We start from the raw sequence: 49,983 nt of genomic DNA on the forward strand, positions 1-49,983 counted from the left end.
CATGCGGTGGCTGATATAGATGATGGTGACACCTTCGCCCTTTAGCCGGCGGATCAGCTTGAACAGCTGGTCGGCCTCCTTGCGGGTGAGGTAGGCGGTCGGCTCGTCGAAGATGAGGAACTTTGTGCCGCGTACCGTGGCGCGGGCGGCGGCGATCAGCTGCTGCTGGCCGATGGTGAGGTCGCCCAGCATGACATGCGCGGGCAGATCGAAGCCGAGGCCGTCGATGATCTTCTGCGCTTCCTTCACCATGGCGCGCTGCTGCAAGAGACCGAAGCGGGAATTCTCCTCGCCGAGGAACATGTTGGCGGCGACGGTGAGGTGGCGGCAAAGCACGACCTCCTGGTGGACGGCATTGATGCCGAGCGCCATCGCCTCGTGCGGCGTGGCCAGCGCCTCGGGCTTACCTTCCCAGACGACTTCGCCGGAGGTGCGCGGCATGACGCCGGTTAAAAGCTTTATCAGCGTCGATTTGCCGGCGCCGTTCTCGCCGACGATGGCGTGGATCTCGCCCGACTTGAAGGCAAGGTCCACCGGCTTCAGCGCATGTGTGCCGGGATAGCGCTTTTCCAGGCCTTTCAACTCGAGGATGGTCCTGCCCGGTTTCAGCGTGGGGGGCGGGTGCAGTTCCTGCGCCGTCGACGTCATGACAATCCTCCCAGATTGATCCAACCGTTGGATACGCAGCGATGCGTCTGGCGCGCATCTAGAAGGCAGAGCCTAAAGCAAGCCGGCGGATTTCCAAACTGTCCGCGGCGATGTTTCCGGGGCGGCGAAGCCCCGGAAACGAATGTCGCGAAGATCAGTTGAGCTTCGGGTTGAGCAGCGCGTCGATCTTCGGATCCTTCATGTTGTCCTTGGTCACGAGATTGGCGCCGGTGTCGACATTGGCCTCGACCTTCTCGCCCTTCGAGGCGGCTAAGGCGGTCTTGATGCCGTCGTAGCCCATCCGGTACGGATCCTGGACGACGAGGCCGGAGATGACGCCGTCGTTGAGGAACTTGATCAGCTTCTCGTCGCTGTCGAAACCGATCAGCGCCACCTTGCCGGCGAGGTTGTTCTCGGCGATCGCCTGGCCAACGCCCTGCGCCATGATCAGGTTCGATGCGAAGATGCCCTTGAGGTCCGGATTGGCGGTGATCAGGTCGGTCGCGATGTTGAGGCCGGTGGTGGCCTGACCGTCGGCATATTTGTCGGCGACCAGTTCGAGGCCGGGATATTTCGCCTTGAGCTGTTCCTTGAAGCCTTGCGCACGCTGCTCGAGCGAGCCGGCGCCGGGCAGCGCGGTGATCAGCGCAACCTTGCCCTCGACTTTGCCGCCATTGGCGGCGCCGATCGCGGCAGCGAGACCGTCAGCGGCGACACGGCCGCCCTGGACGTTGTCGGTGGTGAGGAAGGAGGTGAAGGCCTTGGATTCGGCGCTGGAGTCGATGCCGATGACCTTGACCTTGGTCGCCGCCTCGTCGATCGGCTTGCCGAGCGCCTTGGCCTCGGTCGGCGCGATCACGATCGCGGCCGGATTGCCGGCGACGGCGTTCTCGAGGATCGAGATCTGACCGTTGACGTCGGTTTCGGCCTGGGCGCCAAGCTCCGGCACGTTGATGCCGAGATCCTTGCCGGCCTTGCGGGCGCCGGCCAGCACGATCTGCCAGTAGAAAGAAGTGGTGTCCTTGACGATGATCGGGATGGTCACGTCGGCCGCCGAGGCGGGTGCCGAATGCATCGCACCGGCGAGCATCGAGGCGGCGGCCAAAGCCACGAAGGCGCGGCGGTTGAGAAGGCTGGTTACGAATTTCATTAGGTTCCTCCCTAAGGTCGCCCGGTGAAGGTTCGGAAGCTCCATCTGGATAGGCGCGAGCCAAACAGAACTTTATCAATAAAAAACATTTGCCGGATTTTGATAGTGCATTGCCCTGATCGATGCAAGCGGTGTCTCATGCCGTTTGCGTGATGGCGTGGCAGCTGATCGGTCTGCCGGCTCCTCCGCATCTCAGCCAAGCTGCTGGACGATCGTATAAGGATCGTATTTGGCAAATTCCGCCGCCGCCACCTTGACATCCAGCAGTTCGAGATTGCGCGTCAGATTCGCGGGCTTGGCGGTGCCGGTCAGCACCGAGGCAACGACAGGCTCGTGCAGAGGGAATTGGAACGCGGCAGCGGCCAGCGGATAGCCACCTCCGATGGCGATGCGCTCCATTGCGCTGACGCGGTCGAGAATATCCCTGCTCGCCGGCAGATAATCGAAATGCGCGCCATGCACCGGTCCCGTCGCCAATATGCCCGAGTTGAAGACGCCGCCGATGATCAGCGAGGTCCGCCGCTCGCGGCAAAGCGGCAGCAGGTCGGCCTCGGCGCTGCGATCAAGCAGCGAATAGCGGCTGGCGAGCAGGATGCAGTCGAGCGGCGCGCGGCGAAGCACGTCGAGGCAGATCTGGACCTCGTTTACGCCAAGGCCGTAGGCGGAAATCGTGCCGGACGATTTCAGCTCCTCCAGCGCCTTCAGCCCGCCGTCCATCAGCTGACGGAAATGCAGCTTCGTCTTCTCGACGCCATGCGTGTAGGCGCCGATGTCGTGGACGAACAGGATGTCGATCTTGTTGAGGCCGAGCCGCGCGTAGGAAAAATCCACTGAGCGCATGATGCCGTCATAGGAATAGTCGTAGTCGAGCGCGAAGGGCAGCGGATCGACATAGGAGTGATCGGGAACCTGGTCCTCCGGCACCGGCCGGAACAGGCGACCGACCTTGGTCGAGAGCACATAGGAGGAGCGCGGCTTCTCACGCAGGAAATCGCCTGTGCGCCGCTCCGACAGGCCGAAGCCGTAGAAGGGCGCGGTGTCGAAGTAACGCAGCCCGCCGTCCCAGGCCGCCTGCAGCGTTTCCATTGCGGGCTCGCGCGGACAGGCGCGATAAAGGCCGCCGATGGCGGCGCCGCCGAAGCTGACTTCGGTGACTTCGAGCGCGGTCGTGCCGATCCGGCGTTTGTTCATCAAAGCCTCCCTTTGCCGTTCGACCGGCGGTCGTTTCGACTATTTAGAGCGTCGCGCCGAGATGCCAGGGCACGAACTCGTTGTCGCCGTAGCCGAACGCCTCGCTCTTGGTCTTGCGTCCGGACGCCGTCTCGATGATCAGCTCGAAGATCTCGCGGCCCATGCCGGCGATCGTCTTCTCGCCGGAAGCGATGACACCGCAATTGACGTCCATGTCCTCTTCCATCTGGTGGTACATGGTCGAGTTCGTGGCGACCTTGATCGACGGCGTCGGACGGCAGCCGAAGCAGGAGCCGCGGCCGGTGGTGAAGACGATGACATTGGCGCCGCCGGCCACCTGGCCGGTGGCCGAGACCGGATCGTAGCCGGGCGTGTCCATGAACACCAAGCCGCTGCCGCTGACCTTCTCGGCGTAACCGAAGACGCCGTTGAGCGGCGTCTGACCGCCCTTGGCAACAGCACCCAGCGACTTCTCCAGGATCGTGGTCAGGCCGCCGCGCTTGTTGCCCGGCGAGGGATTGTTGTCGATCGAGGCGCCGTGCTTGGCTGTATGGTCCTCCCACCATTTCACAAAGCCATCGAGCTTGGCGGCGATCTCGGGCGAGGCGGCGCGATAGGCAAGCAGATGCTCGGCGCCGTAGATCTCGGTCGTCTCGGACAGGATGCCGATGCCGCCGCAGCCGGCCAGGATATCGACCGCCGCCCCCAGCGCCGGGTTGGCGGTGATGCCGGACATGCCGTCCGAGCCGCCGCATTGCAGGCCGACGACGATCTCGCTGACCGGGATTGGTTCGCGCTGCAACTGGCCGACTTCCTCGGCGATCTCGGCCAGCACGCCCATTGCCCGCTCGACGGATTTGCGCGAGCCGCCGGCCTCCTGGATGTTGAAGTGCCGCTTTCCCGCCGCGACGCCCTTTTGGCCGTAAAGGGTGAGCTGGTTGACCTCGCAACCCAGGCCGACCATCAGCACGCCGCCGAAATTCGGGTGGCGGGCATAGCCGGCCAGCGTGCGGTGCAGCACCATCATGCCGTCGCCGGTGGCGCTCATGCCGCAGCCCTGCCCGTGGACGATCGGTACGAAACCGTCGATGCCGGGATATTTCGGCAAAAGCGTGCGATTGGCCTCGTCGGCGATCGCATGGCAGACGGTGGACGAGCAATTGACGCTGGCGATGATGCCGATGAAGTTGCGCGTTCCGGCGCGACCATCGGCGCGGCGATAGCCCATGAAGGTGCGCTTGCGGTCCGCTTCGGTGGCGTGCTCGGCCTCGCTCGGCGGCACCACAGGCAAGCGGCCGCTCTCGAACACCAGATTATGCGAGTGGACGTGCTCGCCCGGCGCGATGGCTTGAGTGGCGCGGCCGATCGCCTGCGCATATTTCACCACCGCTTCGCCCGCCGCGATCGGCTTGATCGCGACCTTGTGCCCTGGGTCGATCGCCGCCACCGCAACCGCGCCGCCGGGCAGCGCCGCACCGATCTCGATGCGGCCATTGGCGACCGCGACATTATCGGCGGGGGAAAGAAGAATGGTGCTTGCGGCGTTCACGGGCGGCTGTCCTGGGTAAACCTGGGAGTATGGGCGGATTGACATGCGCCCGTTTGAAGATAATGTCTTTTATCGTGAAAAAACATTTTTGCGTCAATTGTTTTTTCATCGCGCGCCGAGCGCCCTTGGGTGCGTGGCCGCCCGTTAGATAAAGCCGGCGAAATTCGTTCCGCATTTCGGAGGCTTGCGCTAGGAACACCGATCATATTGCGCTTCCGGCCGGCCGCCGCAAGCGTTGGGGATACGGGGCATGTCGAAGAGCAACAACGTCTATAAGGACGCCTTCAACCGCGGACTGCGGCTGCTCGACGAAACCAGGAGCCTGCCGTCCGAGCCCGAGCTCGGAACGCTGCTCGGCGTCAGCCGCACCACGGTGCGCAGCATTCTTTCGCGCATGGAAGAAACCGGGCTGATCGCCTGGAACAAGCGCAACAAAACGGTGCTGCGGGCGCCGAAGGCGGAAGATTTCTTCCCCGAGGAAGAGACCGACTCGCTGGCCGAGATCATCGAGCGCTCCTTCATGCGCCGGCTGCTCGCCGGCGGCGCGGAAGCAGGCATGCAGATCAACGAGCTCGAGCTGGCGCGCGAGATCGGCGTCGGCACCACCAGCGTGCGCGAATTCCTGATCCGCTTCTCGCGCTTCGGTTTGATCGAGAAGCGGCGCAACAGCCACTGGGTGCTCAAGGGCTTCACCCGCGCCTTCGCGCTTGAGCTGACTGAGATCCGCGAGATGTTCGAGCTGCGTTCGGCGGCTGCCTTCGTCGCGCTGCCGCAGGAAAGCGCGGTCTGGGCCGATCTTGACCGGCTGGAGATCGAACATCGCCAACTGGCGAGCGAGATCGCGACGCGCTTCAACGAATTCTCCGAGCTCGATGAGCGCTTCCACCGGCTGATCCACCGCGCCTCGCACAACCGCTTCATCGTCGATTTCTACGATGTGATCGCGATGATCTTCCACTACCACTACCAATGGAACAAGGCGCAGGAACGCGAGCGCAACGAGGTCGCGGTCCAAGAGCATCTCGCCTATATCGCGGCGCTGAAATCGCGCGATCCCGCCAAGGTGGACGCCGCCTGCCGCAAGCATCTGAAGTCGGCGCGCCAGACGCTGTTGAGCTCCATTCCGGAAGGGCGGCAGGTGCAGCCCGCCTGATCAGGCGCGTCGCGCCGCGTTGCCGCAGCACGGTTTTGACGATTTTCCGGCCGCCGCCCCCATGCTAGGCTCAGTCGAATTGCTGGAAAGAGGCAGGTCATTTGGATATCCGGCTGAGACGATGGAGCATGCCGGCCGCGTTCGTCGCGGCGCTGCTGCTGTTGCTTCAGTCGGCGCTTGGCGCCTTCGCCTTTGGCGCGCCTTCAAAGCTCGATGCCTTCGGCAACGTCATCTGCACGCATGACGGGGCAGTCAAGCTTCCGGGCGGCGATCCGCACCGGCAGCACATGCCGGCCTGCTGCCTGGCTGGCTGCAGCATGGTTTCGCCGGCGCATCTGCCGCCGCCGGATACCGGCGCGCCCGCCAGGGTGCTGGTGTTCGACGCGGTCGCTTTCCCGCCTTTGGCCTTCCGGCATCTCGATTTTGCCCGCGACCGCTCTCCGGCCAATCCGCGCGCGCCGCCGGCCGCAGTCTGACAAAAACCCGCGAAACCTTTCGCGGGCGCATTCATCCAAGATCAGACTGCTCGCGGCCGGATCACGGCGCGATCTCATACTCATGGAGCAACCCATGTCCAATCTTCTTCCCGCCGCGCGAGCGCAAGCTCGTCCGCGCGGTTTTGAACGGCTCGGCCTTGCCGTGTTCGCTCTTCTCCTGTTCGCATGCGTTCCCGGCGCCCAGGCGCATGAATTCAAGGCCGGTGACCTGGAGGTCGGGCACCCGTGGTCGCGCGCAACGCCGCCGGGCGCCAAGGTGGCCGGCGGCTATTTCACCGTCACCAACAAGGGCGGCTCGCCCGACCGGCTGCTGTCGATTTCCTCCGACATCTCCGACAAGGCCGAATTGCATGAGATGAGTGTCAAGGACGGCGTCATGACCATGCGGCCGGTGAGCGGCGGGCTCGTGATCCCGGCCGGCGGCAAGGTCGCACTGAAGCCGGGTGCCTATCACCTGATGTTCATCGGCCTGAAGCGACAGCCCAAGCAGGGCGAGAAATTCCCGGCCACGCTGACCTTCGAGAAGGCCGGCAGCGTCAAAGTCGAGTTCGCCGTCGAGGGCATGGGCGAGACGGGCGGCATGGACGATCACGCCGAGTGATCATTTCGAAATTAGAGGGACAATTCATGAAGAAGTATCTTTTGGCGGTGGGCGCGGTTCTGGCGCTCGGAACAAACGCCGCGCTTGCGCACATCACGCTCGAAACTCAGGAAGCGGCCGTCGGCTCGACCTATAAGGCCGTGCTGCGCGTGCCGCATGGCTGCGAGGGCAAGGCGACGACCGCGGTGCGCGTGCAGATTCCGGAAGGCGTCATTTCGGTCAAGCCGATGCCAAAGCCCGGCTGGACGCTGCAGACCAAGAAAGGCCGATACGAGAAATCCTACCAGCTCTATGGCGAGACGCTGACCACCGGCGTCAAGGAAGTCGACTGGAGCGGCGGCAACCTGCCGGACGATTTCTATGACGAGTTCATTTTCCGTGCTTCGCTCGCCGCCGATCTTCCGGCCGGCCAGATGCTCTATTTCCCGGTGGTCCAGGAATGCGGCGATGCCGCCGATCGCTGGATCGAGATTCCGGCGGCGGGACAGGATGAGGATGCGCTGGAAAATCCGGCGCCGGGCATCAAATTGCTGCCGAAGAAATGATCTCTTGACTGCGCGTCCCATTCGGGCGCGCCGTCCCTTCTCGAAAGACCGCATGAACGCAGCAACTTTCCCAATCCGCCCGAGGGGCATGCGCATCGGGCCAGTCGCCAGCGGCCTGGTCGCGGCTTTCGTGCTCGTGCTGCTGCTGGTGCTTCCCGGCCGCGCATTCGCGCATGCCGCGTTGGTCGCGACCGATCCGCCCGATGGTGCGGTGCTGTCTCAGAGTCCCGCGCGGTTTTCGCTGACCTTCAGCGAGCCGGTTTCGCCCCTGGTGCTCACTCTGGTGCGGCCGGACGGCACGCAACTTTCGCTGACCTCCTTCCGGCTCAACGATCAGACCGTCGAGATCGATAATCCGGAGACGCTCAAATCCGGCACGCATGTGCTGAGCTGGCGGGTGATTTCGGAGGACGGCCATCCGGTCGGCGGCTCGGAGCTGTTTTCCGTCGGCGCGCCGAGTGCTGCGCCGGCAGCGGGCGAAGCCGTCGATTTGTTGCTGCGCACGGCAATCTGGATCGGCAAGCTCCTTCTCTATGCCGGGCTGTTCCTCGGCGCCGGCGGCGCCTTCGCGCTCGCCTGGCTCGCTGGAGACTGTCGCTGCGGCCAGGGTTTCGTTATCGGCGCTCTTCTGTGTGGACTGGCCGCCGCCCCGTTCTCGCTCGGCTTTCAGGGGTTGGACGCGCTCGGCGCGCCGCTCGCCCGGTTTGCGGCGCCCATCGTGTGGGAGACCGCGCTTGCCACCAGCTTCGGCTGGACGGTGCTTGCCGCCCTGATTGCACTCGGCCTTGCCTTGCTGTCCCTCGTCGGACCGCGCGCTCTTGGCAAGCTGCTTGCGCTCGCCGGGCTCGTCAGTGTGGGCACGGCGCTTGCGGCAAGCGGCCACGCCAGCGCCGCCGAGCCGCAATGGCTGACGCGGCCGCTGGTTTTCCTGCATGGCACAGCCATCGCCTTCTGGACCGGCGCGCTCGCGCCGCTCGGCCTTGCGTTGCGCTATCAGCCGGCGGAGGCCAAAATCTTCTTGCGCCGGTTTTCGCGCGCGATCCTGCCCGTGGTTTTCGTGCTTGCGATAAGCGGCATCGTGCTGGCGATCATCCAAGTGCGCGAACCGGCAGCGCTCATCAACACCGCCTATGGCCGCCTGCTGCTGCTGAAACTGGCCCTGCTTTTGTTCCTGTTCACCCTTGCCTCCGTGAACCGATGGACGCTGACCGCGCCGGCCGAAACGGGCGACACGGAAGTGCAGCGGCGGCTGGTGCGTTCGATCGGCATCGAGACGCTGATCGTGCTTGCCATCTTCGGCGTCGCCGCCGGCTGGCGCTTCACGCCGCCGCCACGCGCGCTGGCGATCGCCGCAGCGCAGCCGGCCTCGATCCACATCCACACCCTGCAGGCGATGGCCGATCTCAGCATCACGCCGGGCCATGCCGGCCAGGTTGCCGCCACGATGGTGATCATGACCGGCGATTTCGGTCCGATGGATGCCAAGCAGGTGACCCTGGTGCTGTCGAAGCCGGATTCCGGCATCGAGCCGATCAAACGGCCGGCGACGAAACGCGGCGACGGCACCTGGCGCGTCGACGATCTCATCATCCCGTTGCCCGGCCGCTGGAACGCCCGGCTCGACATCCTGGTTTCCGATTTCGAGATGGTGAAGATTGAAGCGCCAATTGATATCAGAGCCGACTGACCTAGACCGCGACACAATTCGGCGAGGCGGTTGACGCCGTCGCGAAGGCCCGTCAATCATCCGTCCAAAACGCGGCCTCAACAAAATCCGAAAGCAGGGAAGAAACGATGGAAAAAGCCGAAATCGGCCTGATCGGCCTTGGCACGATGGGCTCCAACCTTGCGCTCAACATCGCCGAGCATGGGCACCGCATCGCCGTCTTCAACCGCACGCCGTCGCGCACCGACGCCTTCGTCGAGAGCGCAGGGGCGCTCAGGGACATGGTCGTGCCCTGCTACAGCCTGAAGGAACTCGCCGCAGCGATCCGGCCGCCTCGTCCGATCATCATCATGGTGCTGGCAGGCAAGCCGGTCGACGAGCAGATCGAGGCGCTGCGCGGCGTCCTCTCCGACAACGACATCGTCATCGATGCCGGCAATGCCAATTTCCGCGACACGATGCGGCGCTTCTCCGAGCTGTCGGGCTCCGGCCTGACCTTTATCGGCATGGGCGTGTCGGGCGGCGAGGAGGGCGCGCGCCACGGGCCGTCGATCATGGTCGGGGGCACGGAAGACTCCTGGAAGCGCGTCGAGAGGGTGCTGACGGCGATTTCCGCCAAGTTCAAGGACGAGCCTTGCGCCGCCTGGCTCGGCACCGACGGCGCCGGCCATTTCGTCAAAACCATCCACAACGGCATCGAATATGCCGACATGCAGATGATCGCCGAGATCTACGGCATCCTGCGCGACGGTCTCGGCATGGAGCCGAAGGAGATCGGCAAGGTCTTCGACGGCTGGAACCAGGGTCGGCTCAACTCCTACCTCATCGAGATCACCGCCAAGGTTCTCGCAGCCGACGATCCCAAGACCGGCAAGCCGGTGGTCGACGTCATCCTCGATCGCGCCGGCCAGAAGGGCACCGGCAAATGGTCGGTCATCGAAGCGCAGCAGCTCGGCATTCCGGCGACGGCCATCGAGGCTGCCGTCGCGGCGCGCGTGCTGTCGTCGATCAAGGACGAACGGCAGGCGGCGGAAAAGGCCTACGGCAATATAGGCGTCGAGAAGATTTCCGGCGACAAGGCGGCGCTGCTGAAGGATCTCGAGCTGGCGCTGTTTGCCGGCAAGATCGCGGCTTACGCGCAGGGTTTTGGTGTGATGAGCGGCGCCTCAAAGGAATTCAACTGGAACCTGCCGATGCCGACCATCGCCAAGATATGGCGTGCCGGCTGCATCATCCGCTCGCAGATGCTGGACACAATGGCGGAGGCCTTTGGGTCAGGCGGCGCTTCGACCAATCTCCTGATGGCGCCGGCCTTCATCGCCATGATGAAGGAAGCCCATCCGTCGCTCAGGCGCATGGTGGCCAGGGCCTCCGAGGCCGGCTCACCGGTGCCGGCGCTGTCCTCGGCGCTCGCCTATTTCGACAGCTACCGCCAGGGCCGCGGCACCTCGAACCTGATCCAGGCGCAGCGCGATTTCTTCGGCGCGCACGGCTTCGAGCGCATCGGCGAGGAGGGGGCGTTCCATGGGCCGTGGGGAAGCGGCGCCGCCTAGAGTCAGGTTAGGCCAGCGTGCAGAGGGCGGCTTCCTGCGCTCCCGGTCCTACTCAAGCACGCTTCCGGTTCTCGGAAGCCGCCGACTCAGCCTGACCTGACTCTCAAGTCGCGCCAGTCAACCCCGATAGGGCAGGACCTCGCTCGGTTTGCTCAGTGATTGCAGCGAGCCAGGTTCCTTGCCGCCGATCCAGCCGAGCACGGCGCGGGCAAGCTCGGAGCCGGCGAGCCGGAAATTCTCGTTCACGACCAGCAGTTCGCGCCGGAACAAATGCAGCAGTTCCGAGGACTGTTTCGACACCACGTCGACATCGCGGCCGAGTTTCAGGCCGGCGTCCTCGATGCCTGCAACAACGGCGAGCGTAGCGGCGGCGGCGCTGCTGACGATGCCGTCCGGACGGCTCTCGCGGCGCATGAGCTGCGCGGTTCGCATCCTGATCTGCTCGATCGTGTGGTCGATGGAGACGGTGTTGAACGGCACCTCGCTGGCGCCGACCTCGCTCAGCGCATCGGCAAAACCGTTCACCGTGTGGTCGTAATAGGTGAGGCCGACCGGCGGCGTCACCAGAGCCAGCCGGCGCCGGCCCATGCCGGCGAGATGGCGGACCGCCTCGCCGGCGAAAGCATAGTTGTCGAAGTCGTGATAGGGATGCACCAGCCCCATGTCGGTGCGGCCATGCGTGGCAAATGGGATGCCGTGTTCCAGCATATAGCGGGCGCGCGGGTCGTTGGGCTGCGTGCGTGAAATGATGACGCCGTCGGCCGAGCCCGTCTCCACCAGATAGCGGACCGGATCCAGCGGGTCCTGGGAGCGCGAATAGGGCGTGACGATCAGGTGATAGGGCGTGTCGGCGATCACCTCGGTGACGCCGTAGATGATGTCCGAGACGAAGCTCATCAGCTCGTGCTCGGTGTTGAGCACCAGGCTGATAACGTTGGTCTTGCCGGTCCTCAGCCTCACGCCGGCGCGGTTCGGGCGATAGCCGATCTGCTTGGCGACGAGCTGCACGCGCCGCCTGGTCTCGGCGCCGATCTCAGGCGCGTCCTTCAGCGCGCGCGAGACGGTGGTGACGCCGAGCCCGGTCATGAAGGCAAGCGTCTTCAGCGTCGGCCGTCCCTTAGCCGACGTGTCGTCGTCCTTCTCGGTTGCTCGTCTGTCCATTCGTCCCGCCCATCAGGCGCATAGCAGCCGCGAAGCCGGCCGGCAATCGCGCCCATCCATTTGCGCGGCCTTCAGCCCGTGACACGGTGCAATATACTGAAACGTTACAGATGCCAACGCCCGTGATCATCGGGCAGGTCGCACTCGTTGTGGTCAGCGCCACAGGGGTGGGCTGAAAGCTGCTGAAATCATAACACAAATCTCGATTTAGCTCTGCTTTTTTGTATCGATTGGCCGCACCAGCGACTCCCCGACAGGCCCTTTGGAGAGGATTTTGTTCGTGCCCCGAAGAAATCTCATGCCGTCCCATTCGAGGGGTTGCCTATATTGGGCATTTGCCGTATCGAAAATCTGTAACGTTTCAGATTCTGGGAGGAACCGAAATGCGATACAAATTCCTGACCGCCGCGTTCGCCGCGACGGCCGCGCTGAACTTCGCCGGACCGGCGGCCGCGACCGATCTCGAAGTCACCCATTGGTGGACTTCGGGCGGCGAGGCGGCGGCAGTGGCCGAACTGGCCAAGGCGTTCGACGCGACCGGCAATCACTGGGTCGACGGCGCCATCGCCGGTTCCGGCGGCACGGCGCGGCCGATCATGATCAGCCGCATCACCGGCGGCGATCCGATGGGCGCCACCCAGTTCAACCACGGCCGGCAGGCGGAGGAGCTCGTCCAGGCCGGGCTGATGCGCGACCTCACCGATCTCGCCACCAAGGAAAAGTGGACGGAAATCGTGCGGCCGAAGAGCCTGCTCGACTCGTGCACCATCGGCGGCAAGATCTATTGCGTGCCGGTCAACATCCATTCCTGGCAGTGGCTGTGGCTGTCGAACGAAGCCTTCCAGAAGGCCGGCGTGCCAATGCCGAAGGACTGGAATGAATTCGTGGCGGCTGCGCCGGCGCTGGAAAAAGCCGGCATCATCCCGCTCGCCGTCGGCGGGCAGCCCTGGCAGGCGTCCGGCGCCTTCGACGTGCTGCTTGCCGCCGTCGGCGGCACCGACGCCTTCCTCAAGGTCTACAGGGACAAGGACGCCAAATTCGCAGGCGGTCCCGAGATCGCCAAGGTGTTCAAGGCCGCCGACGACGCCCGTAAGATGGCCAAGAACACCAATGTGCAGGACTGGAACCAGGCGACCAATCTGGTCATCACCGGCAAGGCCGGCGGCCAGATCATGGGCGACTGGGCGCAGGGCGAGTTCCAGGTCGCCGGCAAGACCGCCGGCAAAGACTACACCTGCCTGCCCGGTCTCGGCCTGAACGAGGTCATCGCCACCGGCGGCGACGCGTTCTACTTCCCGCTGCTCAAGGATGCCGACAAGGCCAAGGCTCAGGAAGTTCTGGCCGAGACGCTGCTCGACCCGAAGACCCAGGTCGCCTTCAATCTCAAGAAGGGCTCGCTTCCGGTGCGCGGCGACGTCGACCTCAACACGGCTAACGACTGCATGAAGAAGGGCCTCGCCATCCTCGCCAAAGGCGCGGTGATCCCGTGGACGGACCAGCTCTTGTCGCAGGACAGCCAGAAGCAGAAGGAGGATCTGTTCTCCGAATTCTTCGCCAAGCCCGACATGACGCTCGAAGAGGCGCAGAAGCGCTTCGCCGACATCATCGCGTCGGCAGACTGATCAACGGCGCCCCCGCCAGCTCCCGGCCCCCGCCTATCCGGGGTCGGGAGCGTGATGCCCTGATTGTCCCAGCCCGGCTGCCGAGATGAGCAACAGCGAACGCCCCAACCAGCTTTTACGCAACCTCAACGCCAAGGTCGCATCAATCCCGATGATCCTGACCGCGCTGGTCGTCTTCGTCGGCGGCACGGCCTGGACGGTGCTCTATTCCTTCACCAATTCGAAGCTCTTGCCGCGGCTGAACTTCGTCGGCCTCGACCAATATTACCGGCTATGGGCGACGCCGCGCTGGCTGGTGTCGATCGAGAACCTTTTGATCTACGGCGTGATCTCGCTGTTGTTCTCGCTGGTGATCGGCTTCATCCTCGCGGCATTGCTCGATCAGAAGATCCGCTTCGAGGACACGTTTCGCACGATCTTCCTCTATCCTTTCGCACTTTCTTTCATCGTCACCGGGCTGGTCTGGCAGTGGCTGCTCAATCCCGATTTCGGCATCCAGCGCGTCGTGCGCGACCTCGGCTGGACGAGCTTCAGCTTCGATCCGCTCTACAATTCCAGCATCGTCATCTACGGCATTTCGATCGCGGCGCTCTGGCAAGGCACGGGACTGATCATGTGCCTGATGCTCGCCGGCCTGCGCGGCATCGACGAGGACATCTGGAAGGCCGCACGGGTTGACGGCATACCGATGTGGAAGACCTATCTCTTCATCATCATCCCGATGATGCGGCCGGTCTTTATCACCACCTTGGTGATCATCGCCGCCGGCATCGTCAAGGTCTACGACCTTGTGGTGGCGCAGACCAGCGGCGGTCCGGGCATCGCTTCCGAAGTGCCGGCGAAATACGTCTACGACTACATGTTCTTCGCCCAGAATCTCGGCCAGGGTTTTGCCGCCTCGACCATGATGCTGCTCTCGGTGGTGATCGTCATCGTGCCATGGGCCTACCTCGAATTCGGAGGCAAGAAGCATGGCTGAAGCTGCTGCCTCCATGTCCAGTGACGCTCTTCGGCGCGAAGCCTCGTCGCGCGATGCATCGGGGCCGAGCGGAACGAAGCCGCGGCACGCGCTCTCGCGCCGCAACATCTTCCTCTACGGCACGCTGATCGTCGTGGCGCTCTATTACCTGCTGCCGCTCTACGTGATGATCGTCACATCGCTGAAGGGCATGCCGGAAATCCGCCTCGGCAACATCTTCTCGCCGCCGCTGGAGATCACCTTCGAGCCGTGGGTCAAGGCGTGGTCGCAGGCCTGCACCGGGCTCAATTGCGACGGGCTGTCGCGCGGCTTCTGGAACTCGGTGCGCATCACCGTGCCGTCGGTGCTGCTGTCGATCGCGATCGCTTCGGTCAACGGCTATGCCTTGGCCAACTGGCGCTTCAAGGGCGCCGACACCTTCTTCATCATCCTGATCGTCGGCGCCTTCATTCCCTATCAGGTGATGATCTACCCGATCGTCATCATCCTGCGCGAGATCGGCATCTACGGCACGCTGACCGGCCTGGTGATCGTGCATTCGATTTTCGGCATGCCGATCCTGACGCTGCTGTTCCGCAACTATTTCACGTCCATGCCGGAGGAACTGTTCCGCGCCGCGCGCGTCGACGGCGCAGGTTTCTGGGGCATCTATCTACGCATCATGCTGCCGATGTCGCTGCCGATCTTCGTCGTCGCCATCATCCTGCAGGTGACAGGCATCTGGAACGACTTCCTGTTCGGCGTCGTCTACACCCGCCCCGACACCTATCCGATGACGGTGCAGCTCAACAACATCGTCAACTCGGTACAGGGCGTGAAGGAGTACAACGTCAACATGGCCGCGACCATCCTGACCGGCCTTGTGCCGCTCATCGTCTACTTCGTTTCCGGCAAGCTCTTCGTGCGCGGCATCGCCGCCGGCGCGGTGAAAGGATGATGATGGCAGCAGCGATCGCCAATCCCAGCGTTTCGATCCAGGACCTGTCGCTGAATTTCGGCGTCATGTCGGTGCTGAAGACGCTCAATCTCGACGTCGCCGAGGGCGAGTTCATCGTGCTGCTCGGACCATCCGGCTGCGGCAAGTCGACCTTGCTCAACTGCATCGCCGGCCTGCTCGACATCTCCGAGGGCCGCATCTTCATCAAGGGCAAGAATGTCACCTGGGAGGAGCCGAAGGATCGCGGCATCGGCATGGTGTTCCAGTCCTACGCGCTCTACCCGCAGATGACGGTGGAGAAGAACCTTTCCTTCGGCCTGCGCGTCGCCGGCGTGCCCAAGGACGAGATCGCCAAACGCATCGCGCGCGCGGCGGAGATCCTGCAGGTCGAACCACTGTTGCAGAGGAAGCCGTCGGCGCTTTCCGGAGGCCAGCGGCAGCGCGTGGCGATCGGGCGGGCACTGGTGCGCGACGTCGACGTCTTCCTGTTCGACGAGCCGCTCTCCAACCTCGACGCCAAGCTGCGATCGGAATTGCGCGTCGAGATCAAGCTTTTGCACCGCAGGCTGCAGAACACGATGATCTACGTCACCCACGACCAGATCGAGGCGATGACGCTGGCCGACCGTATCGCGGTGATGAAGGGCGGCGTCATCCAGCAGCTCGATGCGCCCCAGACGATCTACAATCGCCCGGTCAACCGCTTCGTCGCCGGCTTCCTCGGCTCGCCGGCGATGAATTTTATCAAGGGACACCTGGAAGCAAGCGACGCGCTGGTGTTCAAGGCCGACGGTGTTTCGGTGCCGCTCGGCCGTTATCAGTTCGACAACGAAAGCGGGCGCGCCGCCAAACCCTGCGTGTTCGGCATCCGACCGGAGCATATCGCTTTTGGCGAAGCGGCGAGGGCCATGCCGTTCACCGCCGAGTCCACTGTCGAGATTGTCGATCCGATGGGCTCCGACACGCTGGTGTGGACGAAGCTCGGCGGCCAGATCCTCTCCTTCCGCGTCGAAGCCGACAAGACGCTGCGCAGCGGCGATGCGATCCGCATCGGCTTCGATCCGGCGCGCGCCTCGCTGTTCGACGCCGAGACCGACAGCAGGCTCTAACCTCCCACCACAACCTCCCGGAACCATCAAACAGAACGGACAGACAGATGAACTGGTCATTCCAACTTTATAGTGCCCGCAACTTCCAGCCATGGGACGGCGTGCTGAAAATGCTCGGCGAACTGGGCTACAAAGAAGTCGAAGGTTTCGGCGGCGTCTATGACGATCCCAAGGCTTTCCGCGCCGAGCTCGACAAAAACGGGCTCGCCATGCCGACCGGGCATTTCTCGATCGATGCGCTGGAGAAGGATTTCGACGGCGTGCGCAGGATTGCCGATGCGCTCGGCATCTCGCTGCTCATCTGCCCCTACCTGATGCCCGATGCGCGGCCGGGCGACGCCGCCGGCTGGCGCGGCTTCGGCGAGCGGCTTGCCAAGGTGGGCGACACCGCGAAGAAGGCCGGCTACGGCTTTGCCTGGCACAACCATGATTTCGAGTTCAAGCCGCTCGCCGATGGCTCGCTGCCGCAGGAGCACATCCTGTCCGCCGCGCCCGACATCGGCTGGGAGATGGACGTCGCCTGGGTGGTGCGCGGCGGCGCCGATCCGCTGCCCTGGATCGAAAAGCACGGCAAGCGCATCAGTGCCGTCCACGTCAAGGACATGGCGAAGCCGGGGGAGGGGCTGGACGAGGACGGCTGGTCGGATGTCGGCCACGGCACCATCGACTGGGCCGGCCTGATCAAGACGTTGCGCGCGAAAAGCGCGACGAAGTACTTCGTCATGGAGCAGGACAACCCCAACGACATCGAGCGCTTCGCCCGTCGCTCGATCCAATCCGTCAAGAATTTCTAGGACATACCATCATGGCAAACAAACTTGGCGTAGGCGTCGTCGGCTGCGGCAACATCTCGAAGGCGTATTTCTCGCTGGCGCCGCTCTTCCGCGGCATCGAGATGCGCGCCTGCGCGGACATCAACATGGACGCGGCGAAGATGCGGGCGAAGGAGTTCAAGCTCCGCGCCGAGACGGTCAACGACCTTCTCAAAGATGACGGCATCGACATCGTCGTTAATCTCACCATTCCGGCCGTGCACTATGACGTGTCGAAGGCGGTGCTCGACGCCGGCAAGCACGTCTATTCGGAAAAACCCTTCGTGCTGTCGGTCAAGGAAGGACTGGATCTCAAGAAGCGGGCGGAGAAGAAGGGGCTTCGCATCGGCTCGGCGCCCGACACGTTCTTCGGCGGCGCGCATCAGCTGGCGCGCGATCTGATCGACAGCGGCAAGCTTGGCAAGATCACCAGCGGCACCTGCCACGTGATGGGCCATGGCATGGAACACTGGCACCCCAATCCCGACTTCTTCTTCCAGCCGGGCGCCGGTCCGGTGCTCGACATCGGCCCGTACTATGTCACCAACCTGATCCAGCTGATCGGGCCGGTGAAGCAGGTCGCGGCTTTCGCGGCGACGCCGGCCAAGGAGCGCACCATCAGCTCCAAACCGCGCGCGGGCGAAAAAATCCCGGTCAACACGCCGACCACCATCCATGCGCTGCTGGAATTCGCGAATGGCGCGGTGGTGACACTCAACACCTCGTGGGACGTGTGGAGCCACGGCCATGCGCCGATGGAGCTCTACGGCGAGGCGGGCACCGTCTTTGTGCCGGACCCGAATTTCTTCGGCGGCGAAGTCCGCTTCACCGATGCGACCAAGCCGGTGAAGAAGCTTCCCAAGTGGGATCATCCGTTCGGCGTGCCCAATGAGATGCACAGCCAAGGCATGATGGCCAACTACCGCACGGCAGGTCTTGCCGACATGGCGATCGCGATCGGCGAAGGGCGGCCGCACCGCTGCTCGATGGAGCTTGCGCTGCATGCCGTCGATGTCATGACCGGCGTCCTGCGCTCCGGCGAAAGCGGCAAGTTCGTCGCCATGCAGACGACCTGCGAGCGGCCGGCGGCGCTCGGCATCAAGGAAGCGAAGGCGCTGCTGGCGAAGAAAAAGTAGGTGGCAACCCCTCTCCCCGTTTCGGCGGGGAGAGGGTAAAGCTGCGGGGCGAGCATCGATTCAAGTCACCTAGCGGCGATCCCGGCCGCCTCTCCCAAGGATTCCCTATGCCCTATGTCGCCGCCGAGAATCGCTACGAGAAGATGATCTACAACCGCTGCGGACGGTCCGGCCTCAAGCTGCCGGCCATCTCGCTCGGGCTGTGGCACAATTTCGGCAATGACACGCCGCACAGGACCAAGCAGGCGATCGTGCGCAAGGCCTTCGACCTCGGCATCACGCATTTCGATCTCGCCAACAATTACGGCCCGCCGCCCGGCTCGGCCGAGACCGCCTTTGGCGAGATCCTGCGCACCGATTTCGCCGCCTATCGTGACGAGCTGATCATCTCGACCAAGGCCGGCTACGAGATGTGGGCCGGCCCCTACGGCGAATGGGGCAGCCGCAAATATGTGCTCGCGAGCCTCGACCAGAGCCTCAAGCGGATGGGGCTCGATTATGTCGATATTTTCTATTCCCACCGTTTCGATCCCGAGACGCCGCTGGAAGAAACGATGAGCGCGCTCGACCATGCGGTGCGCTCGGGCAAGGCGCTCTATGCCGGCATCTCCTCCTACAATTCGCAGCGCACCCGCGAGGCGGCCGACATCCTGCGGCGGCTCGGCACGCCCTGCCTGATCCACCAGCCGAGCTATTCCATGCTCAACCGCTGGGTCGAGGAAGACGGGCTGCTCGATACGCTGGAAGGGCTCGGCATCGGCTCGATCGTGTTCTCGCCGCTGGCGCAGGGCATGTTGACCGATAAATATCTCGGCGGCATCCCGGAAGGCAGCCGCGCATCCCAGGGCAAGTCGCTGCGTCCGGCCTTCATCAACGATAAGTCGGTCAACAACATCAAGGCATTGAACGCCATCGCTAGCCGGCGCGGCCAGACGCTGGCGCAGATGGCGCTGGCCTGGGTGCTGCGCAAAGGGCGCGTGACGACGGCGCTGATCGGCGCCAGCCGGCCGGAACAGGTCGAGGATTGCGTCGGCGCTCTCAAGGCGCTCGACTTCAGCGACGCCGAGCTTGCCGAGATCGACACCTATGCGCGCGAGGCCGACATCAATCTTTGGGCGGCCTCCGCCGAGCGCAAGGGGCCGCCACGCAAGTAGTGGCCCGCGCCGGGCCGCCAGCTGCGGAAACAGTGGCAAAGATGCGCGTTCGTCGCTATCTCATGGACCAAAGGCCGTTCGCGTGCGCAGTCGGCACGCGAAACGACGCGACGACCGGAGACACGATGACGGCAAGGGATGCGCTGACCAAGAACCAGCTGTGCGTGCTTGAGAAGCTCGAAGCCGCCAGCGGGCCGCTGAGCGCTTATATGCTGCTCGACCAACTGCGCGAGCGCGGCTTCCGGGCGCCGCTGCAGGTCTACCGCGCGCTGGACACGCTGGTGAAGTCGGGCTTCGTGCACCGGCTCGAAAGCTTGAACTCCTTCGTCGCCTGCGCCGAGCCGCACGACCACAGTCATTCGATGACCGCATTCGCCATCTGCGACAGCTGCGGCCAGGTAACCGAGATGTCCGACCATGATGTCGACCACCGGCTGGACGAATGGGTGCGCTCGACCGGCTTCGCCGCCAAGAAGGCCGTGATCGAGTTTCGCGGGGTTTGCGCGAAGTGTAGAGCTGAGGCGGCTTAGCCCCTCGAGTCGTCATCCTCGGGTCAAGCCCGAGGATGACGAAGGTATCAGTGCGCCTCGTCCCAGTTGTCGGCGGCCCGCGCATCGACATGCAGCGGCACCGACATCGAGACCGCCGGCATCGGCGCGTTCTCCATCACGCGGCGCACCACCGGAATTGTCGCTTCGACTTCCGCTTCCACCGTCTCGAAGATCAGCTCGTCATGCACCTGCAAGAGCATGCGGGCCGACAGCTTCGCCTTCTCCAGCGCCTCTTCCATGTGCACCATTGCGCGGCGGATGATGTCGGCCGCAGTGCCCTGGAGCCTCGCATTGATCGAAGCGCGCTCGTTGAAGGCGCGAACCGACGGGTTGGAGGACCTTATCTCCGGATAGTGGATGCGGCGGCCGAAGATGGTTTCGACGAAGCCGTATTCGCGCGCATAGGCCTTGGTTTCCTCGATATAGTCGCGGATGCCCGGGAAGCGCTCGAAATAGCGCTTGATGTAGGCGCTCGCCTCCTCGCGCGGGATCGACAGCTGGTTCGCCAGACCGAAGGCCGAGATGCCGTAGATGATGCCGAAATTGATCGCCTTGGCACGCCGCCGCACTTCCGAAGGCATGCCTGCGACCGGCACGTTGAACATTTCGGACGCGGTGATGGCGTGGATATCCGCGCCGTCCGCAAAAGCCTGCTTGAGCTGCGGGATTTCGGCGACATGGGCCAGCACGCGCAATTCAATCTGGCTGTAGTCGGCCGAGACCAGCTTGTGGCCCTTTTCGGCGATGAAGGCGGTCCTGATCTTGCGGCCTTCGGCGGTGCGCACCGGGATGTTCTGCAGGTTGGGATCGGAGGATGACAGACGACCGGTCGTCGTCGCGGCCAGCGCATAGGAAGTGTGGACGCGGTTCGTCCCGGGATTGATGAAGCCGGGCAAGGCGTCGGTATAGGTCGATTTCAGCTTGGTGAGCTGGCGCCAGTCGACGATCTTGCGCGGCAGCTCGTGGCCTTCGGCGGCGAGATCTTCCAGCAACTGCGCCGAGGTCGACCACTGACCGGTCTTGGTCTTGGAGCCGCCCGGCAGGCCCATCTTGCCGAACAATATGTCGCCGAGCTGCTTCGGCGAGCCAATGTTGATGCGCTCGCCGACGATCCCATAGATCTCTTCCTCGGCGCGGGCGGCGCCTTGCGCCAGCTCACCCGACAGTCTGGAGAGAATCTGGCGATCGACCGAAATGCCGCGCTGCTCCATGCGGGCAAGCACGGGCACAAGCGGCCGCTCCAGCCTTTCATAGACGGAGACGAGACCCTTGGCGGCGAGCCGCGGCTTCAACATTTGCCACAGCCGCAGCGCCAGATCGGCCTGCTCGCCGGCATAGGCGGTCGCCCGCTCGATGCCGACCTGGTCGAAGCCGACCGCGCCCTTGCCCGAGCCGGCAAGCTCCTTCTTCGTGCCTGGCGCATGGCCGAGCCACTTCTCCGACAGCGAGGCGAGGTCATGCCCGCCGGATGTGCCGGCGTCGAGCACGTAGGAGATCAGCATCGTGTCGTCGAACGGGCCGACCTCGATACCATGCCGGCTCATCACGACGATGTCGTATTTCATGTCCTGGACAATCTTGAGGACCGACCGGTCCTCGAGCAGGGGCTTGAGCAGAGCCAGCGCGTCGCGGACCGGGACCTGGTCCGGCAGCATGCCGCCGCCAAGCAGGTCGCCATTGCCGCTCGCGTGGGCGAGCGGCACGTAGGCGGCGCGGCCCGGCGCGATCGCCATGGACAGGCCGATCAAGTCGGCCTGCATCGGATCGGACGAGGAGGTCTCGGCGTCGAAGGCAAGGATGCCGGCTTCCCTCGCTTCGGCGATCCAGGCCTTCAGCGCGGCCGTATCGCGAATGGCGACATAGGCCGCGGGATCGATCTTGCGCGCCGTCGCCTGCTCCAGCCGCAGCGCCGAGAGCAGGGAAGGCGTATCGCCCTGCGGTGGGGCATCCTCGGGCCTGACCGGTGCTGCAGGCTTCGCGGCGCCGTTCGGCGTCGCCGCCGGTCTTGAGGCAGTCGGCGTGCCGGCGCCGACATCGGGACCATGTGCGGTGTCGGCGCGCTCGATGGTGACACTGGAAGCCTGGACGTCGCCGATCTCGGTTGCAGTCGCTTCCGCGACGCGGCGTGTCAGCGTGGTGAACTCCATCGTCTTCAGGAAGCCGATCAGCTTCGGCCCGTCCGGGGCATGCAGCACAAGGTCGTCCAGCCCCTCCTTGAGCGGCACGTCGTTCTTCAACGTCACCAGCTCGCGCGAGATGCGCGCCTTGTCGGCATTGGCGATGATCGATTCGCGCCGCTTTTCCTGCTTGATCTCGCCGGCGCGCGCCAGCAGGCCGTCAAGGTCACCGAACTGCTCCAGAAGTTGCGCCGCGGTCTTCGGGCCGATGCCCGGCACGCCGGGCACGTTGTCGACGGAGTCGCCGGTCAGCGCCTGCAGGTCGATCATCTTTTCCGGCGGCACGCCCCATTTCTCGATCACCTCGGGAATGCCGATCTGGCGATCCTTCATCGGGTCGTACATGCCGACCGTCGGGCCGACCAATTGCATCAGGTCCTTGTCGGAGGAGATGATGGTGGTGTCGGCGCCGACCTCGCAGGCTAGGCGGCAATAGGTCGCGATGATGTCGTCAGCCTCGAAACCTTCCATCTCGATGCAGGGCAGGTTGAAGGCCACGGTCGCCTGGCGGATCAGGCCGAATTGCGGGATCAGGTCTTCCGGCGGCGCCGAGCGGTTGGCCTTGTATTCGGGATAAAGGTCGCTGCGGAAGGTCTTCGCCGAATAGTCGAAGATGACGGCGAAATGGGTCGGCACGATGCCTACGTTCGTGTTGCGGGCGTCCTGCATCAGCTTCCATACCATGTTGCAGAAGCCGAGCACGGCGCTGGTGGGCAGGCCGTCGGATTTGCGGTTGAGCGGCGGCAGCGCGTGGTAGGCGCGGAAAATGTAGCCGGAGCCGTCGACCAGAAAAAGATGATCGCCTTTTTTCATGCCGGCAGGGATAGCGCGGCCAAGCTTCGCGGTCCATGCCAAACGCTTCGGAAACGGCCGGTTCCGGCAACACCCCTGACAGACAGGTCCCGGACAAATTCAGCCGCTCACGGGCATGTTACAAAAGTGTAATCTTCGTGCCCTTGAATCGCCATTTTCACAGACCCAAATAGCTGTCATCGGCAATTTTCGCCGAAGTCCGGAGTAAGGCCCGTCCCCCGCCTATCCCGGGCAACTGCGGCAGCCTATCCCCCCTCTCCGGGCTGCCGCAACGTTTCGAGTAAAGACCGCCGTGGTTCCCCCTCCACCACGGCGGTTCTTTTTTGTCTCCCAGCCCGCGTGTTACCGACGCCGGAGCGCGTGGTCCAACGATCGCGGCTTTGCGTTTTCTGCTCGCCCCTTTAGGGTCGGGCCAGAATCGAAAGGCTGAAGAAATGTCCAGACTCTCCCCCGTCCTTGACCGTCTCGACCAGAACCTCGACCAGAGCCTGGAGCGGCTTTTCGGCTTGCTTGGTATCAAGTCGATCTCCACCGACCCGGCCTTTGCCGCCGATTGCCGCAAGGGCGCCGAATGGCTGGCGGCCGAGCTCAAGCTGATCGGCTTCGACGCCAGCGTGCGCGACACGCCCGGCCACCCGATGGTGGTGGCGCATCACGCAGGACCGGCCGGGGCGCCGCATGTGCTGTTCTACGGCCATTACGACGTGCAGCCGGTCGATCCGATCGAGCTGTGGGAAACGGACCCGTTCGCGCCGGCGATCAAGGAGATCGGGCCCGGACGCAAGGTGATCGCCGGGCGCGGCTCGGCGGACGACAAGGGTCAGCTGATGACCTTCGTCGAGGCCTGCCGCGCCTGGAAGCAGGTGCACGGCAATCTGCCGTGCCGCGTCACGATCCTGTTCGAGGGCGAGGAAGAGTCCGGCTCGCCGTCGCTCAAGCCCTTTCTCGAGGCCAACGCCGCCGAGCTGAAAGCGGATTTCGCGCTGGTCTGCGACACCAGCATGTGGAACCGCGAGACGCCGTCGATCTGCGTGTCCCTACGCGGCATGGTCGGCGAGGAAGTCACCGTCAAGGCAGCCAGCCGCGACCTGCATTCAGGCCTCTATGGCGGCCCGGCCGCCAATCCGATCCGGATCCTGACCAAAATTCTCGCCGACATTCATGATCAAGACGGCCGCATCACCATCCCGGGCTTCTATGACGGCGTCGAAGAGACGCCCTCGCAGGTGCTGAAATCCTGGGAGGGGCTCGGCGAGACCGCCGAGACCTTCCTCGGACCGGTCGGGCTTTCCATTCCCGCCGGCGAAAAGGGCCGCTCCGTGCTCGAACTCACCTGGGCACGGCCGACGGCCGAGTTCAACGGCATCATCGGCGGCTATACCGGCAAGGGCTTCAAGACGGTGATCGCGGCGGAAGCATCGGCGAAAGTGTCGTTCCGGCTCGTCCACAAGCAGGATCCGAAAAAAATCCGCGCCGCCTTCCAGGCTTTCGTGCGCGATCGGATTCCCGGCGACTGCTCCGTCGAATTCCATCCGCATGGCGGCTCGCCGGCGATCCAGCTTTCCTACGACTCGCCGTTCCTGGCCAAGGCCAAGGATGCGCTCTCCGACGAATGGGAAAAGCAGGCCGTCACCACCGGCGGCGGCGGCTCCATCCCCGTGGTCGGCGATTTCCAGACCTATCTCGGCATGGAATCGCTGCTGGTCGGCTTCGGCCTCGATGACGATCGCATCCATTCGCCCAACGAGAAGTACGAACTCACCTCTTTCCACAAGGGGCAGCGTTCCTGGGCGCGCATTCTCGATGCTCTGACACGCTGAGGTGAACCCGCGGCGACCGCGAAAATCAACTTTCTGTTGATTTTTTTCCGGATCGCGGCAAGGACGGGCGTGATAGCGCAGTGCGCGGCGCCTTCGCGTCCAAAAACGGGTGCGCCGCTGGCCGCGATCCGGAGAAGAGAATGACCGACATCCGTTTCCACAAGAACGATCTGCCGGACCTTTCCCGCTACAATGTCGGTGCGGTCGCCATCGACACGGAAACGCTGGGCTTGAACCCGCATCGTGACCGGCTCTGCGTGGTTCAGATCTCGCCCGGCGACGGCAGCGCCGACGTCATCCAGATCGCGCCGGGCCAGAAGGAGGCGCCCAACCTTGTCAGCCTTCTCAGGAACGACGCCGTGGTGAAGCTGTTTCACTACGGCCGTTTCGACATTGCCGTCCTTTATCACGCTTTCGGCGTCATGGCCGAACCGGTTTTCTGCACAAAGATCGCCTCGCGGCTGACCCGTACCTACACGGACCGCCACGGGCTGAAGGATATATGCAACGAACTGCTCGGTATCGGCCTCTCCAAGGCGCAGCAATCGTCGGACTGGGCGGCGGAAACACTGTCGCCCGAGCAGCTCGAATATGCCGCCTCCGACGTGCTTTACCTGCACCGGCTGCGCGAGGTGCTGGCCGCGCGGCTTGCGCGCGAGGGTCGCACCAAGGAGGCCGAAGCCTGCTTCCGCTTCCTGCCGACGCGCGCCAAGCTCGACCTGATGGGCTGGGCGGAAGAGGATATCTTCGCGCATAGCTGACGGAACCCGGCGCATCGAGCGACGTTGCTGCCGGTCCATTGTCGGCGTGAGATGGGAGGGAATGAATGGCAGAGCGCAAACCGATAGCGAGCGCGCCGAAGGACGGCTCGCAGGTCACGATCCTGTGGAACGACGAGCACGGCGTGGTCAACGAATCCGTCGGGCAATACCGCGACGGCGGCTGGTGGGTCTACACCGACAGCAACACCCAGAAAAAAGTCGAGCCGACCAGTTGGCGGCCTGCATCGGCCAATGATGACAGCGACCAGTGAGCGACCGCCGCAGGGCCTCGAAGCAGGCGCGAGACTCGGCAGCAAGAAGGGGGCGAGATGAGACAGAATATGCTCTACCTCATCATCGGCGCGTTGGTCGTCGTGGTCATCGCGCTTGGCATCTACATCTACCGCGAGCAGACCAGGCCGAAGGGCGTGGAGCTCAAGATCGACGACAAGGGCATTTCGATCCAACAGAATTGATCTCACCACGTCCGCATCTCGCGGACTTGACCGGTCGGCTCCGGATAGCGCCTATTGCATCCGGGTCCGCTCGCTGGAGCGGCGGTGGTTTTTGATATGATTCCCCGGATCGATTTCGAGGCCACCGGTGCCGTGAACGATGCGCTCGCCGCGATCGGACGGACCGAGGACCTGCGCTTTTCGCCCGACAACCGCTTGCTTGCGGTCGCCGGATATGGTCGCAGGCGATGCCTGATGCTGCGCATCGACATAGAGCCGACGGCCGGTGCACCGAGCATCGTTATCCGTGGCTTCGTGGAGCTCAGATCGGACAGCATGGGCGAGGTGCATGGCCTCGATTTCATCGACAACAGGACTTTTGTGGTTGCCAATCGCGATGGGCTGGTTGCGGTCTTCGCCCTGCCGCAAGGCGAACCGGCCGGACAAGGGCACGAAATCTCGCCGCTTCGCGTGATCAAAGGCAGCCGATTGTGCAGATTGAGAACGCCCGGCTCGGTCGCCGTCAGGCGTGAGTCACATGGCCGGCTCAGCCTGCTGGTCTGTAACAACTACACGCATCGGGTGACCCGCCATGTGATTCACCGGCGATGGGGATACCGCGCCCTGTGGAATCAGCTTCTCCTGGAGCAGGGCCTCGACATCCCGGACGGCATCGCGCTCAGCCATGACGGGCGGTGGGTCGCCGTCAGCAGCCACGGCACCAACGACGTGAAGATCTACGACATGTCGGAACCGCTTGGCCCTGAAACCCGGCCCGCCGGTGTCCTGGAAAATGCCAACTACCCGCATGGCCTGCGCTTCACGCAGGACGGCAGCCACATTCTTGTCGCCGACGCCGGCAGCCCGATGGTTCACGTCTATGCAAGCGACGAAGGCTGGAAGGGGCGCCGCACGCCGTCGCGTTCGGTCGCCGTGCTCGACGACGAAAGCTTTCTGCGCGGCAGGGCCAGCGTCGAGGAGGGTGGGCCGAAGGGCCTGGACATAGACAAGTCGAACAGCGTCGTGGCGGTGACTTGTCAGGAACAGCCGCTGGCTTTCTACGGACTGTCGTCGATCGTCGGTCGAAAGGCGGCGGAGCCCGAGTTCACCATTCTTGGACGTCCAGGATGAGCCTGTGATTTCGGCTCCATATTCTGGCGACGGCATGAAGAAACACGGGGGCCGCGCGCAGCCCATCAAATCTTGCGGGGGTGGATGGCAAACGGATGACGTCCGCGCGGTTCGGCGATATCATGCTGCGCATAGGGAGTTTTGGGGCCGACCAACCTAGCCTCTAGGAGGTTGCCATGAAGCACCAAACACTGGACCAGTTGCACGCCGTTGCCGAGGTCCGCACCGCCAAACCCGTCATGAGCCGAACCCAGCGCCTCGCACGTTGGGCGGAGCTTCTCGAACGTGAGCCAAACCGGCTCCTGACCGCGCTGATCGGCACTGAATATCGTGCCCCGCGGGAACGCAATGTCATGCGGGGCGCCGGCTCGCCCATATCCGTCGCCCTGGAAGACCCCGTTCTGCACGACGAGGGTTTGAAGAACGACACCTACGGCGAAGCAAAACGCTTCTTCGAGCTGACGGACTATCAGCTGCACGAGATCGTCTGCTACTGCCATGTCGGCGATGTCATGCGGGCATCGAGAGCTGCGCTCTCGGTCCGTGCCGTGCTCGACTAGTCCGAGCCGACTCGCCCGCCTATGCAAACTCTGGAGCGCGGCCGGAATGCCACGCCGATCGCGCTCCGTCAGGTGGCCGCTTACCAAACATTTGATTTTCAATCACTTCGATTTTTCCCCACTTAACGCGCCTTTAAACCGCCGCATCTACTCTGCAACCCGAGCGCCATCGGCATCGGGGACAGCAAGCACAGCGCAATGGCGAACCGCAGAGACAGCCGCATCGAACCGAGCTTCGAGGGCTCGCCGCGGGCGAAATCCTCCGACGGCTTTTCGGTCAGCGAGGAGGATCGCGTCGTGCCGGCAAGTCGTAAATCCGCAGCGAAACGCAAATCCGCCAAGGCGAAATCGCGCGGCCGGGGGCGCGATCGCAGCCAGCGCGGGCTGTTTTCCATCTTCGGCCGCCTGCTCTACTGGTGCTTCGTTTTCTGCATCTGGGGCGGCATCGCGGTGGCCGGCGTCGTCGTCTATTACGGCGCCAAGATGCCGGCGGCGACCACATGGTCGATCCCCGACCGCGCGCCCAACATCAAGATCGTCTCGGTCGACGGGCAACTCATCGCAAATCGCGGCATGAGCGGCGGCGAGGCCGTCGGCCTCAATGAAATGTCGCCATATATTCCCGAGGCCGTCGTCGCCATCGAGGATCGGCGGTTCTATTCGCATTTCGGCATCGACCCGATCGGGCTGGCGCGCGCCATGGTCACCAACGTCCTTGGCGGTCATTTCTCGCAGGGCGGCTCGACGCTGACGCAGCAGCTGGCCAAGAACCTGTTCCTGACGCCGGATCGCACGTTGGAGCGCAAGGTGCAGGAAGTGCTGCTGGCGCTGTGGCTGGAGCACAAGCACAGCAAGGACCAGATCCTCGAAATGTATCTCAACCGGGTCTATTTTGGGTCCGGCGCCTATGGCGTGGAGGCCGCCTCGCGGCGGTACTTCGGCAAGAGCGCGCGCGATGTCACGCTTTCCGAGGCAGCGCTTCTGGCCGGTTTGCTCAAGGCGCCGTCGCGGCTTTCGCCGGCGCGCGATCCCAAGGCGGCGGAAGAACGCGCACAGCTCGTGCTCGCCGCCATGCGCGAGGAAGGCAAGATCGGCGACAAGGAATACAAAATGGCGCTGAGCGCGCCGGCGACGCGCTCGCCCTCCTACTGGACCGGTTCGGAGAATTACGTCGCCGACACGGTCATGGAGGAGCTTCCCGACCTGATCGGCGACGTGCGCGGCGATATCGTCATCGACACCACCGTGGATCTGACGCTGCAGAAGCTCGCCGAGCAGTCGATCCGCCGGCTGATCGACGAGAGCGGCAAGAAGCTCAACGTCACCCAGGGCGCGTTGGTGTCGATCGATGATTCCGGCGCCGTTCGCGCCATGGTCGGCGGTTACGACTATTCGACCAGCCAGTTCGACCGCGCCTCGGAAGCGCGGCGCCAGCCGGGATCGGCCTTCAAGCCTTTCGTCTACATGGCGGCGCTGGAAGCAGGCCGCACACCGGACAGCGTGCGCAACGACGCCCCGATCAGAATAGGCAAATGGACGCCGGAGAATTATGGCGGCAAATATTATGGCAAGGTGACGCTGGCCACCGCATTGGCGAAGTCGCTGAACTCGGTGGCGGCGCAACTCACCATGGAGGTCGGCCCCGACGCCGTGGTTGAGGCCGCGCACCGCATGGGCATCCAGTCCGACCTGCAGTCGAACACCTCGATCGCGCTCGGCACCTCGGAAGTGACGCCGCTGGAACTGACCGCTGCCTATGTGCCTTTCGCCAATGGCGGCTACAGGCCGGATATCCACTTCATCCAGCGCGTCACCACGGCTAGCGGCAAGGTGCTCTACGAGAACAATGGCGGCAGCGCGCCGCGCGTCCTCAAGGCCGACATCGTCGGCATGATGAACTCGATGATGACGGGCACGGTCGAAGTCGGCACCGCCAAGAAGGCGGCCTTCAACTGGCCCTCGGCCGGCAAGACCGGCACCAGCCAGAATTCCCGCGACGCTTGGTTCGTCGGCTACACCGCCAACCTCACGACGGGTGTGTGGTTCGGCAATGACGACGGCAGCCCGATGAAGAAGGTGACCGGCGGCGCCTTGCCGGCGCAGGCCTGGCACGAATTCATGGTCGCCGCGCATGAAGGCTTGCCGGTCAGGCCGTTGCCCGGCACGTGGAAATCGACGCCGCCCGATACGGTCGTGCCGGACGAGATACCCTCGGCCGACAACTCGCAGCCGGCGCCGCCCGCCCCCGTCGGCCAGTCGAGCCCTGTCGCACGGCAGGCGCGTCCAGCCCAGACGGTCGATGCCGACGGCTTCGATATGCCGAGCGACGGCGGGACTACCGCCTCGGTCGGGCATCCGGTGCCGCCCGGCGATGTCGGCGGCCCGAAGAAAAGGCGCCAGACGTCGATCCTCGACATCCTCAGCGGCGGTTGAGCGGCAACTCGCCTCTCGCAATGGCTGGCGCCTTCGGCTACATGTCCGGCCGGAGATCAAGCCATGGCCGAAATCGACAGCAGAAAAACCATCGTGCTCACCGGCGCCAGCCGCGGCATCGGCCATGCGACGGTGAAACGCTTTTCACGCGAGGGCTGGCGCGTAATTACCTGCTCGCGACAGGCCTTTGCCGAGGACTGCCCATGGCCGGCCGGTCCCGAGGACCACATCAAGGTCGACCTTGCCGATCAGGAGGATGTCGGCATTGCCGTCTCGGAAATCCGCCACCGGCTGGAGGCGCATGGCGGGCAGTTGCACGCGCTGGTCAACAATGCCGGCATCTCGCCCAAGCTCAAGGACGGCGGCCGGATGAACTCGATCGAGACGCCGATGCATGTCTGGCGCGACGTGTTCCAGGTCAATTTCTTCGCGCCGATCATGCTGGCGAGAGGGCTGTTCAAGGAACTCGCCGCCGCCAAGGGCTCGATCGTCAACGTCACCTCGATCGCCGGCACGCGCGTGCATCCATTTGCCGGCACGGCCTATGCGACGTCGAAGGCGGCGCTGGGTTCTCTGACGCGCGAGATGGCGCATGACTTCGGGCCGCACGGCATCCGCGTCAACGCGATCGCGCCGGGCGAGATCGACACGGCGATCCTGTCGCCCGGCACCGACAAGATCGTCGAGACGATCCCGCTGAGAAGGCTGGGCGCCACGTCGGAAGTGGCCGACATCATCTTTTTCCTGTGTTCGGGCCAGGCGTCCTACGTGACCGGCTCGGAAATCCACATCAATGGCGGCCAGCACGTGTGACTTCCATCTCAGCGGCACCGCTTCCGTTATTCGTTTCCTGATCCGCTTGGTTTGTGCAGACGAGCGTCAGGCAGGCTGCGGCCTGATCTCGACAGCGGCGTCGTCCAGCCGAGCAGGTGACATGCCGGTAACCGCCTCGACAATGCCGCGTGCTATTTCGCGCTCGCCCATGATCACGGTGTCGGCGCCGAGAGCCTTGAGATGCTCGACCTCGGCATCGGAATGGGCGCGCGCAATGACGCTGATGCCGGGATTGGCCGCGCGCGCCCGCAACACCACCTGTCCCGCCTCGAAGGCGTTGGGGATGGCGAGGATCAGCCGTTTGGCGCCTTCCGGATTGGTGGCCGCGAAGACGTCCGCATTGGCGGCATTGCCGGCCACCGTTTCGACGCCGTCGGCCCTCAGCTTCGCCAGCGTGTTGTCGGCATCCTCGACGACCAGGAAGGGCAGGGCGGCTTGTTTCAGCGCGGCACCCACGAGGCTGCCGACACGTCCATAGCCGATCAGGATGGAATGGTCGGTGAGTCCCGTTCGCGGCGGCAGACCATTCTCGCTTTCAGACACTGCCGCCGCCGAGGCCACCTGGCCGGGCTCGGTCGCCGGGCCGATCGGCCTTGATTCCTCGGGCTCTGCCGTTTTGCCGGCGCGCTTTTCCAGCCACGGCTTCATCCTGTCGACGATCAGGAACATCAGCGGGTTGAGCAGGATCGACAGGATGGCGCCGGCCAGAATGAGGTCGCGGCCCTGTTCGGGCAGAAGCTTCAACCCGACGCCGAGCTCGGCCAAGATGAAGGAGAATTCGCCGATCTGGGCAAGGCTGGCCGAGATCATCAGCGCTGTCGCGACCGGATAGCGGAAGGCGATCACGATGACGAAAGCGGCGAGCGATTTGCCGATGAGGATGATGGCTAAAGTGGCCAGGATGGGCAGGCCGTTGCTGACCAGGCTGAATGGATCGAACAGCATGCCGACGGAAACGAAGAACAGCACGGAAAAGGCGTCACGCAGCGGCAGCGATTCCTCGGCCGCGCGGTGGCTGAGCTCGGACTCGCTCATGACCATGCCGGCGAAGAAGGCGCCCAGCGCCAGCGAGACGCCGAACAGCTTCGCCGCGCCGAAGGCGACGCCGAGCGCGATGGCAAGCACCGCGAGCCGGAACAGCTCGCGTGAGCCGGTATGGGCGACATAGTGGAGGATCCAGGGGATGACCCTGCGGCCTACCACCAGCATGACGACGACGAAGGCGACGACCTTGGCCAGCGTTATGCCGACCACGCCCCATATGCCGTGGCTGGCGGGCAGCGAAAGCAGGCTCGCATGGTCGTCGGCTTGCGGCTGGCCGCCAAGCACGCCGGCGAGCGCCGGCAAAAGCACCAGCGCCAGCACCATGGCCAGATCCTCGACGATCAGCCAGCCGACCGCGATGCGGCCGCGCTCGGTCTCGGTCAGCCGCCGCTCCTGCATGGCGCGCAGCAGCACGACGGTCGAGGCGACGGAGAGCGCGAGGCCGAAGACAAGGCCGGCGCCGAGCGACCAGCCAAGCAGCCAGGCGAGGCCGACGCCGAGCAGCGTAGCAAAGCCGATCTGCACGACGGCGCCGGGCAAGGCGATTGCGCGGACCGACAAAAGATCCTTCAGCGAGAAATGCAGGCCGACGCCGAACATCAGCAGGATGACGCCGATCTCGGCGAGTTCGTTGGCAAGGCTGGCGTCGGCGACGAAGCCCGGCGTGTTCGGCCCGACCAGCACGCCGGCCACCAGATAGCCGACCAGCGGCGGGATGCGGAATCGGTTGGCCAATGCTCCGAAAACGAAGGCAAGCCCCAAACCGGCGACGATGGTGGCGATCAGGGGCGTGTCATGCGGCATTGTCTATGGAGCGCCTTTCGAGAATTCACGATGTCGATAAGCGCCGCCCGAGGGCCGCCGCCCCTTCGCAATATGGTCGGGGGAGGGGCGGGGACGCAACCACCGCTAGACGGAATTCGGCGCCGCGATCGGACGCCGGATGAGAAAATCAGAGCGAGCCGCCATCAGGGGGCCACGGCATCAATCCCGTGCACTGTGCGTTCCTGCGTGCCGCTCAGGCCGCTTTGAGCAGATTCTCGATGTCGAAGACGGTATGATTGGTCAGCGTCTTGGGGATTTCGGCCTGCACTTTTTCGCTGACTTCCTTGTGCAGCTTCTGCCGCATCTCGCCGAGCACCTGCGGCGGCGCGATCAGCACGAGCTGGTCGAACTCACCCCGATGCGCAAGCTTGTAGAGCCGGTCGGCAATATCGCTTGCGAAACGTTCCTTGCCGAGGCGATGCCAGTCGGTCTCTTCGATCGCGCTGCGTGGTCCTTCGGCATATCGGCCCGGTTTATCGGTGCCTTGCTCCCTGGTGGCGGGATTTTCCTGCTCCATCTCCTGAACCACCTCGAGGTTCGGAAACTTGCTGTCGCCTTCATTGCGGAGGAAAAGCGCCTTTTCGCCGTCGGCCACGACCACCCAGAGACCGCGTTTAAGCTTGATGTTCATGATTTTCCTCCTTGCCTTGAGCACAAATGGAGCCCGCGAGCGCGGCTCGACCGACGGGATGGATCGTTAGCGAAACGTACCGCCGAGCATGATAGTTCCGGATGAACCAACGACTGGAGGATGTGCTGCAGGCGGCAGCGACCTCACCCACCAGCAAGACCGCGTCTTAATCTACTAAGTTAGTAGAATTTAGAAAAAACCGTTTTGCCGTGTCGGCTGCACGGCGCTAAAAACTATGCCGGATCAATAGCTCTCGCAGAGGTGCCCGACCACCTCGAGGTCCGGCGTAGAATTTTTTTCTCCTGCCTTTCGCGGCTGCGAAAAAGCGATTGCCTGCCATCAAGGGATGCGCGAGTGCTTGCCTTCTGGTTTTTCCCAGGCCCGCATAAAACTGCCAGACTGTTCTCGTACTGTTTATCGCCATGTCGCCAGCCAATGCCAAGCTCAACGCCTTCCCCGTCTTCCTGCGGGTCGACGGCGAAGCCGTGGCCATCGTCGGCAACGGCGAGGAGGCACTGGCCAAGGCCAGACTGCTTGCTCAATCAAACGCGACGCTGCGCATCACTGCCGACAATGCCGATCCCGAGCTTTTGAATTTCATTGCAACCGCCGGCGCTGTCCACGTCGATGTCGCCTACGATGCCGCGCACCTCGAGGACGCGGCTATGGTGTTTGCCGCCAGCGGCGACGAGGCGCTCGACCGCCGCGTCGTCGAAGACGCCCGCCGGCTGGGCATTCCGGTCAACGCCGTCGACCGGCCTGAGCTCTGCGACTTCTTCACGCCGGCGCTGGTCAACCGCGCGCCGGTCGCCATCGCCATCGGCACCGAGGGCGCCGGCCCTGTGCTGGCGCAGCTGCTGCGGGTGCGCATCGATCGCATGCTGTCGCCGTCGCTTGGCCGGCTGGCAGCCTTGGCGTCGTCGTTTCGCACTGCTGCCGAGCGGCTGCCGAAGGGCAATCGCCGCCGCCGGTTCTGGAGCGATTTCTTCGCCGGCCTCCCGGCCAAGGCGGTTGAAGCCGGAGAGTTCGCCAGGGCGCATAGTGCTGCGCTCGAACTCCTGACTTCGGACGCGCCGACCGCGGGTCACATCGCGCTGGTCGGCGCCGGCCCGGGCGCGGAGGATCTTTTGACGCTGCGCGCCCACCGCCTGCTGATGGAGGCCGACGCGATCGTCTATGACGCGCTGGTGCCGGAAGCGATCGTCACCATGGGGCGCCGCGATGCCGAGCGCTTGCCTGTCGGCAAGCGCAAGGGCTGCCATTCCAAGAGCCAGGAAGAAATCAACGCTCTGCTCATCGAGCTTGGCCGCGCCGGCAAGCGCGTCGTGCGGCTGAAGTCAGGCGATCCGCTTGTGTTCGGGCGGGCGGGCGAGGAAATGGCAGCACTTCGCGAGGCCGGCATCGCCTATGAGGTGATTCCGGGCGTGACCGCCGCCTTCGCCGCGGCCGCCGATTTCGAATTGCCGCTGACGCTGCGCGGCGTGACGTCCTCGATGGTGTTCACCACCGGGCATGACCTCAAGGGCAACTCACTGCCCGATTGGGCAAAACTTGCCATTTCCGGCGCCACCGTCGCCGTCTATATGGGCCGCTCGGTCGCAGCCGAGGTCGCCGGCCGGCTGATCGAAGCCGGGCTGTCGCCCGATACCGCGGTCGCCGTGGTGGAGAATGCCAGCCTTGGCAATCGCCGCCGCTTCCACGGCACGCTCGCCGACCTGCCGTCGCTGGAAGCGCGCGCCGATCTTACCGGTCCGGTCATGACCATCATCGGCGACGCGGTCGCCGGCGCCAATTTCGAACAATCCGAGCCGCTTGCGGCGCACACGCGTGAAGAGACGGCCGGCGTAGCGGCCGAAGGAGTTGAGCAATGAAGGTTCTGACCGCTAACAGGCTCTCCGACGGTATCGCCGTCTGGTACGCCGATGGCGGCTGGGCGGAGACCGTCAGTGGTGCCGACATCGCCCATGACAAGGCGGCGGAGGATCGGCTCGAGGCCGTCGGCGCCGCGGCCGCTGCCAACAACGAAGTCGTCGACGTCAACCTGATCGATGTGACCGTGATCAACGGCGCGGTCGAGCCGGTGCGGCTGCGCGAGAAGATCCGCGCCGCGGGCCCCACCATCCGCACCGACATCGGCAAGCAGGCGAGCCCGGCTCCGGCACGGGCGGCATAGAACAATAAAGCGGGCGGACGCGCCCTGAAAGACGAAGCATGTACCGTTACGACGAGTTCGACCACGATTTCGTAAAGGCCCGCGTCGCCGAGTTCAGCGACCAGGTGCAGCGCCGGCTTGCCGGCGAGATCACCGAGGACCAGTTCCGGCCGCTCCGGCTGATGAACGGCGTCTATTTGCAGTTGCACGCCTATATGCTGCGTATCGCCGTGCCCTACGGCACGCTGAACAGCAGGCAATTGCGCATGCTCGGCCACATCGCCCGCAAATACGACAAGGGCTACGGCCACTTCACCACGCGCCAGAACATCCAGTTCAACTGGCCGGCGCTGTCCGACATCCCGGCGATCCTTGCTGATCTGGCGAGTGTCGAAATGCATGCCATCCAGACCAGCGGTAACTGCATCCGCAACGTCACCGCGGATCATTTCGCCGGCGCGGCCGCCGACGAGGTTGCCGATCCGCGTCCCTATGCGGAGATCCTGCGCCAGTGGTCGTCGGTGCATCCGGAGTTCTCGTACCTGCCGCGCAAGTTCAAGATCGCGGTGACCGGCGCCGAGCGTGATCGCGCCGCCATCCAGACGCACGACATCGGGCTGCATCTGAAGAAGAACGCGGCCGGCGAGCTGGGCTTTGCCGTCTATGTCGGTGGCGGCCAGGGCCGCACGCCGATGGTCGCCAAGAAGATCCGCGACTTCCTGCCGGAAGCCGAGCTGTTGTCCTACTGCACGGCGATCCTGCGCGTTTACAACCTCTATGGCCGCCGCGATAACAAGTACAAGGCGCGTATCAAGATCCTCGTCCACGAGACCGGGGTCGAGGAGATCACCCGCCAGATCGAGGCCGAATGGCAGGAGTTGAAGGACGCGGAGCTGAAGCTGCCGGACGCCGACATCCAGGCGATCAATGCCTATTTCGCGCCGCCGGCATTGCCTGACCGGCCAGAAGGCGACGCGCAGGTAAAGCAGGCGCGGCTCGATTCCAAGAGTTTTTCGGAGTGGCTCGACCAGAATGTGATAACGCATCGCCACCCCGACTATGCGGCGGTGACGATCTCGCTCAAGGGCATCGGCGAGGTGCCCGGTGACGCCTCCGACAGCCAGATGGAGGCGGTTGCCGACATCGCCGAGAAATACGCCTTCGACGAGCTGCGCGTCAGCCACGAGCAGAACCTGATCCTGCCGCATGTGGCGCGCGCCGACCTCAAGGCCGTCTATGACGCCCTGGTCGAGATCGACTTGGCGACCGCCAATTCCAACCTGATCAGCGATATCATCTCCTGCCCCGGCCTCGATTATTGCGCGCTTGCCACGGCGCGTTCGATTCCGGTCGCGCAGGAAATCTCGCGCCGCTTCGCCTCGCTGGAGCGGCAACGCGAGATCGGTGAGCTGAAGCTGAAGATTTCCGGCTGCATCAACGCCTGCGGCCACCACCATGTCGGCCATATCGGCATTCTCGGCGTGGAGAAGAAGGGCTCCGAGCTCTACCAGGTCACGCTTGGCGGCTCGGCCGACGAGAACACGTCGGTCGGCGAGATCATCGGCCGCGGTTTCTCTTCGGAAGAAATCACCGATGCCATCGAGCAGATCGTCGACACCTATCTCGGCCTTCGGCTCAATCCCAGTGAACGTTTTATCGACGCCTACCGCCGTGTCGGTCCCGCGCCGTTCAAGGAGGCGCTCTATGCTGGCGAAACCAAGGCCGCTTGACCGGATCGGCGGCGTCGAGGCCGGCGTTGCCGCGGAAGCGGCGGGGCTCGACGCGCTGCTCGGCCATCTGAAGCCGATCGAGATCATCGAGCGCTCGGGGCGTGAATTCTTCCGCGGCGAGGTTGCCGCCGTGTCGTCCTTCGGCGCCGATTCGGCAGTCCTCCTGCACATGATTGCCGAGATCGACCGCTCGCTGCCGGTGATCTTTCTCGACACCGGCAAGCATTTCGAGGAGACGCTGGGCTACCGCGACGCGCTGGTCGCCGATTTCGGCCTGACCGATGTCAGAGTGATCAAGCCGAACGAAGCGGCGCTCGAACGCGTCGATCCGACCGGCCGGCTGCATGAGACCGATACCGACGCGTGCTGCAACCTGCGCAAGGTCGAGCCGCTGGCGCGTGGCGTCGAGCCGTTCCGCGCCTGGTTCACCGGTCGCAAGCGCTTCCAGGCTTCGACGCGCGCGGCACTCCCGGTCTTCGAGGCCGTCGGCTCGCGTATCCGCATCAATCCGCTCGCGCATTGGACGACATCTGACCAGGCCGACTACATGCGCGCGCATGCGCTGCGCGAAAACCCGCTGGTCGCCTATGGCTATCTGTCGATCGGCTGCTTCCCGTGCACGCAGCCGGTACAGCCAGGCGAGGATGCGCGCAGCGGCCGCTGGGCGGGGCACGCCAAGACCGAGTGCGGCATCCATCTGTCGGGGCTGGAGAAGTCGCTGACCGACGCATCACTTTAAGGACAGCCGCTACTCAGGTGAGGCCGGCCTGCAAATGGCTGGTTCCTACGCTTTCGGAGCTCGCGTAGTTGAAGTACGCTCCGCTCCCGTTCTCGAAAGCCACCATTTTCGATTCCGGGCCGACCTGAACAGCGACATATCCCTTCATTCTTAGGGCATTTGGATCTTAGGGCATTAGGAATTTGGATGACTGAGCCGACCAAATCGGAAATCCGCCTCTGGACCCCGAAGGGTTTCCGCGAGGACGAATGGACCCATGCCGAGCGCGGCGAAGCGCTTGCCGGCAATGGCCGCTTCATCCTGCCGTTGCAGGCCTTTCTCGGGCTCGATGACGATATCCGCAGGTCGGCCAAGGAGCGCCTCGGCGTGCTCCTGCTCCCCGGCGACGAGCTCGACAAGATCGTCGGCCTGCTCGACCAGCTGTCGCTGGTGGCGCTAGCCTTCCCGGCCTTCAACGACGGCCGCTCCTTCTCCAAAGGCGAATTGCTGCGCACCCGGCATAACTTCAAAGGCGCGGTCCGCGCCACGGGCCAGGTGCTGGTCGACCAGTTGCCGCATATGCTGCGGCTCGGCTTCGACGAGTTCGAGGTCTCCAATCCGGTGCTGTTGAAGCGGCTGGAGGAAGGCCGCACAGGCGGCTTGCCGGTCTATTACCAGCCGGCGGTAGAGCCGGAAGCCAAGGGCCCGAAATATTCCTGGCGGCGCAAACGCCCGGGCTGAGCCGTCCCCGCGCTGACCGCCGAAGGCAGCCATCCGGTAAACCAAGCGAGCCTGCAGCTTTGGTCTGACCAAGCACCTTGCTTTTGACGTCTTGGCGCAGTCGGCTCAGTTCTACGCGCCTCTTTGCAACAATCTGGTCAGACCACTTCTGCGAATTTCACTTTCTCTTTTGCCGTCTTGCCCTTAGGATACGGTGATTATTTCGCGCTCCGAAATAAACAGCCGGCAAAGGAGGGAACGGCATGGCAGGCAAGAAGATACTGATGCTCGTTGGCGAGTTCAGCGAAGAATACGAGATTTTCGTTTTTGAGCAGGCGATGCATGCGGTCGGCCACACCGTCCATGTCGTCTGCCCGGACAAGAAGGCCGGCGACGTGCTCAAGACCTCGCTGCACGACTTCGAGGGCCATCAGACCTATACGGAAAAGCTCGGCCACGACTATATCCTCAACAAGACATTCGCCGAGGTGAATCCCGCCGATTACGACGCGGTCTACGCTGCGGGCGGACGCGGGCCGGAATATATTCGCATCGACAAGCGCGTGCAGGCGCTGGTCAGGCATTTCCACGAGACCGGCAAGCCGATCTTCACCATCTGCCACGGCGTGCAAATCCTGATCGCGGTCGACGGCGTGGTGCGCGGCAGGGAGGTGGCGGCGCTGCAGTATTGCGAGCCCGAAGTGACGCTCGCCGGGGGCACCTATATCGACGTGTCGCCGACCGGCGCGCATGTCGACGGCAATCTGGTTTCGGCAAAGGGATGGCCCGGCCTTGCGGCGTTCATGCGGGAGTGCCTCAAGGTGCTTGGCACCGAGATTCGCCATGGCGAGGCGCTGATGCGCGACGAGCGCAGGGCCGCATAGCTCCTCAGCGCCTTACGCTGTGGAATTAGGGAAAGGGCGGTCTGCGGCTAGTGCTGCCGCTGGCCGTCCACCTTGTCCGCTTCGGCGCCGTCCAGGCGGTCGAGCAGATCCGTGAACTGCTTTGGGACTTCTTTTTCCAGGCGAAATGCCGGCAGCGTGCGCAGAAGGCGCTTGGTCGTTTCGGTGCCAACCTGTCGCCTGATATCCTCGGCGAGCTTGGCGCGCCTTTCGCCGATGTTGCCCTTCATGGTCCCAAAATCCTGTGTCGGCTTCGAAACTCTCGCAGCCCGGCAATGGTTCCCGCATAGGCCCTTAGTGGCAAGCAAAGCCGTCCGGTACGGTAAAATTTGAATTAATTTGGAACGATCGTGGAAGGGTGGTCATCGGTGCTTGCCCCTTGATTTTTGGCCCCTAAACCTCGATATCGGGCGCAAATCCAAACCAATTCGAATGACGGGAAATGGCGATGAGCGACCAGGCAAAAGACGAACGCGCGCCCGAGGAAATCGAAGCCAACCAGGCTTCCGAGGCCCGGGCTTCCGGCGAACGTGCGGAAGGCGGCGTCGACGGCGACTATGAGGCGCTTGTGCGGTTGCTGAAGGAAAACGAGGAACTGAAGGACCGGGCGCTTCGCGTAGCTGCCGAAATGGAGAATCTGCGGCGCCGTACCGCGCGTGATGTACATGACGCACGCACCTACGCTGTGGCCAATTTCGCGCGCGACATGCTGTCGGTGTCGGACAATTTGCGCCGCGCGCTGGACGCCATTCCGACCGAGGCCAAGGCCTCCGGCGATGCCGGCTTCAAGGCGCTGATCGAGGGCGTCGACCTCACCGAGCGCGCCATGCTGGCGGCGCTGGAGCGGCATGGGGTGAAGAAGCTTGCGCCCGAAGGCGAGAAGTTCGACCCGAACTTCCATCAGGCGATGTTCGAGGTGTCCAACCCCGACGTTCCGGCCGGGACCGTGGTCCAGGTCGTGCAACCCGGCTATTCGATCGGCGAGCGCGTGTTGAGGCCGGCGATGGTCGGCGTCTCCAAGGGCGGCCCAAAGGCCGCCGCCGCCGAAGCGCCGGTCGAGCCGGGTCCGGTGAACGAGCAGGCCGAGAAGGATGCGTGAAGGGAGCCAATAGCGAATAGGGAATAGCGAATAGGGAAGGACGGTACCAACCGCACCGCTTCGTGATATTCACTGTGCACTGACTATTCGCCAATCACTATTCGCTCGCCAATGAATCCCATCGAGCTGCTCGACTATGCCGGCGTCGCCGTCTTCGCGGCGACCGGCGCGCTTGCCGCGTCACGCAAAGAGCTCGATATCATCGGCTTCCTGTTTCTGGCCAGCATCACCGGCATCGGTGGCGGAACGCTGCGCGACGTCATTCTCAACCTGCCGGTGTTCTGGGTCGCCAACAGCGGCTATGTGCTGATCTGCGCCGTGATGGCAGTGCTTGTCTTCTTCAGCGCCCATCGCGTGGAATCCCGCTACAGGCTGCTGCTCTGGCTCGATGCGATCGGGCTTGCCGCTTTTGCGGTGATGGGGGCTGCAAAGGGCCTGGCGATCACCGGCTCGCCGGTCGTGTCGGTCATCACCGGGGTGCTCACCGCGACCTTCGGCGGCATATTGCGCGACCTGATCGCAGGCGAGCCTTCCGTGCTGCTCAGGCCCGAAATCTATGTCACGGCCGCGCTTGCGGGTGCAGCGCTCTTCACGTTTGGCGATCTCGTTGGCATGTCGGCCCTGCCATCCAGCCTGCTCGGCTTTGCGGCGGCGTTCCTGGTGCGGGGCGGGGCGCTCAAATTCGGCTGGTCGTTCCCGGCCTATAAGAGCCGGCCGGGGCGAAGGCCGGAGGATATTCCGTAACAGCAAACAGCGAATAGCGAATAGGTAGCAAACAGCGAATAGCGAATAGGGAGTAGCGAATAGGGCTGGTTGTAATCAGCCCACTATCGTTACTACCTTCGCTATTCGCTATTCGCTATTCGCTATTCGCTATTCGCTATTCGCTATTCGCTATTCGCTATTCGCTAGACTCACGCCGCGAAACGCTGGCCCTCGCCGCCATAGTAGTTGACGTAGCGGGCGCCGATCTCCTTGACCGGCATGACGACGAAAATGTCGACGGTGGAGAATTCGTGGTCGATGACGCAGCCGTCGCCGATGCGGGCGCCGACACGCAGATAGCCTTTGACGAGCGGCGGCATGGCGGCGATCGCGGCCTTGGCATTGACCGCCTCGATCGGCATCAAGTCCATCGAGCAGTAGCGGCCGGCCACCGCCCGGACATCCCAGGCCTGGTCGGTGCGGCAGTGATGGGCGAGGTAGGTAAGCGCCTCCGCATGCGCCGCCGGCACGGTGCCGTGGAAGGAGGCGCAGCCGGTCATCACGCCGATGCCATAGTGGTTGATATAGGCCCAGATGCCTTGCCAGAGCGCCTCGATGGTGCGCTTGGAGCGGTATTCCGGCAACACGCAGGAGCGCCCGAGCTCCAGGAAGCGTTGGCCCGGATGGCGCGCCACCAGCTTGGTCAGCTCGAACTCGCCCTCGGAGTAGAAGCCGCCCGCCGCGGTGGCGATCTCCTGCCGCAGCAGGCGATAGGTGCCGACGATACGGCGGTGCTCTGGGCCGGGAAGCGAGGTGTCGAAAACCAGGAGATGATCGCAGAGCGGGTCGAAGCGGTCGGCATCGCGCCGATCCTGCGCCTGGAACAAATCCTTCCTCGCGCCGAGCTCGTCATAGAATACCCGATAACGCACTTCCTGGGCGGCGGCGATCTCGGCCCCGTTGCGGGCGAGCCGCACTTCCAGGTTGCCGATGCGGCCCAGCGGTGCGCCGCTTGCGAAAGCGTCGGCGGCACGCGCGCCGAGAAGGGCGCTGGCGTTCGGCCGAGTATCGCATTCAGGCATGACTGTATGCACGAGTGATTCTCCTTCGAGCCATCCCTCTTGGCACGGGGATACGGTGTAGGTGCAACAGGATTGTGACAGTACCGTGATACGGCGATCCCGGCAATACTTCGTCGGCTGGGCAATACCCTCAACCGGCTATCTTATGGCTGCGAAAGCCAAGCAATCCAAGGCGTTCGGGAAAGTCTAAAATATTCGTTACGCCGCTGCCTGGCTCTCGACGGCCTGGACGAGCGCATCGGGGTCGAGAGGCTTGGTGACGAAGCCGCTGGCGCCGTGGGCCAAAACCGTGTGGCGCGTCTTTTCCTGGCTGTCGGCCGAAAGCACCATGATCGGGATCGGCGGGACGGCAAGCGCTTCCTCATGGCGGCGGATGGCGGCGATCGCGTCCAGCCCGTCCATCACCGGCATGTGGAGATCCATCAGCACGACATCGAAACGATGCTTGAGGCCGGCGTCGGTGACGGCTTCGACCGCGGCCTTGCCGTTGCTGACGATCTTGACGCGATGTCCAGCCTTGAGCAGCGTGGCGCGGGCAAGCATCGCGTTGATGTCATTGTCCTCCGCGATCAGCACGGACAGGCCCTTGTCGCGGCGGCGGACGGACGCGGTGCCGCGCGGTTCCGACCGCGGCTCGGCGGGTGCCGGCACATGGCTGGTCAACAGCACGCGCAGCAGCGTTTCGCCGCGCACCGGCCGGGCGAGAAACGTCGCGTAGCCGTTGGCGCGGAATTCGCCAAGCATGCCGCGATCGGCGGGTGCGATCAGGGTGATGGCCTGGCAGTCGACAAAACCGCTCTGACGCAGCCGCTTGAGCAGGCGGCCGTCGCTGTTCTCGAGCGCGGCGTCGACCAGAAGCACGTTGCAGCCGGCGGCGAAGGCAATGGCCTGGTCCGGCGTGGCCGCGATCTCGACGGCACCGCCATGCGCGCGGATGGTGCGAGCGATGGCATCGGCCTCGACGGCATTCTTGGACACAATCACCGCGCGTCGGCCCGAGAGGATGTCCCGGCGATATTGTGGCGGTTGGGTTGCCGCGGTCGCCGGAATGTCGAAGACGAATTCGGATCCCTCGCCTAGCCGGCTCGAAACCGAGATCGTGCCGCCCATGGCGATCACCAGGCGCTTGGAGATGGCGAGGCCGAGACCGGCGCCGCCGTGCACCCTGGTCGAAGTACCGTCGGATTGCTCGAATTCCTCGAAGATGCGCTCCATATCCTCTTCGCGCAGCCCCGGACCGGTGTCGGCGATGGTGAAGCGGATGCGGTCGGTGCTCTCGGTGCTGGCGCGCGCGACGGTAAGCAGCACGCCGCCTGTGTCGGTGAACTTGACGGCATTGCCGATGAGGTTGAGCAGCACCTGGCGCACGCGACCGGGGTCGGCGGTGATCATCTGCGGCACGTCGGGTTCGACGTGACAGCCGAGGCCGATGGTCTTGGAGAAGGCCTTCGCGGCCAGCAGCTCGATGATGTTGTCGGCGATCTCACGCAGTGATGTGGGCTGCGGCTCGGGATCGAAGCGGCCGGCCTCGATCTTGGAGTAGTCGAGCAGATCCTCGATCAGCGCCAGCAGCGAGCTTGCGGAAGTCGAGACGGCGCCGACATAGGTACGCTGCTCGGGCGACAGGTCGGTGTCGGCAAGCAGCTTCGCCATGCCCATGATGCCATTCATCGGCGTGCGGATCTCGTGGCTGACGGTGGCAAGGAAGCGCGACTTGGCCTGGCTGGCGTATTCGGCCCGCTCGCGGGCGGTGATCAGCGACGATTCGGCGCGCTTGCGGGCGGTGATGTCACGGGCGATCGCCCGGTGCGAAACAGCACCGGTGTCCCTGTCCCGCACCGAGAGCTCGATCCAGGAGAACCAGCGCGGCCCGTTCGGCGTGCGGATGGCGACATCGGTGGAGCTCAGGCATTCATGATCCGAAAAGGCGGCCTCGGGCACGACGCCGACGTCGATGCCGAGCTCGGAAAGCGTCTTGCCTGCGAGGTCGCGCTGATCGATCTCGACGAGCGAGGCGAACACCTTGTTGGCGTAGACGATGTGGCCGTCGCGGTCGCGATGGACAACGAGGTCGCCGAGCGCATCGATCAGACCGCGAAAACGCTCTTCGCTCTCCTGCATCTCCCACATGCGATCGGCGAGGGTCTCGATCTCGGCGCGGCTACGGGCGGCCGTCTCGTCGAGAAGTGCGGCGGTGCGCCGCTCGGCGCGCTGGTTGCGCAGATGCATCATCAGGCCGCCCAGACCCGTCGCCAGGAGGCCTATGGTGATGAAGATCGGCGCTCCGGTGAGATGCGCCAGCCCGGCCAGGACGACTATGGCGACGATCGTCAGGAACGGCAGGCCTTCATGACTGTCCGCTTGGAATGCGGGGACCAGCGGCGGCGCGACCAGCACCTGCCGCTTCGGCGCGTCAGGACCCAGTCCGTCGTCGCCTGCGGCTTTGCTGTCCTGTCTGAAGTCGGAGTCCGCGAGCATGCGGAAAACCTTGCCAGACAGAGATTATGGAAGATTGCGGCGGATCGTTCGAATTTTAGTCGTCCATGCCGATAACCGGCAGTTTTGCCTGGTTTTGGGCGCCTTGGACGCGAAATCGCCGAACTCTATTCCTGGAATTGCCCTATAGATCGACGACCACGCGGCCTCTGATCTTGCCGTCGACGATGTCGCGCGCGGCGCCGATGATGCCGTCGAAGCCGATCGAGCGCGACAGGGTCGACAGTTTCTTGAGGTCGAGGTCGGCGCCAATGCGGCGCCACGCCTCGAGGCGGACCGCTTTCGGCGCCATGACGGAATCGATGCCGAGCAGCGAGACGCCGCGCAGGATGAAGGGGGCGACGCTCGTCGGAAGGTCCATGCCGCCGGCCAGGCCGCACGCGGCGATCGCGCCGCCATAGGACGTCATCGACAGCACGTTGGCCAGCGTATGGGTGCCGACCGAGTCGACGCCGCCGGCCCAGCGTTCCTTGGCCAGCGGCTTGGCCGGCTGGCTGAGCTCGTCGCGTGAGATCACCTCAGCCGCGCCGAGGTCGATCAGATAGGGGCTTTCGGCATTGCGCCCGGTCGAGGCGATCACATGGTAGCCGAGGGTGGAGAGGATCGAGATGGCGACCGAGCCGACGCCGCCGGCGGCCCCCGTCACCACCACCGGCCCGCGATCCGGCACGATGCCATGCCGCTCCAGCGCCATGACGGCGAGCATTGCCGTATAGCCGGCGGTGCCGACTGCCATCGCATCATGCGGGCTCATGCCGTCGGGCAGCGGCACCAGCCAGTCGCCCTTGACGCGGGCGCGGGCGGCAAAGGCGCCGTAATGCGTCTCGCCGACGCCCCAGCCATTGAGAATGACCTTGTCGCCCTTGCGCCAGTCGGGGTGCGAAGATTCGATGACAGTGCCGGCGAAATCGATGCCGGGCACCAGCGGCCAGCGGCGCACGACCGGGGCCTTGCCGGTGATGGCCAGCCCATCCTTGTAATTCACCGTCGTCGCCTCGACGGCGACGGTGACATCGCCTTCCATCAGGTCAGCTTCGGTGAGGTCGACGATCTCGACCGACTGCTTCTTCTCGGCGTCGCGCGAAACGAGGATGGCTTTGAAGGTATCGGACACTTTGGTCTCCTCGTTTTGTTTGAAACAAATTTGCGGCGGTGGCCGCGCCAGGTCAATTGCCTGGATCCTGGGACCTGGTTTCCCGCCGCCAGCCGATCAGCTCGTCGAAGACGACCAGCGCGGCGCCGACGGAAATGAAGGCGTCAGCAAAGTTGAACACCGCGAAGGACCAGACCGGCGTGTGGAAAAGAATATAGTCGATCACGTGGCCGTAGACCGCGCGGTCGATCAGATTGCCGAGCGCGCCGCCGACGATCAGGGCGAAGCCGATCCGGGCAAGGACATGACCGGCGGGCGTGCGCACCGCCAGATAGAGCACGAAGGCGACGACGAGCGCGGCGATGGCCACCAGGCCGGTGTCGCCGAAGGACGAGAACATCGAGAAGGCGATGCCGGTGTTGTAGGTGCGAAACAGCGCCAGGAAAGGCAGCAGATCCACCTTTTCCTGGAAGGCGAGGCCGTTTTCCACCAGCTGTTTTATCCACTGGTCGAGTGCGATAGCGAGCACGACCAGCAGGGCGTAAGGGGACCAGGATTTCACGTTTTCGCAGCCCTCATCGCGTCGGCAGTGGGGTCGAGCTTCAACGCGCCACGCCGGATTTCGAACAGCATGACGCCGGTGGCAACCGCCAGATTGAGAGAATCGGCGCGTCCGGCCTGCGGGATCCTGAGCAGCCGGTCGCAACTGTCGGCAAGGCTGTCGGGCAGGCCCTGCTGCTCATTGCCCATTAACAGCAGCACCGGGCCTCTCGAAAAGTCGACCGACCGGTAGTCGACCGCGCCCTTCAGATGCGTTCCGGCGACGAGGCCCGGAAAGTCGCGCCGCCAGGCCAGAAAAGCCTGCTCCGTCGCCTTCGCGACCGGCACGGCAAAGATCGAGCCCATGCTGGCGCGCACCGTTTCCAGCGAAAACGGATCGGTGGTGTCGCCGACCAGGATGACGCCCTTGGCGCCGACGGCGTCGACGGTGCGGATGACGGTGCCGAGATTGCCGGGATCGCGAACCCGGTCGAGCGCGACCCAGACGTCGCCGTCCGTGGCGCGGATATCCTTCAGCGGCAGCGTCTGCTGGACGAAGACGCCGACGACCATTTGCGGGTTTTCCCGGCGGGTGATTGCCGCCAGCACCTTTTCCGAGACTTCGAGCACGGTGCCGCCGGCGGCGACAGTGCGCGCCGCGACCTTTTCTATCGCCGCGTTGCCGCGCCCGGCCTTGGCGAAGACGAGCGTCCTGATCGACCAGCCGAGGTCGAGTGCGTCGATGACCAGCTTCAGGCCTTCCGCCATGAAGGCGTTCTGCTGGTCGCGGAACTTCTTCAGCGCCAGCGCCTTGATGTCCTTGACCAGCGGATTGGCGAGGCTGGTGACTTCCTTGACCTGCCCGACGGGCCGGGCGCCATCATGCGGGACCATTCAAGCCACCCAGCGCGAGAACAGCGAGGTCGACAGCGCGCGGCCGGCGGATTTCTCGCGGATGATCAGCTCGCCGGATTCGACCGTGCCGCCCATGCCGGCGAAGGCGTCCCGCATCAAGGCATGGATGGCGAAGAAGGAGGCGCGGATCGAATAGGCGGTCAGCACCACGGCGATCGGCTTCGGCGTCAGGATCGAGCGGCAGAGATCGGTGAGCCCCGGCAGATCCTCGAACAATTGCCAGACTTCCCCCTTGGGACCGCGGCCATAGGCGGGCGGGTCGAAGAGCACGATGTCATAGTGGCTGCCACGGCGCTCCTCACGCTCGGCGAACTTAACCGCGTCCTCGACGATCCAGCGGATCGGCTTGTCGGAGAGGCCGGCTCTCTCCTGGTTCTCGCGCGCCCATCCGATCGCCTTCTTCGAGGCGTCGACATGAGTGACCTCTGCGCCGGCGCGCGCCGCCACCAGCGAGGCAAGGCCTGTGTAACCGAAGAGGTTCAGCACCTTGATCGGTCGCTTTGCCGCGGCGATCAGGCCGGCCATGTGGTCCCAATGCGATGCTTGTTCGGGAAAGACGCCGACATGGCGGAATGAGGTGAAGCGGCCGAGATAGTCGATGCCGTCATGCTTCATCGGCCAGGTTTCGCCGAGCGGCGTTTTTGGAAAGCGCCAGCGGCCGATGCCTTCCTCGTCGGTGTCGCCGGTGAAGATGGCGTCGGCGCGCTGCCATTCCTTGGCGGGAAGCGCCCGCTGCCAGATCGCCTGGCCTTCGGGGCGCACGATGCGGTAGGGCCCATACTGCTCCAGTTTTTCACCGGCGCCGCTGTCGAGCAGCGCATAGTCGGCGTTGGGCGCGACCTCGAGGATCAGCGGCAGGCGCTCGGCGGGCAACGGGCCTTCGCGGCGGGCGAGGGGGCGCTGCGCTGGTTCTGCTGCCTGACGACGATGCGGCTCCGGCCTCTCCGGCGAAGCCGCCTCCCGCAGGCGCGACTGGCTGGGGGGATTCGCCGGCTGGCGCGGACGGTTGTCGCGGTTTCGGTCGCGAAAGGACTTCAAGAACAATCTCCGGAACGGCACGCCGCTTTTGGCATAGGCCCATGACCTTCGCAACCGCATGGTCCGGCGCTGTTCTGTCGCGATGCGATGGACCTCGCCCGAAGAAACGGGCAAGTCTCCGGTCATGTCCCGTTCCGAACGCCTGCTCGACCTGATCCAGATTCTGCGCCGCCACCGCCGGCCGGTCAGCGGCCGCACGCTTGCGGAGGAAATGGGCGTGTCGATCCGCACGCTCTATCGCGACATCGCGATGCTGCAGGGGCAGGGCGCGCCGATCGAAGGCGAGGCGGGGCTGGGCTATGTGCTGAAGCCCGGCTTCATGCTGCCGCCGCTGATGTTCACCGACGAGGAGATCGAGGCGATCGTGCTCGGCTCGCGCTGGGTGGCGAAACAGCCGGACAAGCGGCTGGCCGCGGCGGCGGCGGATGCGTTGTCCAAGATCGCGGCGGTCTTGCCGGACGATCTGCGTGAGGATCTCGACGCCACGACGCTACTGGTCGGGCCGAATTCAGCGAGCGGCGAGACGATCGATCTCGGCATCGTCAGGCAGGCGATCCGCAGCGAGCGCAAGCTCGGCTTCCTTTACCGCGACGCCGGTGGCGCGACCTCTGAGCGCATGGTCTGGCCGTTCGCGCTCGGCTTCTTCGACAAGGTGCGGGTGGTGGTTGCGTGGTGCGAGCTGCGCCAGGATTTCCGGCATTTCCGCGCCGACCGCATGGCCAATCTCGCAGCCACCGAGATCCGCTATCCGCGCCGCCGCCAGGCGATGCTCAAGGAATGGCGAGCGACGCACGATGAATCGGCCCGGAAAACGGCGCAGGAGCCTGCTGGCTGATCGCTGCTGCCAGAATCTGACAGTGGGATGATCTAGCTTGGCCAAGGTTCAAACACCTTGGAGACCGACATGACCACGCCCAATTTCGTCATCCTCTATGTCGACAGCCCCGAGAAGAGCGGGGCGTTCTACGCCTCGCTGCTCGGGCGCCAGCCAGTAGAGGCCTCGCCCACCTTCGCCATGTTCGTCCTCGACAACGGCTTCAAGCTCGGCTTGTGGTCGCGTCACACGGTTGAACCGGCGGCCGCCGCCGCGGGCGGGGGCGGCGAGCTCGTGCTTGCGATGGAGAATGCGGCCGCGGTCGACGCCACGCATGCGGACTGGGCGGAACGGGGGCTGAGAATGCTACAGGCACCGACCGACATGGATTTCGGACGCACGTTCGTCGCGCTCGATCCCGACGGTCATCGGCTGCGTGTCTATTGGCCGAACGAGGCAGCAGGGCAGTAGGGCGGTAGGG

Annotated in this window: 47 protein-coding genes (1 of these 47 only partly in view); 32 read left to right on the forward strand and 15 right to left on the reverse strand. The window is 64.3% G+C overall.

All coding sequences use genetic code 11. The features are described from left to right. The 4 genes from CK215_RS24185 to CK215_RS24200 all read right to left on the reverse strand — a co-directional run. Positions 1 to 648, reverse strand: the 5' end (the start) of a protein-coding gene (locus CK215_RS24185; protein ID WP_067004134.1) for a sugar ABC transporter ATP-binding protein. The gene continues 906 nt to the left of window position 1, outside the view; the window shows 648 of its 1,554 coding nt (coding positions 1-648); the start codon lies at positions 646 to 648; its stop codon lies off the left edge, out of view. 154 nt (positions 649 to 802) lie between these two features. After that, positions 803 to 1,798, reverse strand: coding sequence for an ABC transporter substrate-binding protein (locus CK215_RS24190; protein WP_067004132.1), 996 nt, complete (start codon positions 1,796 to 1,798; stop codon positions 803 to 805). A gap of 192 nt (positions 1,799 to 1,990) precedes the next feature. Further along, on the reverse strand, positions 1,991 to 2,989 hold the full coding sequence (locus tag CK215_RS24195) for an aldo/keto reductase (RefSeq protein ID WP_095832427.1): 999 nt from the start codon (positions 2,987 to 2,989) through the stop codon (positions 1,991 to 1,993). A 43-nt stretch (positions 2,990 to 3,032) separates the two neighbouring features. Beyond that, positions 3,033 to 4,538, reverse strand: a complete 1,506-nt coding sequence (locus CK215_RS24200; protein WP_067004128.1) for an altronate dehydratase family protein — start codon at positions 4,536 to 4,538, stop codon at positions 3,033 to 3,035. Between the two features lie 250 nt (positions 4,539 to 4,788). Here CK215_RS24200 and CK215_RS24205 point away from each other — a divergent pair, with 250 nt between their 5' ends. From CK215_RS24205 to gndA, 6 genes are all read left to right on the forward strand, one after another. Beyond that, positions 4,789 to 5,691, forward strand: a complete 903-nt coding sequence (locus CK215_RS24205; RefSeq protein ID WP_095780099.1) for a GntR family transcriptional regulator — start codon at positions 4,789 to 4,791, stop codon at positions 5,689 to 5,691. A gap of 128 nt (positions 5,692 to 5,819) precedes the next feature. After that, on the forward strand, positions 5,820 to 6,167 hold the full coding sequence (locus tag CK215_RS24210; protein WP_095780098.1) for a hypothetical protein: 348 nt from the start codon (positions 5,820 to 5,822) through the stop codon (positions 6,165 to 6,167). Between the two features lie 94 nt (positions 6,168 to 6,261). Next, positions 6,262 to 6,789, forward strand: a complete 528-nt coding sequence (locus CK215_RS24215; RefSeq protein ID WP_095832428.1) for a copper chaperone PCu(A)C — start codon at positions 6,262 to 6,264, stop codon at positions 6,787 to 6,789. A gap of 26 nt (positions 6,790 to 6,815) precedes the next feature. Continuing rightward, complete coding sequence (locus tag CK215_RS24220) at positions 6,816 to 7,334, forward strand: YcnI family protein (RefSeq protein ID WP_095783552.1); 519 nt, start codon at positions 6,816 to 6,818, stop codon at positions 7,332 to 7,334. Positions 7,335 to 7,386: 52 nt separating this feature from the next. Continuing rightward, on the forward strand, positions 7,387 to 9,021 hold the full coding sequence (locus CK215_RS24225) for a copper resistance CopC/CopD family protein (RefSeq protein WP_095832429.1): 1,635 nt from the start codon (positions 7,387 to 7,389) through the stop codon (positions 9,019 to 9,021). A gap of 107 nt (positions 9,022 to 9,128) precedes the next feature. Next, the gene (gene gndA, locus CK215_RS24230) at positions 9,129 to 10,553 is read left to right on the forward strand and encodes an NADP-dependent phosphogluconate dehydrogenase (RefSeq protein ID WP_095832430.1); all 1,425 of its coding nucleotides are present in this window, start codon (positions 9,129 to 9,131) and stop codon (positions 10,551 to 10,553) included. 117 nt (positions 10,554 to 10,670) lie between these two features. Here the strand turns inward: gndA and CK215_RS24235 are convergent, their stop codons facing one another. Beyond that, on the reverse strand, positions 10,671 to 11,714 hold the full coding sequence (locus tag CK215_RS24235) for a LacI family transcriptional regulator (RefSeq protein WP_095832431.1): 1,044 nt from the start codon (positions 11,712 to 11,714) through the stop codon (positions 10,671 to 10,673). Between the two features lie 383 nt (positions 11,715 to 12,097). On the opposite strand from CK215_RS24235, the gene CK215_RS24240 reads away from it, so the two are divergent. From CK215_RS24240 to CK215_RS24275, 8 genes are all read left to right on the forward strand, one after another. After that, positions 12,098 to 13,336, forward strand: coding sequence for an ABC transporter substrate-binding protein (locus tag CK215_RS24240; protein ID WP_067318935.1), 1,239 nt, complete (start codon positions 12,098 to 12,100; stop codon positions 13,334 to 13,336). A gap of 85 nt (positions 13,337 to 13,421) precedes the next feature. Continuing rightward, a complete protein-coding gene (locus CK215_RS24245; RefSeq protein WP_067004111.1) occupies positions 13,422 to 14,315 on the forward strand; it encodes a sugar ABC transporter permease in 894 nt (297 codons plus the stop codon). A 13-nt stretch (positions 14,316 to 14,328) separates the two neighbouring features. Then, the gene (locus CK215_RS24250) at positions 14,329 to 15,252 is read left to right on the forward strand and encodes a carbohydrate ABC transporter permease (protein ID WP_095783605.1); all 924 of its coding nucleotides are present in this window, start codon (positions 14,329 to 14,331) and stop codon (positions 15,250 to 15,252) included. Continuing rightward, positions 15,252 to 16,361 (forward strand): ABC transporter ATP-binding protein, encoded by a 1,110-nt coding sequence (locus CK215_RS24255; protein WP_095832456.1) that lies wholly within the window; start codon positions 15,252 to 15,254, stop codon positions 16,359 to 16,361. The genes CK215_RS24250 and CK215_RS24255 overlap by 1 nt, the downstream gene beginning before the upstream one ends. A gap of 47 nt (positions 16,362 to 16,408) precedes the next feature. Further along, positions 16,409 to 17,155, forward strand: a complete 747-nt coding sequence (locus tag CK215_RS24260; RefSeq protein WP_095832432.1) for a sugar phosphate isomerase/epimerase — start codon at positions 16,409 to 16,411, stop codon at positions 17,153 to 17,155. Positions 17,156 to 17,166: 11 nt separating this feature from the next. After that, positions 17,167 to 18,309 carry a Gfo/Idh/MocA family oxidoreductase gene (locus CK215_RS24265; RefSeq protein ID WP_095832433.1) on the forward strand — a complete coding sequence of 381 codons (1,143 nt, stop codon included), beginning with the start codon at positions 17,167 to 17,169 and terminating at the stop codon, positions 18,307 to 18,309. Between the two features lie 107 nt (positions 18,310 to 18,416). Beyond that, positions 18,417 to 19,463 carry an L-glyceraldehyde 3-phosphate reductase gene (mgrA, locus tag CK215_RS24270; RefSeq protein ID WP_095832434.1) on the forward strand — a complete coding sequence of 349 codons (1,047 nt, stop codon included), beginning with the start codon at positions 18,417 to 18,419 and terminating at the stop codon, positions 19,461 to 19,463. A gap of 125 nt (positions 19,464 to 19,588) precedes the next feature. After that, complete coding sequence (locus tag CK215_RS24275; RefSeq protein WP_059184736.1) at positions 19,589 to 19,993, forward strand: Fur family transcriptional regulator; 405 nt, start codon at positions 19,589 to 19,591, stop codon at positions 19,991 to 19,993. 47 nt (positions 19,994 to 20,040) lie between these two features. Here CK215_RS24275 and polA read toward each other — a convergent pair whose 3' ends face one another. Next, entirely contained in the window at positions 20,041 to 23,004 is a 2,964-nt protein-coding gene (gene polA / locus CK215_RS24280; protein ID WP_170950373.1) for a DNA polymerase I, read from the reverse strand. 434 nt (positions 23,005 to 23,438) lie between these two features. On the opposite strand from polA, the gene CK215_RS24285 reads away from it, so the two are divergent. From CK215_RS24285 to CK215_RS24320, 8 genes are all read left to right on the forward strand, one after another. Then, positions 23,439 to 24,824, forward strand: a complete 1,386-nt coding sequence (locus tag CK215_RS24285; protein ID WP_095832436.1) for a M20/M25/M40 family metallo-hydrolase — start codon at positions 23,439 to 23,441, stop codon at positions 24,822 to 24,824. Between the two features lie 140 nt (positions 24,825 to 24,964). Beyond that, on the forward strand, positions 24,965 to 25,585 hold the full coding sequence (locus CK215_RS24290) for a ribonuclease D (protein WP_095783543.1): 621 nt from the start codon (positions 24,965 to 24,967) through the stop codon (positions 25,583 to 25,585). Positions 25,586 to 25,650: 65 nt separating this feature from the next. After that, positions 25,651 to 25,857 (forward strand): hypothetical protein, encoded by a 207-nt coding sequence (locus CK215_RS24295; protein WP_095778715.1) that lies wholly within the window; start codon positions 25,651 to 25,653, stop codon positions 25,855 to 25,857. A gap of 57 nt (positions 25,858 to 25,914) precedes the next feature. Then, positions 25,915 to 26,061 carry a hypothetical protein gene (locus tag CK215_RS24300; protein ID WP_082980768.1) on the forward strand — a complete coding sequence of 49 codons (147 nt, stop codon included), beginning with the start codon at positions 25,915 to 25,917 and terminating at the stop codon, positions 26,059 to 26,061. 84 nt (positions 26,062 to 26,145) lie between these two features. Continuing rightward, a complete protein-coding gene (locus CK215_RS24305) occupies positions 26,146 to 27,171 on the forward strand; it encodes a beta-propeller fold lactonase family protein (protein WP_245418781.1) in 1,026 nt (341 codons plus the stop codon). A gap of 176 nt (positions 27,172 to 27,347) precedes the next feature. Beyond that, positions 27,348 to 27,731 carry a hypothetical protein gene (locus CK215_RS24310; RefSeq protein WP_067004095.1) on the forward strand — a complete coding sequence of 128 codons (384 nt, stop codon included), beginning with the start codon at positions 27,348 to 27,350 and terminating at the stop codon, positions 27,729 to 27,731. Between the two features lie 198 nt (positions 27,732 to 27,929). Then, positions 27,930 to 30,164, forward strand: a complete 2,235-nt coding sequence (locus CK215_RS24315; protein WP_095832438.1) for a transglycosylase domain-containing protein — start codon at positions 27,930 to 27,932, stop codon at positions 30,162 to 30,164. A gap of 63 nt (positions 30,165 to 30,227) precedes the next feature. After that, on the forward strand, positions 30,228 to 30,977 hold the full coding sequence (locus CK215_RS24320) for an SDR family oxidoreductase (protein WP_067004093.1): 750 nt from the start codon (positions 30,228 to 30,230) through the stop codon (positions 30,975 to 30,977). Positions 30,978 to 31,043: 66 nt separating this feature from the next. Here the strand turns inward: CK215_RS24320 and ybaL are convergent, their stop codons facing one another. Together ybaL and CK215_RS24330 are read right to left on the reverse strand one after the other, a co-directional pair. Further along, on the reverse strand, positions 31,044 to 32,846 hold the full coding sequence (ybaL, locus tag CK215_RS24325; RefSeq protein WP_245418782.1) for a YbaL family putative K(+) efflux transporter: 1,803 nt from the start codon (positions 32,844 to 32,846) through the stop codon (positions 31,044 to 31,046). Positions 32,847 to 33,060: 214 nt separating this feature from the next. Next, a complete protein-coding gene (locus tag CK215_RS24330) occupies positions 33,061 to 33,501 on the reverse strand; it encodes a host attachment family protein (protein WP_164747059.1) in 441 nt (146 codons plus the stop codon). Between the two features lie 419 nt (positions 33,502 to 33,920). Here CK215_RS24330 and cysG point away from each other — a divergent pair, with 419 nt between their 5' ends. From cysG to CK215_RS24360, 6 genes are all read left to right on the forward strand, one after another. Next, complete coding sequence (gene cysG, locus CK215_RS24335; RefSeq protein WP_095832439.1) at positions 33,921 to 35,369, forward strand: siroheme synthase CysG; 1,449 nt, start codon at positions 33,921 to 33,923, stop codon at positions 35,367 to 35,369. After that, complete coding sequence (locus CK215_RS24340) at positions 35,366 to 35,671, forward strand: DUF2849 domain-containing protein (RefSeq protein ID WP_095832440.1); 306 nt, start codon at positions 35,366 to 35,368, stop codon at positions 35,669 to 35,671. Before cysG ends, CK215_RS24340 begins: the two co-directional genes overlap by 4 nt. A gap of 38 nt (positions 35,672 to 35,709) precedes the next feature. Then, the gene (locus tag CK215_RS24345; protein WP_095778721.1) at positions 35,710 to 37,380 is read left to right on the forward strand and encodes a nitrite/sulfite reductase; all 1,671 of its coding nucleotides are present in this window, start codon (positions 35,710 to 35,712) and stop codon (positions 37,378 to 37,380) included. Further along, positions 37,355 to 38,119 (forward strand): phosphoadenylyl-sulfate reductase, encoded by a 765-nt coding sequence (locus CK215_RS24350; RefSeq protein WP_095832441.1) that lies wholly within the window; start codon positions 37,355 to 37,357, stop codon positions 38,117 to 38,119. The genes CK215_RS24345 and CK215_RS24350 overlap by 26 nt, the downstream gene beginning before the upstream one ends. Positions 38,120 to 38,305: 186 nt before the next feature. After that, complete coding sequence (locus CK215_RS24355; protein WP_095832442.1) at positions 38,306 to 38,839, forward strand: DUF934 domain-containing protein; 534 nt, start codon at positions 38,306 to 38,308, stop codon at positions 38,837 to 38,839. 242 nt (positions 38,840 to 39,081) lie between these two features. Beyond that, positions 39,082 to 39,702: a DJ-1/PfpI family protein gene (locus CK215_RS24360; protein ID WP_095832443.1), complete on the forward strand. Its 621-nt coding sequence runs from the start codon at positions 39,082 to 39,084 to the stop codon at positions 39,700 to 39,702. Positions 39,703 to 39,749: 47 nt separating this feature from the next. Here CK215_RS24360 and CK215_RS24365 read toward each other — a convergent pair whose 3' ends face one another. Next, positions 39,750 to 39,950, reverse strand: coding sequence for a hypothetical protein (locus CK215_RS24365; protein ID WP_067004075.1), 201 nt, complete (start codon positions 39,948 to 39,950; stop codon positions 39,750 to 39,752). A gap of 218 nt (positions 39,951 to 40,168) precedes the next feature. Between CK215_RS24365 and grpE the strand changes: the two genes are divergently transcribed. Continuing rightward, entirely contained in the window at positions 40,169 to 40,819 is a 651-nt protein-coding gene (grpE, locus tag CK215_RS24370) for a nucleotide exchange factor GrpE (RefSeq protein ID WP_095832457.1), read from the forward strand. A gap of 111 nt (positions 40,820 to 40,930) precedes the next feature. After that, positions 40,931 to 41,563 carry a trimeric intracellular cation channel family protein gene (locus CK215_RS24375; RefSeq protein ID WP_095832444.1) on the forward strand — a complete coding sequence of 211 codons (633 nt, stop codon included), beginning with the start codon at positions 40,931 to 40,933 and terminating at the stop codon, positions 41,561 to 41,563. 170 nt (positions 41,564 to 41,733) lie between these two features. Here CK215_RS24375 and CK215_RS24380 read toward each other — a convergent pair whose 3' ends face one another. The 6 genes from CK215_RS24380 to CK215_RS24405 form a co-directional block, all read right to left on the reverse strand. Next, positions 41,734 to 42,618, reverse strand: a complete 885-nt coding sequence (locus tag CK215_RS24380; protein ID WP_082953625.1) for a GNAT family N-acetyltransferase — start codon at positions 42,616 to 42,618, stop codon at positions 41,734 to 41,736. 186 nt (positions 42,619 to 42,804) lie between these two features. Beyond that, positions 42,805 to 45,084, reverse strand: a complete 2,280-nt coding sequence (locus CK215_RS24385; protein WP_095832445.1) for a PAS domain-containing sensor histidine kinase — start codon at positions 45,082 to 45,084, stop codon at positions 42,805 to 42,807. Between the two features lie 142 nt (positions 45,085 to 45,226). Continuing rightward, positions 45,227 to 46,216 (reverse strand): MDR family oxidoreductase, encoded by a 990-nt coding sequence (locus tag CK215_RS24390; RefSeq protein WP_095832446.1) that lies wholly within the window; start codon positions 46,214 to 46,216, stop codon positions 45,227 to 45,229. A 52-nt stretch (positions 46,217 to 46,268) separates the two neighbouring features. After that, positions 46,269 to 46,757, reverse strand: a complete 489-nt coding sequence (lspA, locus tag CK215_RS24395) for a signal peptidase II (RefSeq protein WP_067318893.1) — start codon at positions 46,755 to 46,757, stop codon at positions 46,269 to 46,271. Beyond that, positions 46,754 to 47,629, reverse strand: a complete 876-nt coding sequence (locus CK215_RS24400) for an RNA methyltransferase (RefSeq protein WP_095832447.1) — start codon at positions 47,627 to 47,629, stop codon at positions 46,754 to 46,756. The genes lspA and CK215_RS24400 overlap by 4 nt, the downstream gene beginning before the upstream one ends. After that, positions 47,630 to 48,688 carry a class I SAM-dependent rRNA methyltransferase gene (locus tag CK215_RS24405; protein ID WP_095832448.1) on the reverse strand — a complete coding sequence of 353 codons (1,059 nt, stop codon included), beginning with the start codon at positions 48,686 to 48,688 and terminating at the stop codon, positions 47,630 to 47,632. Between the two features lie 124 nt (positions 48,689 to 48,812). Here CK215_RS24405 and CK215_RS24410 point away from each other — a divergent pair, with 124 nt between their 5' ends. Both CK215_RS24410 and CK215_RS24415 read left to right on the forward strand, forming a co-directional pair. Continuing rightward, positions 48,813 to 49,523, forward strand: a complete 711-nt coding sequence (locus CK215_RS24410; RefSeq protein ID WP_095832458.1) for a YafY family protein — start codon at positions 48,813 to 48,815, stop codon at positions 49,521 to 49,523. 69 nt (positions 49,524 to 49,592) lie between these two features. Next, entirely contained in the window at positions 49,593 to 49,973 is a 381-nt protein-coding gene (locus CK215_RS24415) for a VOC family protein (protein WP_067319618.1), read from the forward strand. The last annotated feature ends 10 nt before the right edge of the window (positions 49,974 to 49,983 follow it).

Source organism: Mesorhizobium sp. WSM3864, assembly GCF_002294955.1.
In the GTDB taxonomy this organism is placed as follows: Bacteria; Pseudomonadota; Alphaproteobacteria; order Rhizobiales; family Rhizobiaceae; genus Mesorhizobium.

Coding starts and splice junctions, on each gene's coding strand:
- ybaL (WP_245418782.1), bottom strand. CDS start 32,846: ATGCCGCATGACACGCCCCTGATCGCCACCATCGTCGCCGGTTTGGGG.
- CK215_RS24385 (WP_095832445.1), bottom strand. CDS start 45,084: ATGCTCGCGGACTCCGACTTCAGACAGGACAGCAAAGCCGCAGGCGAC.
- CK215_RS24360 (WP_095832443.1), top strand. CDS start 39,082: ATGGCAGGCAAGAAGATACTGATGCTCGTTGGCGAGTTCAGCGAAGAA.
- CK215_RS24315 (WP_095832438.1), top strand. CDS start 27,930: ATGGCGAACCGCAGAGACAGCCGCATCGAACCGAGCTTCGAGGGCTCG.
- CK215_RS24215 (WP_095832428.1), top strand. CDS start 6,262: ATGTCCAATCTTCTTCCCGCCGCGCGAGCGCAAGCTCGTCCGCGCGGT.
- CK215_RS24235 (WP_095832431.1), bottom strand. CDS start 11,714: ATGGACAGACGAGCAACCGAGAAGGACGACGACACGTCGGCTAAGGGA.
- CK215_RS24400 (WP_095832447.1), bottom strand. CDS start 47,629: ATGGTCCCGCATGATGGCGCCCGGCCCGTCGGGCAGGTCAAGGAAGTC.
- CK215_RS24310 (WP_067004095.1), top strand. CDS start 27,348: ATGAAGCACCAAACACTGGACCAGTTGCACGCCGTTGCCGAGGTCCGC.
- CK215_RS24350 (WP_095832441.1), top strand. CDS start 37,355: ATGCTGGCGAAACCAAGGCCGCTTGACCGGATCGGCGGCGTCGAGGCC.
- CK215_RS24250 (WP_095783605.1), top strand. CDS start 14,329: ATGTCCAGTGACGCTCTTCGGCGCGAAGCCTCGTCGCGCGATGCATCG.
- CK215_RS24345 (WP_095778721.1), top strand. CDS start 35,710: ATGTACCGTTACGACGAGTTCGACCACGATTTCGTAAAGGCCCGCGTC.
- gndA (WP_095832430.1), top strand. CDS start 9,129: ATGGAAAAAGCCGAAATCGGCCTGATCGGCCTTGGCACGATGGGCTCC.
- CK215_RS24355 (WP_095832442.1), top strand. CDS start 38,306: ATGACTGAGCCGACCAAATCGGAAATCCGCCTCTGGACCCCGAAGGGT.
- CK215_RS24225 (WP_095832429.1), top strand. CDS start 7,387: ATGAACGCAGCAACTTTCCCAATCCGCCCGAGGGGCATGCGCATCGGG.
- CK215_RS24290 (WP_095783543.1), top strand. CDS start 24,965: ATGACCGACATCCGTTTCCACAAGAACGATCTGCCGGACCTTTCCCGC.
- CK215_RS24340 (WP_095832440.1), top strand. CDS start 35,366: ATGAAGGTTCTGACCGCTAACAGGCTCTCCGACGGTATCGCCGTCTGG.
- CK215_RS24195 (WP_095832427.1), bottom strand. CDS start 2,989: ATGAACAAACGCCGGATCGGCACGACCGCGCTCGAAGTCACCGAAGTC.
- CK215_RS24190 (WP_067004132.1), bottom strand. CDS start 1,798: ATGAAATTCGTAACCAGCCTTCTCAACCGCCGCGCCTTCGTGGCTTTG.
- CK215_RS24245 (WP_067004111.1), top strand. CDS start 13,422: ATGAGCAACAGCGAACGCCCCAACCAGCTTTTACGCAACCTCAACGCC.
- CK215_RS24260 (WP_095832432.1), top strand. CDS start 16,409: ATGAACTGGTCATTCCAACTTTATAGTGCCCGCAACTTCCAGCCATGG.
- CK215_RS24375 (WP_095832444.1), top strand. CDS start 40,931: ATGAATCCCATCGAGCTGCTCGACTATGCCGGCGTCGCCGTCTTCGCG.
- CK215_RS24210 (WP_095780098.1), top strand. CDS start 5,820: ATGCCGGCCGCGTTCGTCGCGGCGCTGCTGCTGTTGCTTCAGTCGGCG.
- CK215_RS24285 (WP_095832436.1), top strand. CDS start 23,439: ATGTCCAGACTCTCCCCCGTCCTTGACCGTCTCGACCAGAACCTCGAC.
- mgrA (WP_095832434.1), top strand. CDS start 18,417: ATGCCCTATGTCGCCGCCGAGAATCGCTACGAGAAGATGATCTACAAC.
- CK215_RS24275 (WP_059184736.1), top strand. CDS start 19,589: ATGACGGCAAGGGATGCGCTGACCAAGAACCAGCTGTGCGTGCTTGAG.
- polA (WP_170950373.1), bottom strand. CDS start 23,004: ATGAAAAAAGGCGATCATCTTTTTCTGGTCGACGGCTCCGGCTACATT.
- CK215_RS24410 (WP_095832458.1), top strand. CDS start 48,813: ATGTCCCGTTCCGAACGCCTGCTCGACCTGATCCAGATTCTGCGCCGC.
- cysG (WP_095832439.1), top strand. CDS start 33,921: ATGTCGCCAGCCAATGCCAAGCTCAACGCCTTCCCCGTCTTCCTGCGG.
- CK215_RS24320 (WP_067004093.1), top strand. CDS start 30,228: ATGGCCGAAATCGACAGCAGAAAAACCATCGTGCTCACCGGCGCCAGC.
- CK215_RS24365 (WP_067004075.1), bottom strand. CDS start 39,950: ATGAAGGGCAACATCGGCGAAAGGCGCGCCAAGCTCGCCGAGGATATC.
- CK215_RS24295 (WP_095778715.1), top strand. CDS start 25,651: ATGGCAGAGCGCAAACCGATAGCGAGCGCGCCGAAGGACGGCTCGCAG.
- CK215_RS24205 (WP_095780099.1), top strand. CDS start 4,789: ATGTCGAAGAGCAACAACGTCTATAAGGACGCCTTCAACCGCGGACTG.
- CK215_RS24300 (WP_082980768.1), top strand. CDS start 25,915: ATGAGACAGAATATGCTCTACCTCATCATCGGCGCGTTGGTCGTCGTG.
- CK215_RS24255 (WP_095832456.1), top strand. CDS start 15,252: ATGATGGCAGCAGCGATCGCCAATCCCAGCGTTTCGATCCAGGACCTG.
- CK215_RS24265 (WP_095832433.1), top strand. CDS start 17,167: ATGGCAAACAAACTTGGCGTAGGCGTCGTCGGCTGCGGCAACATCTCG.
- CK215_RS24240 (WP_067318935.1), top strand. CDS start 12,098: ATGCGATACAAATTCCTGACCGCCGCGTTCGCCGCGACGGCCGCGCTG.
- grpE (WP_095832457.1), top strand. CDS start 40,169: ATGAGCGACCAGGCAAAAGACGAACGCGCGCCCGAGGAAATCGAAGCC.
- CK215_RS24415 (WP_067319618.1), top strand. CDS start 49,593: ATGACCACGCCCAATTTCGTCATCCTCTATGTCGACAGCCCCGAGAAG.
- CK215_RS24220 (WP_095783552.1), top strand. CDS start 6,816: ATGAAGAAGTATCTTTTGGCGGTGGGCGCGGTTCTGGCGCTCGGAACA.